General features: G+C 63.6%; 55 protein-coding genes and 1 pseudogene (1 of these 56 cut by a window edge). 32 read left to right on the top strand and 24 right to left on the bottom strand.

Annotated features, from left to right (window positions below; all coding sequences use genetic code 11):
* Window positions 1–94: 94 nt before the first annotated feature.
* Entirely contained in the window at window positions 95–808 is a 714-nt protein-coding gene (locus CHB69_RS15925) for a hypothetical protein (RefSeq protein WP_212541942.1), read from the bottom strand.
* A 599-nt stretch (window positions 809–1,407) separates the two neighbouring features.
* Here CHB69_RS15925 and CHB69_RS15920 point away from each other — a divergent pair.
* The 3 genes from CHB69_RS15920 to CHB69_RS15910 all read left to right on the top strand — a co-directional run bounded on the left by CHB69_RS15920 (window position 1,408) and on the right by CHB69_RS15910 (window position 4,713).
* The gene (locus tag CHB69_RS15920; protein WP_197411996.1) at window positions 1,408–1,803 is read left to right on the top strand and encodes a cupredoxin domain-containing protein; all 396 of its coding nucleotides are present in this window, start codon (window positions 1,408–1,410) and stop codon (window positions 1,801–1,803) included.
* 248 nt (window positions 1,804–2,051) lie between these two features.
* Complete coding sequence (locus CHB69_RS15915) at window positions 2,052–4,196, top strand: TonB-dependent receptor (protein ID WP_231728233.1); 2,145 nt, start codon at window positions 2,052–2,054, stop codon at window positions 4,194–4,196.
* A gap of 16 nt (window positions 4,197–4,212) precedes the next feature.
* Window positions 4,213–4,713: a DUF1440 domain-containing protein gene (locus tag CHB69_RS15910; RefSeq protein WP_066551370.1), complete on the top strand. Its 501-nt coding sequence runs from the start codon at window positions 4,213–4,215 to the stop codon at window positions 4,711–4,713.
* A gap of 98 nt (window positions 4,714–4,811) precedes the next feature.
* Here CHB69_RS15910 and CHB69_RS19830 read toward each other — a convergent pair whose 3' ends face one another.
* Window positions 4,812–5,168: a hypothetical protein gene (locus CHB69_RS19830; protein ID WP_141134014.1), complete on the bottom strand. Its 357-nt coding sequence runs from the start codon at window positions 5,166–5,168 to the stop codon at window positions 4,812–4,814.
* 272 nt (window positions 5,169–5,440) lie between these two features.
* Between CHB69_RS19830 and CHB69_RS15905 the strand changes: the two genes are divergently transcribed.
* Entirely contained in the window at window positions 5,441–5,977 is a 537-nt protein-coding gene (locus CHB69_RS15905) for a DUF2231 domain-containing protein (protein ID WP_030541569.1), read from the top strand.
* 212 nt (window positions 5,978–6,189) lie between these two features.
* Here the strand turns inward: CHB69_RS15905 and CHB69_RS20575 are convergent.
* Together CHB69_RS20575 and CHB69_RS15895 are read right to left on the bottom strand one after the other, a co-directional pair.
* A pseudogene (locus tag CHB69_RS20575) lies at window positions 6,190–6,315 on the bottom strand (DUF305 domain-containing protein); the annotation flags it as partial.
* 24 nt (window positions 6,316–6,339) lie between these two features.
* Window positions 6,340–7,323 (bottom strand): NAD(P)/FAD-dependent oxidoreductase, encoded by a 984-nt coding sequence (locus CHB69_RS15895; protein WP_231728232.1) that lies wholly within the window; start codon window positions 7,321–7,323, stop codon window positions 6,340–6,342.
* 193 nt (window positions 7,324–7,516) lie between these two features.
* On the opposite strand from CHB69_RS15895, the gene copC reads away from it, so the two are divergent.
* The 4 genes from copC (at window position 7,517) to CHB69_RS15875 (ending at window position 13,982) form a co-directional block, all read left to right on the top strand.
* Window positions 7,517–7,915, top strand: coding sequence for a copper homeostasis periplasmic binding protein CopC (gene copC / locus CHB69_RS15890; RefSeq protein ID WP_425442438.1), 399 nt, complete (start codon window positions 7,517–7,519; stop codon window positions 7,913–7,915).
* Between the two features lie 4 nt (window positions 7,916–7,919).
* On the top strand, window positions 7,920–8,846 hold the full coding sequence (gene copD, locus CHB69_RS15885; RefSeq protein ID WP_089216932.1) for a copper homeostasis membrane protein CopD: 927 nt from the start codon (window positions 7,920–7,922) through the stop codon (window positions 8,844–8,846).
* 249 nt (window positions 8,847–9,095) lie between these two features.
* Window positions 9,096–11,783: a vitamin K epoxide reductase family protein gene (locus CHB69_RS15880; RefSeq protein ID WP_058818197.1), complete on the top strand. Its 2,688-nt coding sequence runs from the start codon at window positions 9,096–9,098 to the stop codon at window positions 11,781–11,783.
* Between the two features lie 264 nt (window positions 11,784–12,047).
* On the top strand, window positions 12,048–13,982 hold the full coding sequence (locus CHB69_RS15875) for a cytochrome c/FTR1 family iron permease (RefSeq protein WP_058818219.1): 1,935 nt from the start codon (window positions 12,048–12,050) through the stop codon (window positions 13,980–13,982).
* A 126-nt stretch (window positions 13,983–14,108) separates the two neighbouring features.
* On the opposite strand, the gene CHB69_RS15870 is transcribed toward CHB69_RS15875, so the two are convergent.
* Both CHB69_RS15870 and CHB69_RS15865 read right to left on the bottom strand, forming a co-directional pair.
* On the bottom strand, window positions 14,109–14,444 hold the full coding sequence (locus CHB69_RS15870) for a four-helix bundle copper-binding protein (protein WP_231735705.1): 336 nt from the start codon (window positions 14,442–14,444) through the stop codon (window positions 14,109–14,111).
* Between the two features lie 69 nt (window positions 14,445–14,513).
* Window positions 14,514–15,827 (bottom strand): hypothetical protein, encoded by a 1,314-nt coding sequence (locus CHB69_RS15865; RefSeq protein WP_058818196.1) that lies wholly within the window; start codon window positions 15,825–15,827, stop codon window positions 14,514–14,516.
* A 564-nt stretch (window positions 15,828–16,391) separates the two neighbouring features.
* Between CHB69_RS15865 and CHB69_RS15860 the strand changes: the two genes are divergently transcribed.
* Window positions 16,392–16,589 (top strand): hypothetical protein, encoded by a 198-nt coding sequence (locus CHB69_RS15860; RefSeq protein ID WP_058818195.1) that lies wholly within the window; start codon window positions 16,392–16,394, stop codon window positions 16,587–16,589.
* Between the two features lie 192 nt (window positions 16,590–16,781).
* On the opposite strand, the gene CHB69_RS15855 is transcribed toward CHB69_RS15860, so the two are convergent.
* Window positions 16,782–18,254, bottom strand: a complete 1,473-nt coding sequence (locus CHB69_RS15855) for a multicopper oxidase family protein (protein ID WP_089216931.1) — start codon at window positions 18,252–18,254, stop codon at window positions 16,782–16,784.
* 245 nt (window positions 18,255–18,499) lie between these two features.
* Here CHB69_RS15855 and CHB69_RS15850 point away from each other — a divergent pair, with 245 nt between their 5' ends.
* From CHB69_RS15850 to lgt, 7 genes are read left to right on the top strand one after another with little or no spacing between them, the layout of a single operon-like run.
* Window positions 18,500–18,820: an ArsR/SmtB family transcription factor gene (locus CHB69_RS15850; RefSeq protein ID WP_037530392.1), complete on the top strand. Its 321-nt coding sequence runs from the start codon at window positions 18,500–18,502 to the stop codon at window positions 18,818–18,820.
* Window positions 18,821–18,822: 2 nt separating this feature from the next.
* Window positions 18,823–19,248 carry a YeeE/YedE family protein gene (locus CHB69_RS15845; protein WP_054725925.1) on the top strand — a complete coding sequence of 142 codons (426 nt, stop codon included), beginning with the start codon at window positions 18,823–18,825 and terminating at the stop codon, window positions 19,246–19,248.
* A 4-nt stretch (window positions 19,249–19,252) separates the two neighbouring features.
* Window positions 19,253–19,696, top strand: a complete 444-nt coding sequence (locus CHB69_RS15840; protein ID WP_054725928.1) for a DUF6691 family protein — start codon at window positions 19,253–19,255, stop codon at window positions 19,694–19,696.
* Window positions 19,693–20,472, top strand: a complete 780-nt coding sequence (locus tag CHB69_RS15835; RefSeq protein WP_089216930.1) for a sulfite exporter TauE/SafE family protein — start codon at window positions 19,693–19,695, stop codon at window positions 20,470–20,472. The genes CHB69_RS15840 and CHB69_RS15835 overlap by 4 nt, the downstream gene beginning before the upstream one ends.
* 19 nt (window positions 20,473–20,491) lie before the next feature.
* Window positions 20,492–21,241 (top strand): MBL fold metallo-hydrolase, encoded by a 750-nt coding sequence (locus tag CHB69_RS15830; protein WP_054725930.1) that lies wholly within the window; start codon window positions 20,492–20,494, stop codon window positions 21,239–21,241.
* 36 nt (window positions 21,242–21,277) lie between these two features.
* Window positions 21,278–21,664: a rhodanese-like domain-containing protein gene (locus tag CHB69_RS15825; protein ID WP_054725933.1), complete on the top strand. Its 387-nt coding sequence runs from the start codon at window positions 21,278–21,280 to the stop codon at window positions 21,662–21,664.
* A gap of 47 nt (window positions 21,665–21,711) precedes the next feature.
* Window positions 21,712–22,551 carry a prolipoprotein diacylglyceryl transferase gene (gene lgt, locus CHB69_RS15820; RefSeq protein ID WP_082395462.1) on the top strand — a complete coding sequence of 280 codons (840 nt, stop codon included), beginning with the start codon at window positions 21,712–21,714 and terminating at the stop codon, window positions 22,549–22,551.
* Between the two features lie 259 nt (window positions 22,552–22,810).
* Here lgt and CHB69_RS15815 read toward each other — a convergent pair whose 3' ends face one another.
* Entirely contained in the window at window positions 22,811–23,776 is a 966-nt protein-coding gene (locus CHB69_RS15815; RefSeq protein WP_137893521.1) for a tetratricopeptide repeat protein, read from the bottom strand.
* Window positions 23,777–24,045: 269 nt separating this feature from the next.
* Here CHB69_RS15815 and CHB69_RS15810 point away from each other — a divergent pair, with 269 nt between their 5' ends.
* From CHB69_RS15810 to CHB69_RS15800, 4 genes are all read left to right on the top strand, one after another.
* On the top strand, window positions 24,046–24,846 hold the full coding sequence (locus CHB69_RS15810) for a hypothetical protein (protein ID WP_053555760.1): 801 nt from the start codon (window positions 24,046–24,048) through the stop codon (window positions 24,844–24,846).
* 567 nt (window positions 24,847–25,413) lie between these two features.
* A complete protein-coding gene (locus CHB69_RS19820; protein WP_137893519.1) occupies window positions 25,414–25,557 on the top strand; it encodes a benenodin family lasso peptide in 144 nt (47 codons plus the stop codon).
* A 64-nt stretch (window positions 25,558–25,621) separates the two neighbouring features.
* Window positions 25,622–26,263, top strand: a complete 642-nt coding sequence (locus CHB69_RS15805) for a lasso peptide biosynthesis B2 protein (RefSeq protein WP_067179626.1) — start codon at window positions 25,622–25,624, stop codon at window positions 26,261–26,263.
* Window positions 26,264–26,385: 122 nt separating this feature from the next.
* Window positions 26,386–27,993, top strand: coding sequence for an asparagine synthase-related protein (locus tag CHB69_RS15800; RefSeq protein WP_170935598.1), 1,608 nt, complete (start codon window positions 26,386–26,388; stop codon window positions 27,991–27,993).
* On the opposite strand, the gene CHB69_RS15795 is transcribed toward CHB69_RS15800, so the two are convergent.
* The 8 genes from CHB69_RS15795 to CHB69_RS15760 all read right to left on the bottom strand — a co-directional run bounded on the left by CHB69_RS15795 (window position 27,983) and on the right by CHB69_RS15760 (window position 37,322).
* Window positions 27,983–30,169, bottom strand: a complete 2,187-nt coding sequence (locus CHB69_RS15795; protein ID WP_141134013.1) for a prolyl oligopeptidase family serine peptidase — start codon at window positions 30,167–30,169, stop codon at window positions 27,983–27,985. The genes CHB69_RS15800 and CHB69_RS15795 overlap by 11 nt on opposite strands.
* A 10-nt stretch (window positions 30,170–30,179) precedes the next feature.
* Window positions 30,180–32,672, bottom strand: coding sequence for a TonB-dependent receptor (locus tag CHB69_RS15790; protein WP_245836860.1), 2,493 nt, complete (start codon window positions 32,670–32,672; stop codon window positions 30,180–30,182).
* 134 nt (window positions 32,673–32,806) lie between these two features.
* Window positions 32,807–33,820: a FecR family protein gene (locus CHB69_RS15785; protein WP_077031322.1), complete on the bottom strand. Its 1,014-nt coding sequence runs from the start codon at window positions 33,818–33,820 to the stop codon at window positions 32,807–32,809.
* Window positions 33,817–34,323: an RNA polymerase sigma factor gene (locus CHB69_RS15780; RefSeq protein WP_089216927.1), complete on the bottom strand. Its 507-nt coding sequence runs from the start codon at window positions 34,321–34,323 to the stop codon at window positions 33,817–33,819. The genes CHB69_RS15785 and CHB69_RS15780 overlap by 4 nt, the downstream gene beginning before the upstream one ends.
* Before the next feature lie 353 nt (window positions 34,324–34,676).
* A complete protein-coding gene (locus CHB69_RS15775) occupies window positions 34,677–35,273 on the bottom strand; it encodes a GntR family transcriptional regulator (RefSeq protein WP_089216926.1) in 597 nt (198 codons plus the stop codon).
* On the bottom strand, window positions 35,270–36,136 hold the full coding sequence (locus CHB69_RS15770; RefSeq protein ID WP_053555754.1) for a phytanoyl-CoA dioxygenase family protein: 867 nt from the start codon (window positions 36,134–36,136) through the stop codon (window positions 35,270–35,272). Before CHB69_RS15770 ends, CHB69_RS15775 begins: the two co-directional genes overlap by 4 nt.
* On the bottom strand, window positions 36,133–36,759 hold the full coding sequence (locus CHB69_RS15765; protein ID WP_053556400.1) for an acyl-homoserine-lactone synthase: 627 nt from the start codon (window positions 36,757–36,759) through the stop codon (window positions 36,133–36,135). The genes CHB69_RS15770 and CHB69_RS15765 overlap by 4 nt, the downstream gene beginning before the upstream one ends.
* Window positions 36,760–36,905: 146 nt before the next feature.
* Complete coding sequence (locus tag CHB69_RS15760) at window positions 36,906–37,322, bottom strand: MerR family transcriptional regulator (protein WP_053555753.1); 417 nt, start codon at window positions 37,320–37,322, stop codon at window positions 36,906–36,908.
* A 77-nt stretch (window positions 37,323–37,399) separates the two neighbouring features.
* Here CHB69_RS15760 and CHB69_RS15755 point away from each other — a divergent pair, with 77 nt between their 5' ends.
* Window positions 37,400–37,750: a mercuric transporter MerT family protein gene (locus CHB69_RS15755; RefSeq protein WP_053555752.1), complete on the top strand. Its 351-nt coding sequence runs from the start codon at window positions 37,400–37,402 to the stop codon at window positions 37,748–37,750.
* Entirely contained in the window at window positions 37,743–37,967 is a 225-nt protein-coding gene (locus CHB69_RS15750; RefSeq protein WP_053555751.1) for a GDCCVxC domain-containing (seleno)protein, read from the top strand. Before CHB69_RS15755 ends, CHB69_RS15750 begins: the two co-directional genes overlap by 8 nt.
* Before the next feature lie 81 nt (window positions 37,968–38,048).
* On the opposite strand, the gene CHB69_RS15745 is transcribed toward CHB69_RS15750, so the two are convergent.
* Window positions 38,049–38,783 carry a LuxR family transcriptional regulator gene (locus CHB69_RS15745; protein WP_170935597.1) on the bottom strand — a complete coding sequence of 245 codons (735 nt, stop codon included), beginning with the start codon at window positions 38,781–38,783 and terminating at the stop codon, window positions 38,049–38,051.
* Between the two features lie 484 nt (window positions 38,784–39,267).
* Here CHB69_RS15745 and CHB69_RS15740 point away from each other — a divergent pair, with 484 nt between their 5' ends.
* The 7 genes from CHB69_RS15740 (at window position 39,268) to CHB69_RS15710 (ending at window position 49,329) form a co-directional block, all read left to right on the top strand.
* A complete protein-coding gene (locus CHB69_RS15740) occupies window positions 39,268–39,690 on the top strand; it encodes a DUF2958 domain-containing protein (protein WP_077031314.1) in 423 nt (140 codons plus the stop codon).
* 103 nt (window positions 39,691–39,793) lie between these two features.
* Window positions 39,794–41,899, top strand: coding sequence for a ParB/RepB/Spo0J family partition protein (locus CHB69_RS15735; RefSeq protein ID WP_089216924.1), 2,106 nt, complete (start codon window positions 39,794–39,796; stop codon window positions 41,897–41,899).
* A gap of 150 nt (window positions 41,900–42,049) precedes the next feature.
* The gene (locus CHB69_RS15730; protein ID WP_077032458.1) at window positions 42,050–42,541 is read left to right on the top strand and encodes a hypothetical protein; all 492 of its coding nucleotides are present in this window, start codon (window positions 42,050–42,052) and stop codon (window positions 42,539–42,541) included.
* On the top strand, window positions 42,534–43,040 hold the full coding sequence (locus CHB69_RS15725; protein WP_089216923.1) for a hypothetical protein: 507 nt from the start codon (window positions 42,534–42,536) through the stop codon (window positions 43,038–43,040). Before CHB69_RS15730 ends, CHB69_RS15725 begins: the two co-directional genes overlap by 8 nt.
* 145 nt (window positions 43,041–43,185) lie before the next feature.
* Window positions 43,186–43,830: an antitoxin of toxin-antitoxin stability system gene (locus CHB69_RS15720; RefSeq protein WP_089216922.1), complete on the top strand. Its 645-nt coding sequence runs from the start codon at window positions 43,186–43,188 to the stop codon at window positions 43,828–43,830.
* A 91-nt stretch (window positions 43,831–43,921) separates the two neighbouring features.
* Window positions 43,922–48,280 carry a strawberry notch family protein gene (locus tag CHB69_RS15715; protein ID WP_089216921.1) on the top strand — a complete coding sequence of 1,453 codons (4,359 nt, stop codon included), beginning with the start codon at window positions 43,922–43,924 and terminating at the stop codon, window positions 48,278–48,280.
* Between the two features lie 11 nt (window positions 48,281–48,291).
* The gene (locus CHB69_RS15710; protein WP_089216920.1) at window positions 48,292–49,329 is read left to right on the top strand and encodes a DUF7146 domain-containing protein; all 1,038 of its coding nucleotides are present in this window, start codon (window positions 48,292–48,294) and stop codon (window positions 49,327–49,329) included.
* A 49-nt stretch (window positions 49,330–49,378) separates the two neighbouring features.
* Here CHB69_RS15710 and CHB69_RS15705 read toward each other — a convergent pair whose 3' ends face one another.
* The 4 genes from CHB69_RS15705 to CHB69_RS15690 form a co-directional block, all read right to left on the bottom strand.
* Window positions 49,379–50,068, bottom strand: a complete 690-nt coding sequence (locus tag CHB69_RS15705; RefSeq protein ID WP_089216919.1) for an RES family NAD+ phosphorylase — start codon at window positions 50,066–50,068, stop codon at window positions 49,379–49,381.
* Between the two features lie 4 nt (window positions 50,069–50,072).
* Window positions 50,073–50,456: an antitoxin Xre-like helix-turn-helix domain-containing protein gene (locus CHB69_RS15700; RefSeq protein ID WP_089216918.1), complete on the bottom strand. Its 384-nt coding sequence runs from the start codon at window positions 50,454–50,456 to the stop codon at window positions 50,073–50,075.
* Window positions 50,457–50,622: 166 nt separating this feature from the next.
* The gene (locus CHB69_RS15695) at window positions 50,623–51,669 is read right to left on the bottom strand and encodes a nucleotidyl transferase AbiEii/AbiGii toxin family protein (RefSeq protein WP_089216917.1); all 1,047 of its coding nucleotides are present in this window, start codon (window positions 51,667–51,669) and stop codon (window positions 50,623–50,625) included.
* On the bottom strand, window positions 51,666–52,313 hold the full coding sequence (locus CHB69_RS15690; RefSeq protein ID WP_058818214.1) for a DUF6088 family protein: 648 nt from the start codon (window positions 52,311–52,313) through the stop codon (window positions 51,666–51,668). The genes CHB69_RS15695 and CHB69_RS15690 overlap by 4 nt, the downstream gene beginning before the upstream one ends.
* A gap of 488 nt (window positions 52,314–52,801) precedes the next feature.
* On the opposite strand from CHB69_RS15690, the gene CHB69_RS15685 reads away from it, so the two are divergent.
* Window positions 52,802–53,743 carry a DUF2493 domain-containing protein gene (locus tag CHB69_RS15685; RefSeq protein WP_089216916.1) on the top strand — a complete coding sequence of 314 codons (942 nt, stop codon included), beginning with the start codon at window positions 52,802–52,804 and terminating at the stop codon, window positions 53,741–53,743.
* A 63-nt stretch (window positions 53,744–53,806) separates the two neighbouring features.
* Window positions 53,807–54,733: a HEPN domain-containing protein gene (locus CHB69_RS15680; protein ID WP_058818175.1), complete on the top strand. Its 927-nt coding sequence runs from the start codon at window positions 53,807–53,809 to the stop codon at window positions 54,731–54,733.
* 10 nt (window positions 54,734–54,743) lie between these two features.
* On the opposite strand, the gene CHB69_RS20230 is transcribed toward CHB69_RS15680, so the two are convergent.
* From CHB69_RS20230 to CHB69_RS15670, 3 genes are all read right to left on the bottom strand, one after another.
* A complete protein-coding gene (locus CHB69_RS20230; protein ID WP_170935596.1) occupies window positions 54,744–54,911 on the bottom strand; it encodes a hypothetical protein in 168 nt (55 codons plus the stop codon).
* A gap of 69 nt (window positions 54,912–54,980) precedes the next feature.
* Window positions 54,981–55,211 carry an EexN family lipoprotein gene (locus CHB69_RS15675; protein ID WP_058818174.1) on the bottom strand — a complete coding sequence of 77 codons (231 nt, stop codon included), beginning with the start codon at window positions 55,209–55,211 and terminating at the stop codon, window positions 54,981–54,983.
* Window positions 55,212–55,327: 116 nt separating this feature from the next.
* Entirely contained in the window at window positions 55,328–55,528 is a 201-nt protein-coding gene (locus CHB69_RS15670) for a heavy-metal-associated domain-containing protein (RefSeq protein ID WP_058818213.1), read from the bottom strand.
* Window positions 55,529–55,678: 150 nt separating this feature from the next.
* Here CHB69_RS15670 and CHB69_RS15665 point away from each other — a divergent pair, with 150 nt between their 5' ends.
* Window positions 55,679–55,874: the 5' portion of a heavy metal translocating P-type ATPase gene (locus CHB69_RS15665; protein ID WP_089216915.1), read on the top strand. 2,339 nt of this gene lie beyond the right edge of the window; only the first 196 of its 2,535 coding nucleotides appear in the window; the start codon lies at window positions 55,679–55,681; the stop codon falls past the right edge of the window.

The raw sequence follows: 55,874 nt of genomic DNA, 5'->3' as shown, positions 1-55,874 counted from the left end.
GGCAACCGCATGGCTCTTCGTCGCCTCGATACAACTCTTCACTCGCCGCATCGCAAGGCTATGAAATTATGAACGATAATTTTGAATCAGACTCTTAGATGAGTTGGTCCTTAAGCATCGGCGGCGACCGCTTGGCATCGTAAACAGGACCCGGCTCGCGACATGCCTGCGCGTGAGCGCGAATACGACGCTTATAGTGGTAGGTCTCGGGCGCGAGTGCGACGAATCCAAGTACGATACCCACGAGGACATGGGCCGCGACCGTGATACCTGTGACGAGTACGATCGCAGCAGCGATCTCCAGATTTTGGCCAACGAAAAGGGCAGCAACGCCCACGAGCGCGACGTCCTTGTTGGGGACTAGCGGAAGGCGCGACATCATCAGGCGGACGCTCGCCAGCAATATCCACCATCCTGCTGCGACGTCGGGAACAACGAGATGCCACATAAGCGCGGAGAGCGTCACCGTCGCCGCAATGCGCAGGAGATGGACGACGAAGATGCGGATCAGCACAGGACGACGAAGCGTGAACATTCGATGTCCGAATGCGGTGATACCGATCGACACGGCCATCACGAAAAACACAGACCCGACAATCGCGGTTCCGACGCTTCCGGTCCTCAACTCAAGGAACATGGGATAGGCGAGAGCGAGTACGGCGATCGTCGCCACATTGCCAGCAAGCGCGGACAGAATCGCGACATCCTTTACGGCACCAAATGGCGACGCGACCATCTCAGCCCGGCGTTTTGCCCAAAGATAGAGCTGCGTCTCTCCCATGTAGCCCAGGACAAGATTATTGGTCACCTGCTTGTGAAGCAACGGAAGCAGACCAACGACGGGCAAGCGCCATAGCCCCCGGAAGATCGCCCACTCGGACACCGGTGTAGCTAGGTAGGAAGCCGCAAACGCCAACCAGAACAGAGCGCTCGTCGGTACTAAGGTGGTGAGAGTTATGAAATCGATGGAGCGCAGCTGAAATGCAACGGCGGCAAGAATCCCTAGCGAGAACGCAAGGCTACCCCAACGGGTGAAGCCGGGCCGGACAACGCCCTGAAGCGTCCTGAGCGTGGCTGGCAGCGTAAGCGCCGCGTACGGGATCTATCATCTGGCTGTCATAACCGCTCTGATGCTTCTTTTGATCCTTGAGCTGCCTCGCATGCCTGGGTGGACGCGGGTTTCGCACCGAGCCCGCTTGCATGTACACCATTCGGATTCCGACGACGAACCTACTCGATGAACATCACCTTGCACGCCGAAGCAGGCCAATCGGCTCGGAATCTAGCGCCGTGGAAGTTGGAATTGACGTCCCTTTCTCGGGATTTTCGCTTCGATGCAGCTTTTGAACGGCCAAAAGAGCCTGCGGCTCAATCCGTGCTATGATACGCTTGTAATGGGGATGTTCGATGCGCTCGCTAAGCCTCGCTGTTTGCGGCCTTCTTCTCGCGGGGCCTGGCTTTGCTCAATCGCCGAACTGGTTGAACGCCCGGACGATCGAAATCGACATGAAGAATTTCGCTTTCGTTCCAGCCACGATCACGCTTCAACGCGGTGCTCCCTACCGCTTGCGCTTTGTTAACACGGCAGGGGGCGGCCACAATTTTGTCGCCAAGGCCTTTTTCGAGCAAGCCACTATTGACCCTGCCAGCCGGTCGACGATCAACAAGGGTGAGGTCGATCTGGGAGGCGGAGAAAGCGGGGACGTGCGCCTGGTTGTCAACCGGATCGGAACCTACGACGTGCATTGTTCGCACTTCATGCACTCGATTTTCGGCATGAAAGGCAAGATCGTCGTCCGGTGAGCGTCACTGGCTCGGCTCTCTTCCATGTCATGGCTGAGGACGTTCGGCGTAATGCAACGGCAAAGCCAACTCAGGCTCTGATAAGTGATCTCGTCGGGCTTCGTAACATTGCCGTAGTCCGTTTCGCTGGCCTCATATTTTAGAGAGCAAGCCAACGGGCCCGACAGCGACCACCCCGAAGGGCTATTGCGACGCACTCTCAAATCATCTATTGCGTTGGTTGAGAAAGATTCGCAAAAGGGCTGACTGTGAGAAATCTTGGTATCGGAACTGTGCTCGGCTTCGGGCTGCTCACCGTCCCGGCAATGGCCCAGGACCAGCTGCTATCGGGACCCGGCAGCACATCGCAAACGATCATCGTGACCGGCGTCCGGGACGGCTATCAGGTCGATGCGAGCAGCACCGCCACCCGCACACCGACCGATCTCAACGACGTCCCGCAAGCGGTCTCGATTATCACCGAGGCGCAAATCGACGACCAGGCGATGCGTTCGATCGCCGACGTGCTGCGCTATGTCCCCGGCGCGGTGATCTCTCAAGGTGAGGGCCACCGCGATCAGATCATCCTGCGCGGGAACAGCAGCACCGCAGACTTCTTCGTCGATGGCTTGCGGGACGACGTGCAATATTATCGCGGCCTCTACAATGCAGAGAGGATCGAGGTTCTGAAAGGTCCCAACGCGATGATCTTCGGGCGCGGCGGCGGCGGGGGCGTAATCAACCGCGTCACCAAGCGCCCTGTCGCCAACGCCTTCATCAGCGGCAGCGGTTCGGCGGACACATATGGCGCATGGTATGTCGACGCCGACATCAGTCAGCCACTCAGCGAGTCCGTCTCCACCCGGATGAACGCCGTTTACGAGGAGTTCCGAAACAATCGCGACTTCTATGACGGGCGCCGGGTTGCGATCAACCCGACCGTCGCGCTCTCGCTCGGCGGTGCGACTCGGATCGATCTGGGCTTCGAATATAACAGCGACAAGCGAACGATCGACCGAGGCGTCCCCTCGGCCGTTCAGGGCTCGCTGACGAGCCCGTCACGCCCGCTCACCGGCGCCCGCGACACCTTCTTCGGTGTGCCGGGATTCAACGTCAGCGATTTCGAGGCCAAGGTCCTGAATGGGCGCGTCGAGCACCGCTTCAGCGACAATCTGACCCTGACCAGTCGGGTCCTGTATGGTGATTACGACAAGCTCTATCGGAACGCCTTTCCGGTCACCCCGGTCACGTCGCGCGGCGGCGTCCAGAGCGTCGGCCTCGAAGCGTATAGCGATCCCACGACACGCAAGAACCTGCTCAACCAGAACGACCTTGTTTGGAGGGTCACCACTGGACCCGTCCGCCACGTGCTGCTCGCTGGCTTCGAAATTAGCGACCAGCGCACGCGCAACCAGCGGATCAACGGCTTTTTCGGGGGTGGTGATATCGTCAACGGGGGGCGGCGCGTCTTTGTCGGGTTGGCCGACCCGATCACGGTGCCGCCGGTCACGCTGCGCACCACTCCCAATACCGGCTACCGGTCAATCCGCACGAACGCCGACGCCGCCGCCTTCTATGTGCAGGACCAGATCTCGATCGGCGACCATGTCGATCTGATCGGCGGCGTTCGCCGCGACCGCTTCACGCTTAACGTCGACGACCTGGTTGCCGGGCAGAGCTATCGCCGGACCGACACGCTTTGGTCTCCCCGAGTGGGCGTGGTGCTCAAGCCGGTGCAACCTGTCTCGATATACGCCAGCTATAGCCGGTCCTTCCTGCCGCAGTCGGGGGATCAATTCTCATCGCTCGATGTCACCAGCGCCGCGCTGGAGCCGGAGAGGTTCGACAATTACGAGCTTGGCCTCAAATGGGATATCCGCCCGACGCTGAACCTGACCGCCGCCATCTACCAGCTTGACCGCACCAACACCCGCGCGGCCGACCCCAATGACCCCGCACGGACGGTGCTCACGGGCGCGCAGCGCAGCAAAGGGCTCGAACTCGGCCTTAGCGGCGCGATCACACCCCAGTGGCAGATCAGCGCGGGCTATGCGCTGCAGGACGCGACAATTCGCAAAACGACGAGTGCCGCCCCGGCCGGGCGCGAGGTTCCGCTGGTTCCCAAACAGCAGGCTTCGCTGTGGACCCGCTACGACCTCACCCCTCGCCTTGGGGCCGGGGTCGGGGTCTATCACCAGTCGAGGAGCTTCACGTCCATCAGCAACACCGCCATCCTGCCCGCCTTCACCCGCGTCGATGCCGCCGCATTCTTCAAGCTCACCCCCCAGATCGAGGCGCAAATCAACGTCGAGAACCTCCTCAACAGCAACTATTTCTCGTCCGCCTACAACGACAACAACATCATGCCCGGTGCGCCGATGACAGTGCGAGCGACGGTTAGAATGAGCTTTTAGACAAGGCGCCGGAGAGATGGATGTGAACACAGAGCGCGTAATCGAAGGCGCTGTGACGGGCGCGGCGGCGGGGTTGGTGGCCTCGTGGGTAATGTCCGAGTTCCACGAAGCCTGGAAAGCCGCTTCGGGCGATAGGGATGTCGGAGACGAGCCCAACACCGTCAAGGTGGCCGACGCTGTAACGGAAGCTACCGTAGGGAAACCGGTACCGGAGGGATATCGTGAGCCTGCGGGAGCAGCTGTTCATTACGGCTTTGGGGTGTTTCTCGGCGCTCTCTACGGAGCCGCGGTGGAGGTTCGCCCAGAGACCAGCGCTGGGTTCGGAACCGCCTACGGAGCGGCGGTGTCGCTGGTCGCCGACGAGATGGCGATGCCGGCGTTGGGCTTTAGTCCCCCCGCTTCGGAGGTCGCGGCTTCGACGCACCTGCGCGGCTTTGTCTCGCACCTAGTTTTCGGCGTGGCTCTCGAAGTGGCGCGGAGGCTCCTAATTGCGGGTGTCAGAGCAAAGATTGCCTAAAGCCGCACGCCCGCGACCTTCTCCGTACTCTTGCGTGTCAGACGCGTTGTCACTCTTCAGAAGTGACAACGGCGCGGTGGCCCGCGCCGTTGTGCATCCTAGTGGTTGTAACCATGCTCGTTGTACCGGCGCGCGTCGCGACGCGCATGACGTACTTCCCGGCGGTAGTCCCGACGGGCGTGCCGGTTCGAGGCGTAGCCATAGTTGCCGTAATTGGAATAACCGTTACCGTAACTGCTATGCCCTTGGCCTTGGTAAGAGCCGTAACTTCGGCCGTGACCCTGCGGTTCAACATAGCCATAGCCTTGGCTGTAGTAGCTCTGGTTCTGATACCCATGTTCGCCCGCCACGGCAGCTGATCGGCGATTTTTCTGGTAGGTGCCGGCAGGACGCGCCTGCCGCTGCCAGCGTGACTCCTTCGTCCAGTTCGCCTTGAAGCAGACGAAAAGTTTCACGGAAAGAGCTAATCGGCGGGTGAGGGGAGAAGGCCGGGCGTGCGTAAATGGGGATGGATGAACATGGCTTAAGGGGTCAGATGATGGGCGGTAAACGAGGCGGGGCTTTCGCTCTACTCCTTGCGGTTGCAATCTCAGTAAGCACGTCGGCATCGGCGCACGAAGATCACGATGCGCTCGGGGCCGGTCCCGGGCCGGCCGCTAGCAGCGCAGCCGAGACGCAGAAAGCAGATGGGGCGGACGCTGGCGACGGCCACATGGGCATGGGCTCTATGTCGACCGTGGACATGAACATGGGCGGCCGCGACATCGCCGGCGACGACATGGACATGGGCGGCATGCACGAGGAGACCGCCAACAAGAACAAGACTTTCGGCGAACGGCTTGTGAGCTGGCTGGGGCGGGTGCATACCATGGTCATTCATTTTCCCATCGCCCTGTTCATCGGTGCGTTCGGGGTGGAGCTGTTCGGGTTGTGGCGCCGCAACCGGGATTATCAGCATGTCGCACACATAATGCTGGTCGTCGGCGCGCTGGGAGCGATCGTGGCGGCGTTCCTGGGCTGGTTCGCAGGCGGGTTCTACCTGACCGACCGCAACCCTATCCTGATGACGCATCGCTGGCTCGGGACATCGATCGCGGTCTTCGGCGTCGCGCTGGCTTGGATGGCAGCGCGCCACCGCAAGGGTCCCGAGCGGTCGCGGTCGTTGTACTGGGCGGTGCTTGGCCTGATGACACTCGCGATCTCAATCCAGGGGTTCCTCGGCGGAACCTTCATGCACGGCGGAATAAACCACTTGGCGTTCTGAGGGGCCCCGACGCTTAGTAGCCGGTCGCGTGTTGGCGCGCTGCGAAGGAGAATGCGACGAAATGCGGCAGCGCCGACCTTCGTGCCGTAGGCCTTTTCAAGCATAGCGTCGGATGCCGCCGGCGAGCCCGGCCCCGCTAGGGCGTGTCGAGCAACCCCCGACGCTGGTAATAGCACACTGTCTCGATGCACTCCCGCGCAAGCCTCGGGATCGTGGTGCGGGATCATCGAACGGAGGAAGGCCGTGTCGCCGATCGTCGTGTGGATACGAATAAGCGCGAAGCAGCCGAAGAAGATGACAAGCGAGCCGGCGATCAGCGCTTTGTTGGCGGCTTTCGCTCGGTGCACCGCCAGTGGCTCCCACTACGTCGGCGGTACGCTCCGAGCGGGATACAGCCCGGCGATGGCAGATGACAATCCGCTGTCGCGGTCGCGCAACAGATTATGGATTGCAGTCGCAGCGATTGCCGCTTGCCCGGCTGCGACGCTGATCTGATCGAGCCCTTCTACTACGTCGCCGACTGCGTACACGCCATCAACCGAGGTTTGTTGGTGGGCATCGGTCAGCACGCACCCTAATTTGCTGAGCTTCGCGCCCAGCAAAGTGGCAAGCCGCGTCCGAGGCGACGAGCCGAGCGCAGGGTAAAGCGTGTCGAATTGCAGCTCCAGGCCATTGGCCAACCGCACCTCGACACAGTCGCCAAGACGCAGCTGCTCGACAGGCGAGGGGGCGACATCGATGCCCTGCTGGTTCAGCTTGGCAAGTTCGGTCGGCCCGAGATCGAGCGAGCGCTCAGCCAGAAGCGTGACCTTGGCCCCATAAGCCCTCAGGAATTCAGCTTCTTCAGCGCCATGACCACTGCCGCCGAGCACCGCCACGTTCATCCGCCGGGCCTCATAACCATCGCAGATCGGACAATAGCGGAGAAGCCCACGCGCCACGCCGATGTCATGCATCGCATCGGGCATCTCGGGACGCCGGTTGAGGACACCGGTCGCGAGGACAACGGTCCGCGCGCGCAAGATGTTCAGTTCGCAGGTTGCCGAGAAGTGGTCGCCTAAGGCGACAATTGCGTCGATCTCACCGCTCTGGACCGTACCGCCATATTCGCGCAGCTGAGCCTGCAATCGCGCAAGAAACGCGACGCCGGAAATGCCTCCGGGAAATCCTGGCAGGTTGCGCGAGTGCGGGATGGAGGCGACGCGCCCTGCCGCCGCGTCATAGACGACGCAGCTCCTGAGAAACCGCGACAGATAGATCGCGGTCATGAGGCCCGCTGGACCGCCGCCCACAATCAGACAGTCGATGACCTCCTCGGGGTCGCCCGTCCAGCCTTGATCGGTCAATCGCAACCTCATCATTACCCCGCGCATGCGCCCGTCCAGGCCCGCGGCCACAGTTCGTCTCGAGAGGAGACGCGGTGAAAAGCGCCCCATGCTCCCTTCTGAATACGCGCCGCCACCGCCGGCCCCTCATCGAGAGCGGTGCGTCGGCACGAAAAAGATCGTGAGGGGTGACCCGCCCGGCTGCGTAATACAGGTGAACCCAATCGAAATGGAGATTACCCTGATGCGTCGCTTGTTCATCACGACTGCCGCCGCAGCCTTATTCTTCGCAGGCGGCGTGGCGAACGCGCACCCGAAGCTGGTGTCCTCCAGCCCCGCCGCCAACGCGGCCGTCGCGACCCCCGAGAAGATCAGCCTTCAGTTCAGCGAGAAACTCGTGCCGGCTTTCTCCAAGGCCGACCTTACCATGGCAGCGATGCCGGGCATGGCGGCCATGAAAATGCCCAGCAGCGCCGCAGTCGGCGCCGATGGCCGGACGCTCACCATCACCCCGAAGCAGCGCCTCCCGCGTGGGCGCTACAGCGTCGGCTGGCAGGTCGTCTCTAGCGATACACACAAAATCACCGGCAGCTACAACTTCACGGTGAAGTGAGCGAATGCTCGACTGGCCGACCGTCGCCATCCGCTTGGCGTTATACCTGGTCCTGGCGGCGCTGTTCGGCCTGTCGGCCTTCAGCCTCTATGGTCTTCGTCTTGGCGAGCGCGATGATGCCATCGCGCTGCGGCCTTGGCTCACGGCAAGCGCAGCGCTCGGGTTGCTGCTCTCAGCCGTTGGCCTGATCCTTATGGCCTCGGCGATGGCCGGTTCTGCATTCTGGCCGATCGACCAGGCAGCGGTGGCCGCGCTGCTCGGGGGGCCACCGGTTGGCACCGCCTGGAAGGTGCGTATGGTGGCGCTGGTCATCGCCGTCGGTGCAGCCCTGCTGGCGCGAGGCAGAGCATCGTGGCTGGCTATCGCCATGATTGCCGCCGCCGCGGCATTGGCGACACTCGCGTGGAACGGGCACGGCGCCATGGACGAGGGAAGCACCGGATGGCTTCACCTCGGTGCGGACATCCTCCACCTCTTGGGAGGCGGTATATGGGTCGGCGCGCTGTTCGGATTGCTTCTCCTGTTGACGCGTCGCACCGAGGAGATCGATGCCGCGCACCTTCGGCTGACCCATCGCGCCCTGCATGGGTTCGGCGCCGTCGGCACGCTCGTGGTTGTTACCCTGGTGGTCACCGGCTTGATCAACAGCTGGCTGCTCGTCGGCCCAGCCAATTTCGCGGCCTTGGGGACGACGCTCTACGGCCTGCTGCTGCTCGCCAAGCTGGTTTTGTTCGCAGCGATGCTGGGGCTCGCTTCGCTCAATCGGTTCCGCCTCACGCCGGCCTTCGAGCGCTCGATTGCCATGAACGACCATGGCGGGGCGCTTACGGCGCTGCGGGTCAGCCTTGCGGTCGAGACAGCCTGCGTGATCGGCATCCTGGCGCTCGTGGCATGGCTAGGCGCCCTCGCGCCACCCGCGTCGGGCATGTAAGCGCTATGGACCAACCGTCCACGCAAGCGCCGCTCAGGCCTTCCACCTTCTTTTACCCACTTACGCGGCTTAACCCTCGCCTCCCAAGACACCCCCCGCTTGGACTGAGCTTACGTGTCCGACGCCCTAAGTCGCCCACAGGCGCTTGCGGGAAGGCCGCGTCGCGCTGCAAAGCTGGGCGTGCGAGAGGGTTGGTCCGGGTGGGCCTGTCAGTGTTTTCAGAGATGAATGAACAAGGGTGGCAAAGTCATGACCGATGGCAAACGCAGTGAAGCCGGCAGCGGCCAGGGTGGCGAAGTCGTCCTCATCACGGGTGCGAGCGGTTTTATCGCCGCAGCGCTGATTGCCCAGCTCGGCGAGCGCTACACGGTCGTCGGCCTTGATCGCGCCGGCCCTCCCGACCCACCGCCGCCCGCGGCGGCGATCGACATAGACCTCGGGTCAGACGAAGCGGTCCGAGTTGCGCTTGACGAGGTGCGCGCACGGTACGGCAACCGCATCGCCTCGGTGATCCACCTCGCCGCCTATTATGATATCACGGGTGACCCCAATCCGCTCTACGACAAGGTCACCGTGCAGGGCACCCGCCGGCTGATTGACGGGCTGCAATCGTTCGAAGTCGGACAATTCGTCTTCGCCAGCACGATGCTCGTTCATAAGCCGACCCCCACACCCGACGAGCGCATCAACGAGGACTCGCCGATCGGCGCGTCCTGGGCCTATCCGCAGTCCAAGGTCGACGCCGAGACATTGCTGCATGAGCGCCACGGAAACATCTCCGTCGTTTATATGCGCGCCGCCGGAGTTTACGACGACGACGGACGCTCGGCTTTTCTCGCGCAGCAGATATCGCAGATTTACGAGCACCGCCTGATTTCGCATTTTTATCCCGGCATGCTGTGTGCGGCGCAGTCATCGGTGCACCGCGACGACTTGGCTGACGCCGTGCTGCGTCTGGTCGATCGGCGGCACGAACTGCCGTCAGAACTGCCGCTGCTCATCGGCGAGCCCGACGCACCCGGCTATGCCGAGATCCAGGACATCGTCGGCGAGGCGCTCCACGGTGAGGGCTGGAAGACGATCCGGATTCCGCAGCCGCTCGCGAAAGCCGGGATCATCCTGCAGAACGAAGCGCTCGGCAGCGACGACTTCATCCAGCCCTGGATGATCGACAGCAGCAACGACCACTATATCCTCGATGTCTCCCGCGCGCGTTCGCTGCTCGGATGGGAGCCGAAGCACAATCTTCGCGACTCGCTGCCGACGATCGTTGCCGCGTTGAAGCGTCATCCCGGCGCCTGGTATCGGAACAACAAGCTCAACGAGAACCTGGTCGCCTGGAACGACAATCAAGCTTCCAAACCTGCGGAGCCGGACCACCGCCAAGCTGAAGCGGCAGTCGCCGGAATGGCCGGTATGGATCACGGCGGGATGGACCACAGCAAGATGGACCACGCGGCGATGGGGCACGAGACCGGCGGCGCGGGCGCGGCGATGTCGGGCCATGGCGGGCACGGCGATCACATGGCCTTGATGGACCGCGATGAGCGCCGTGCCCGCTGGGCGCTTTACGCCAACATCGGTCTCGGTCTGTGGCTCGCCTCCAGCCCGCTCATATACGATTCCGTGACCACGCAGAGTGTCGGCGAAGCCGCGCGCTTCGTAACTATTGATCGCGGGCTGCCGTCGATCGAGTGGCGGGCGAACGCGCTGGCCATCAGCGACGTCGTCAGCGGGTTCGCCATCGCGCTGTTCGGTGCACTTTCCCTGTCAGCCCGCACGAAGACATGGGCGCAGTGGGCGGTCGCGTTCGTCGGCATCTGGCTGTTCTTCGCCCCGCTGATCTTCTGGAGCCCGAGCGCCGCTCAGTACAACAACAACCTGCTCATCGGCTCGGCCGTGATCGCCCTGTCGGTGCTCGTGCCGATGATGCCGGGCATGAGCATGGCGGGCATGATGGACCCCAAGAACATCCCGCCCGGCTGGACCTATTCGCCATCCACCGACGCACAGCGGCTGCCGATCGTCGCCATGGGTCTGATCGGCCTTCTCACCTCGCGCATCCTCACCGCCTACCAACTGGGGCATATTGACGGCGTTTGGGAGCCGTTTTTCGCCGGCTCCCTGAGCGATCCACGCAACGGCACCGAGGAGATCATCACCTCGGACATGTCCAAGGCCTGGCCGATTCCCGATGGTGGGCTCGGCACGGTCAGCTATGTCCTCGAGATCCTGATGGCGGTAATGGGCACCCGCGACCGCTGGCGGACCATGCCGTGGATGGTGACCTTCTTCGGCATCCTTGTCATCCCGCTCGGCGTCATCAGCATCTATTTCATCATCAGTCAGCCCATCGTCATCGGCACATGGAGCACGCTGGCGCTGATCGCCGCGCTCGCCATGCTGATCATGATCCCCTTCGCGCTCGACGAGGTGATTGCGATGGGTCAGTTCCTTCTCTGGGCGCGCCGGCAAGGCAAACCGCTGATCCGCACCTTCTTCCAGGGTGACGCGATAGAGGCGGGAGCGGTGGACGCGTCGGACGCGATGGCCTCGCCAAGCACCTTCTGGGCGGACGCAAAGAAGGGACTGACCCTGCCATGGACGCTGACTGCGAGCATCGTCATCGGCGTCCTGCTGATGCTGACCCGAATACTGTTCGGCACGGAAGGCGGTATGGCGAACAGCGATCACGTTGTGGGTGCGCTGGTCATCACGGTCGCGATCATCGCCACCGCAGAAGTTGCCCGCGCGCTGCGGCTGATCAACGTCGCGTTCGGAGCCTGGCTTGTGGCCGCGCCTTTCCTCCTCGACGGCGTTGGTCACCTTGGGGCCGTGGCCTCGGTCGTAGCCGGCATTGCGCTCGTCGGCCTCAGCTTTCCAAGGGGAAAGCGCAGCGCCGAGCATTATGCAAGCTGGGACAAGTACGTGATCTGAAAGTATCTTCAATCACTGCTTAGCCTCATCGAAAACCTTGATCGTGCATCGCACACCGTCACGCGCCTTCGCTGCCGCTTTTCTACCCCCCCGATCGTCTCCGGGTTCGCGGTCACGATCTTGTCGCCGGAGACGATCGCCCGCCAGCTCTCCGGCGGCGATGTTCATCATCCTGCCATTGGTGGTCGCGCACGCTGCCCAATACTGCTAATGAGAGTTGTTCGCATAGTCCGCGACGAGTGAAGCTTGGAATCGATCACCCATATGCCGTCACCTCTGGTCGCGCTGGTCGCGTCGCTTATGCTGCTGTTGATCCCCGCTGCGGCGATGGCCGATACCCGCGATGTTCAAACTGCTTGGCGCCTGCTCGACTATATGGCGGTCGATTATGGCGGTGCGGTCGCCAACGGCGCGGTCATAAGCGCGTCCGAATACGCGGAGATGACGGAGTTCGCCGCTGGGGTGTCGACGCGCCTCCGCGCACTTCCCGCGACGCCTGAGCGGCAATCTCTAATCCAAAGCGCTTCGCAGCTCGAAGCCGTGATCGGCCGCAAGGGATCGTCCCGAGAGGTCGCGACACTCGCGCATGGCCTCGCCGCCGATCTGCTCAAGGCCTATCCGGTGCCGCTCGCTCCCGCCAAGGCACCCGACCCCGCCATGGGAACAAGGCTATACGTCCAAAGCTGCTCGTCCTGCCACGGCCTCACCGGCGACGGACATGGGCCTGACGCTGCCAGACTCGACCCGCCGCCGATCGCGTTCACCGACGCCGAACGGGCGCGCCAGCGCAGCGTGTTCGCGCTCTATCAGGTGATAAGCCAAGGCATCGACGGGACCGCGATGCAGAGCTTCGCCGATCTGCCGAACGATCAACGCTGGGCGCTGGCGTTCCGCGCTGGCAGCTTCGCCCTGACCGACGCGCAAGCGGTCGAAGGCGAACGGCTGTGGAAGTCCCAGCCGAGCTTGCGGGCGCGGATCCCCGATTTGAAAACCCTGGTCGCGCTCACCCCCGCCGCGCTTGCGGGCAGCATCGGGCAGGCGAAAGCCGACGCGGTGCTCGCCTATCTGCGGCGCCACCCCGATCAGGTGATGCAACAAGCCCCGGGCTCGCTCGCGGTCGCTCGCTCCAAGCTTGCGCAAAGCCTCGCCGCGTTCCGGCGCGGCGACCGGCGCGGCGCAAAGGAACTGGCGCTGTCCGCCTATCTCGACGGGTTCGAGCCGATCGAACCGACGCTCTCGGCGCGCGACCCGACGCTCATGTCCAGGATCGAAGGCGCGATGGGAGAATATCGCGCCGCTGTGGAGAGCAGCACGTCGGCCGATGATGTGGCCGAACGAGTGGCAGTGCTGGGCGGCCTGTTCGATGATGCCGAGGCGGCGCTCGCGCCCGACGCCGCGACGCAGGCGTCCACCTTCTTGGGGGCCTTTACGATCCTGCTGCGTGAGGGGCTGGAAGCTCTTTTGATCGTGGTCGCCATGATCGCGTTCCTCCGCAAAGCGGAACGGCCAGAAGCCTTGCGCTATGTGCATGGCGGGTGGATCGGGGCGCTCATCGCGGGCGGGCTTACCTGGGCCGTCGCCACCTATGCGATCGGGATCAGCGGCGCGAGCCGGGAGCTGACCGAAGGGTTCGGCTCGCTGTTCGCCGCGATCGTGCTGCTCTCGGTCGGAATCTGGATGCACGGCAAGGCCCAAGCCGATCAGTGGCAACGCTATATCCGGGAGAAAATGTCACGGGCGCTATCGAGCGGGTCGGGATGGTTCCTGTTCGGGCTCGCATTCCTGGTGGTCTATCGGGAGGTCTTTGAAACGATCCTTTTCTACGCCGCGCTCTCGACACAGGGTAACACCGCGATGCTGCTGGCCGGCGCCGGCGCAGCGATCAGCCTTCTCGCCGTCATCGCCTGGGCCATGCTCCGCTACAGCCGGACGCTGCCGATTACGCAGTTCTTCCGCTACAGCTCGTGGCTGATGGCCGCTCTGACGGTCGTGCTGGCCGGTAAGGGAGTCGCTGCCCTCCAAGAGGCGGGGATCATCGACATAGCGCCGCTCGCCAGCGTGCCACGTATCTCGATGTTGGGCCTGTTCCCGACATTTCAGTCGGTGCTGGCACAACTCCTGATGCTTGCCGTGATCGTGATCGGGTTTGCCTGGAACCGCCGCGCCAAGCCGCGGGCGGGCGGGCCGCTAGCCTACTAGCGGCAGGGCAGACAACGCCCCTCTCTAAAGCGTTGCCGCAACCCTGACCGTGCATCGCACCGTCTCACGCGCCTTGGCTCGCAATGTAACGGGAGGGCGGCGGGGAAAGCGCCGCCCTCGGGCCATTTACGCGGCCATCTTGTCGCAAGCCTCGGCGCACTTGCGACACGCGGCGACGCAATCCTCCATGCCGTCCAGCCCTTCGCAGCTGGACGCGCACGCCCGGCAAATCTCGGCGCACTCGCGGCAGATATGCCGGTGATGCTCAGATTTCCGCGCCATGAAGTCGATCGCGACCGCGCAAATCTGCGCACAATCGGCCATGATCTTCATGTGCTGCGGCTCGGCATGTCGGCCTCCCGCCTCAAGGCAATGGTTCATCGCCATGTGGAGGCAGGTGACATGGCATTCGTGGCAGGCGTCCATGCACGCCTTCATCTCGGGATCGATCTGATGCATCATTCATCTCCAGCTGAGCCCCCGCCCATTTGAAAATACGCGGCGCGCGCGCGTACCCCTTACCTCAATCGATCAAGCCAGCTTGCTGGAGATGGCTTTGATCGCTTTCAGCCCCGAGCCGAACCGGGCGATGGCCTCGCGGTTTCTCTCCAGCTCGCCGTAGGGAAGATACGATATGTCGAGATCGGCGACGCGGCTGAACGCGGGACGCTGTAACTGCGCGCGGACATCCGCCTCGCGGGCGTCGGGTGCGACCAGAAACAGCCCTGCGGTCGCGTGGAGGTCGCTGCCGCTCAGCGCCAAGTCGAGCATGCGCACAATGCCCGAGTAGATCGACGTCGAATGCTCGACCTCGAACGCTGCCGCGACGTGATCGCCGCCGCGCTCAAGCCACAGCACGTCGATTAGACGGATGGAATCCGCCCCCTTGGAGGTTGCGATGGAGGCGGGCAGGCGCTCAAGGCACCCATGTCCCAACGGCGATCCATTGAAGGCACGGCTGCGGTCGTTCGATGCGATCCACACGTCATAGCCGAGCGCGAGTCCTAGATCGCGAAGCCATGCTTGGATTTCAGTATGGGTGCGCTCGTTCTCGCCTTCGCGTAGCGCCGCCTTGCTGAGCGTGCGCGCCTCCTCGCGCGCCGTCTCAAGCCGTTGTCCCCAACTTGCCAGCGCCTCGCCGCTAACATCGAGAGGAGGGGCCGGGTAGCGATCGAAGCCGATGTCGAACAGCAAGCCGCCAATCGCACCCAGGTCGTTCGATAGCAGGTCGCGGTGGCGATCGTTCAAGTCGAGTACACCCGACCGCATCGCCAGAAAATGCTCCCAGCTCCCGAGCTTCACCTTCGCGCCGGTCAGCGCGTTGTAGCCTTTGACGATCGCGGTGTTGAAGGGCGGCACCAGCGTCGGGTGAAGAAAATAGAGCAGGTTGGCGACCGCTGGCCCGAGCCCCTTGATCTTCAAGCGATCGATCGTGTGGATATGGCCAATAATTTCCTCGGCCGTGTCGCAACACGAACAGGCGTCGAGCAAGTGACCGAACGCCCGCTGGTTCTCCGGGTTTTCGTAGATATCGGGTATGCGGAGCTTCGGTTTCCAGAGAAAGGCGTGGTCGGCGCCTTTGAAAATTTGACGCTGCTCTGCGACGGAATGAACGACCGTTTCGAGCGACGATCCCCGGTAGGCGACGCCGAACGTGCCGCGCTCGATCTCACCAACGACCTGGCCAATACCACGCCGGATCGAGCGGAAGTTTTTCAACCGTTCGTCCCACAGAAACCAGCTTCGGTAGGTTGCGCCAGGATCGTCACGCCAACGGGCAATAAGACGACGAACGAGGCCACCGTGATCCTCTCCGGTAGTAATTTGGTCGGGTTGCGTGGCCATATTGTCAGTGTGATCCCCATTCGCTGAACCAAGACCTAAGCCCCTGGTCGGTGACCGTCGAGCTTCTTGATTCAGCATATCGGACCGCGAATGACGTGCTCCCCGTTTTCAGGCCGCTGATAAGTTAGCTTCGGTGTCCTCATTCCCCTGACGGGGGCGGTTGGTGAACTCGGCGGGTGCCATGCCGCCGAGGCTGCTGTGGGGACGCACGGTGTTGTACAACGAGACGACGGAACGCCCATAGGACCGACGTTCGCGAAGTTCTTTATCAGTGGCATCCCTGGACCGGGCTTCAGGTTTACATTCATGAAGTAGTCGAGCGCGCGGGGTGCGGCGTTTTCCGTTGCAGCATCGCAGGATCGGCGGCCGATCGCTGGCTCGAGATCCCAGCCTGGATGTTCGACCGCGCGGTTTGCAGCATGATGCGTGTCGACCACGCTCCCCGCGTCAATATTGGCGCGCTGGTTGCCTTGGTGAAGCTGCTGCAGGCGACGCGGCCGGTTTCGGCTTCATTGGTTTCAGGCGCAGCATCGGGCTCTCACGACTTACATCGGGGAGGTCTCCATGCCGCGCAAGTCCATGACGTTTCAGTTCGATCTGTTCTCCAGGCCCCACGGTTCCGGGATCGCGCAGACACCGCGTTGGCAGACTCTGCCCGCGCCGACGCGGCAGACGCTGACGCCATTGATCGTGCGCCTGCTTCTCGCCCATGCCGACGGCGGCCCCGTCGCGGAGCTGCAGGAGATGCGCGATGATCTTTGAGAAGATCGGGGCTCAGCATCTCGAGCGCAAGGCGATCCTGTATGTGCGGCAGTCATCGGCCTGCCGCTAGCGAGGTGCCGCCCATCAGCATCGTTACCGCGATTAGAAATACGGCAAAAGCTCTTTTGGCAACGTTGCTCTCCTGTTGAACGGTAGACGCTGCATAAACTCTTCAGAAGTGGGAGCCTCCGCCTACGCAACACTGAACTGGCCCATCATTCCATTATCCTCATGTTCAAGGATATGGCAGTGATACATGAAAGGAGCGCTCTTGGCCGGCTGATCAAATCGGATGAGAAGCTCCACCGGCTCCTTGACGACGACAGTGTCGCGCGACCCCTGGTCGAGAACGTCAGGCTGACCGCCCCCACGGGTGAGAACATCAAAGTGGACGCCGTGAATATGGATCGGGTGGCGCATCATTTCGCCAGACACCTCCCATATTTCGGTGGAGCCTAGCTTCACCGTCTCATCGATGCGATTAATGTCGAATGGCTTGCCGTTGATCGTCAGGCCGCCACCGCCGTTTCCTGAGCCCATCATGCCGCCCATGCCCATGTTGAGGATCAGTCGGCGACGGCGCACCGCCTTGCTGGCATCGGGCCGAGTTCGTGATGCCAGAAGGGTCGGCACGGCGCCGCTGGCACGAGCCTGTCCCGACGGCCGCGGCTCAAACCGCAGCACGGTCGCTGGCGCCGCGGCATCGGTCCTCCCGGCGCCACGCCCCATCATGCCCATGCCGCCCATCATCGCGCTGTTGGTATCAGCCGCCGTTACCAGCGAGGCGGGCCTGCCGTCCGTGAAGTCCACGAGAAGCTCGCCGCGCTGGCCCGGCGCCAAGGTTATGGATTCCAATGCCACTGCTCGTTCGAGCAGCCCCCCTTCGGTTCCGATCCAGTAAAAGCTTCGTTGATCGGAAAACGACAGCTCATAGATCCGGGCATTCGATGCGTTGACGAGCCGCAGGCGAACCAACCGGTTTGGCACTGCCGCCAGCGGGTTTACCGCTCCGTTCACAAGGGTCGTGTCGCCGCGCCGGCCCTGCATGGCGACCATCATGCCGCCTGGCATGACGAGGCGACCATTTTCGAATTGGCGATCCTGGATGAGCAGGGGCAGGTCGTCCACGCCATATTCTGACGGGAGGCCCAAGCCCTGCTCTTCGTCATCGGTTACCAGCAACGCCCCTGCCAGACCTGAATAGACTTGCTCGGCCGTCAACCCATGGACGTGTGAGTGATAAAGGAGGGTCGCTGCCGGCTGCCGGATCGGAAGCGTCGGTCGCCAGGTCGCGCCCGGCGCGATGATCTGATGGGGGCCGCCATCCAGCTCTCCAGGGATCAGAAGCCCGTGCCAGTGCACAGTCGTGTCCGCCTTGAGCCGGTTGGTCACGGCAACCGCCACATCGTCGCCGCGACGCACTCTGATCGTCGGTCCGAGATAGCTGCCGTTATACCCTAGCGTGTCGCTCGGACGGCCCGGATAGAATGAAGTCGTTCCGGACTGGACCTGTAGCGCGAATGATCGTCCAGGCTGCGCATCCAAGAGCGGTGGTATCGGGAGGGGGTTTGCACCGCCCCCGCCGAGGGAAGACGTGGAGCGCGAGCAAGCGGCGGTGGCGAACAGTGCCGCTCCGCCGGCCAACAGTGAACGTCGATCGAGCATCTAAATCTGGCCCTGCGCGCAGCGCAGCTTGGAAGCGCCACCGGCAGCCTTGTCGATCGGCATTGGTCGCCCACGCTCTAGCGCTTCAATAGCGCGCAGGACCACTTTCCTCGAAGGATGCCGCGATAGTCTGGCGAAATAGTAGCGCACGGGAAATCTCCTAAGCTGGCTTGATCGAACGCTCATCCATCATATATGTTGCATATAAGATGTCTGGAGCAATCGTGCGACCTTCTCTCGTTAAGATGTCCCCAGAACTTCTGGAGGAAAAGGCCGGCGAAGCGGAAGCGTTCCTCCGTTCGCTGGCGAGCCGGCACCGTCTGATGATCCTGTGCAGCTTGCTCGGCGGGGAGCTGTCGGTAACCGAACTGGGCGAACGCCTCGGGCTGACACAATCCAATTTGTCCCGCCACCTTGCCACGCTGCGCGACGAGGGCCTGGTCGGCACGCGGCGGGAGAAAACAACGATCTTCTACCGCATCACGTCCGAACGCGTGCTGCCGATCCTGACGGAACTCTACGCACTCTTTTGTGCTGGCGCCGATCCTGAACAAGGAGAATCCTGACGATGGAGGGGTTCACCCCATTTTCGGCCATCGTGGGCGGCGCGCTCATCGGCCTCTCGGCATCCCTCCTGTGGATCGCCAACGGGCGCATTGCTGGAGTCAGTGGCATCGTCGGGGGCGTGCTTGCGCCCGTCCGCGGCGATGTGGCGTGGCGCGGAATGTTCCTGGTCGGCCTGCTCGCTGCGCCCTTGCTTTACCGGGCGGCGGGCGGCGTGCTGCCGGACCTCACGTCGCCGGCCCCAGTCGCCGGCGTGATCGCAGCCGGCCTTCTGGTGGGATTTGGGACTCGGCTTGGGAGTGGTTGCACCAGCGGGCATGGTGTCTGCGGGATAGCGAGGCTTTCGCCCCGCTCGCTTGCCGCGACCGGCGTCTTCCTCATCACGGCGGCTGCGACTGTGTACGTTGCCCGGCACGTCGTGGAGCTTTGAGACAATGAGGAAGCTGCTCATTGCGCTGGCCTCGGGGCTCATTTTCGGCTTCGGCCTGATCGTTTCCGCCATGATTAGCCCAGGCAAGGTGCTGGCGTTTCTTGATGTCGCCGCGCCGTCGTGGGACCCGAGCCTGGCCCTGGTACTGGCCTCAGCCGTCATCGTTTCCGCCTTGGGATTTGCACTCGGCCGAAGGCGCGAGGCTCCGCTTTTCGCAGCCACGTTTAATGGGCCATCGTCCCGGTCCCTGGACAAGAAGCTTCTCTCCGGCGCGGCTTTGTTCGGCGTTGGATGGGGCCTCGTCGGCTATTGCCCTGGCCCAGCCCTCGTTGCTTTGAGCCTCGGGGCGCCGGCGGCGCTGGTGTTCATCGTGGCGATGCTGGTGGGCATGGGCCTCTTCGCCATTCAGGAACACTATCGTGCGGCTAGGGCCGGAGCTGCACTATGACACTGGTCGACATCCTCACGCTCATATCCGGTGTCCTCGTTGGCTTCACCCTCGGGGTGATCGGCGGCGGCGGCTCGATCCTGGCCCTACCATTGCTGCTGTATGTCGTGGGCATGAAGGACCCGCACGTCGCGATCGGTACGAGCGCGCTGGCGGTCGCTGCCAACGCCTTCGCCAACCTGATCCAACACGCCCGGGCCGGAACCGTGAAGTGGCCCTGTGCCCTCGTCTTCGGGGCATCGGGTGTCGTCGGCGCTCTGGTCGGCTCCACCCTGGGCAAGATGGTGGCGGGTCAGCACCTCCTGGTGCTGTTTGCGGGCGTGATGATCGTGGTCGGGGTTTCGATGCTGCGGGGCAAGTCGGGCGGCGGCGATCCGGACGTGCGGATCACGCGGCCAATCGCTGTCCGGCTCGTGGTGATCGGCCTTCTCGCCGGCCTGCTGTCAGGGTTCTTCGGCATCGGCGGCGGCTTCCTGATTGTGCCCGGCATCATGCTCGGCAGCGGCATGCCCATCCTCAACGCGGTCGGATCGTCGCTGTTTTCGGTGGGAGCGTTCGGCTCGGCGACAGCCTTCAACTATGCCCTGTCAGGCCTCGTGGACTGGCGCGTGGCCGGCTTCTTCATCGCTGGCGGGGTCGCTGGCGGCATGGCCGGCATGCAAACGGCCATCCGGCTCGCCGATCATAAGGGCCTGCTCACCCGCATCTTCGCTTTCGTCCTGCTGGCCGTGGCCGCCTACATGCTGTTCCGCAGCCTGGGCGGGATCGGCAGCTAAGCACCATTGGAGGCCGATCATGATCTTTCGTCAGTTGTTCGAACCCGAGTCCTCGACATACACCTACCTCCTCGGCTGCCCGGAAACGCGCAAAGCCGTCCTCATCGATCCTGTCCTCGAAACGATCGAACGCGACCTTGCCGCACTTCAGGAACTGGATCTCGAACTGGCCTATACGTTGGAGACGCATGTGCATGCGGACCATGTCACCTCGGCCTGCTATCTGCGCAGCCTTACCGGCTCCAAGATCGCGTACCCCGCCATGGACAGCCTTCCGTGCGCTGACGTCGGCGTCGCCGAGGACCAGCCCCTGACCGTCGGCGCGCTCAAGCTTCAGCCGCTGTTTACGCCGGGGCACACCGATGCCCACCATACCTACCTGGTCGATCAGCCCGATGGTCTTCGCGCCTTCACCGGCGACGCCCTGCTGATCGACGGCTGTGGGCGGACCGATTTCCAGAACGGTGACGCCGCCACGCTCTATCACTCGGTCACGCAGAAGATTTTCACGCTGCCGGGCGACGGTCTGATCTTCCCCGCTCACGACTACAATCATCGCCACATCACGACAGTGGCGCAGGAGCGTGAGCGAAACCCGCGCCTTGCCGGCAAGACCGTTCAGGAATTTGTCGCGATCATGGCGGCTCTCGATCTTCCCTACCCGAAGAAGATCGACGTTGCCGTTCCGGCAAACAAGCTTTGCGGTGATTGCCCAACAGATTTGCCGGAGCGGCTACGCCAAATAGGCGGCAAGTCCGAGCAGGGCTGAGCGATCCGCTACAGGTTCATTTACAGGAGAAAGTCGATGCCAACACGCACCTCGAAGCAGCTCGTTTCTGAAGCGAATGCCCTTGTCGAAACTATCGCGCCTGAGGATGCAGCCAAACTTGTCGGCAATCCCGAGGTACGGTTCGTTGACATCCGCGAGCCAGGTGAAGTCGCGAAGTCAGGGCTGGTGTCTGGTGCGGTACATGTCCCGCGCGGCCTTCTGGAATTCCAGGTCGATCCTCAAAGCCCCACCCACAATCCCAAACTCGCCGCCGGATCGCGGTTGGTGCTCTATTGTGGGTCCGGCGCCCGCTCAGCGCTTGCCGCAAAATCACTCAAGGATATGGGCGTGGAGAATGTCGCCCACGTCCCCGGCGGGTTCGCGGCGCTCAAGGATGCCGGCGCTTCAATCGCACCGGAGTAATCCCATGGCGCGCTCGAGCACCCGTCCTCGCTGGCAGGATACAATCCTTGGATAGCCATATCGCATTTGCCAGCCTCGGATTGAGCCCGATTGCCATCTCCATAGGCCCGCTAGACATCCGCTGGTACTCGCTCGCCTATATCGCCGGCATTATTGCCGGATGGTGGTATCTGTTGCGGCTGCTGGCCCAACCCGCGGCCCCGATGAACCGCCAGCAGGCTGATGATCTCGTATTCTATGCGACGCTCGGCGTCATCCTGGGTGGCCGCCTTGGCTATGTAATCTTCTACGGTCCCGAGATGATCCTCCACCCCCTGCAAATCCTCAAGCTGTGGGATGGCGGCATGTCGTTCCACGGGGGTGCCGCCGGCGTCTCGCTCGCGCTGATCCTGTTCGCGCGACGACACGGCCTCGAATGGCTGCGGGTCCATGATTATGTCGCCTGCACCGTGCCGATCGGCCTGTTCTTCGGTCGTCTCGCCAATTTCGTGAATGGCGAGCTTTGGGGAAAGCCCACCGATGTGCCCTGGGCGATTGTGTTCCCCGGAAGCCATGATGGTCTCGCCCGCCATCCCAGCCAGCTTTACGAAGCCGGGCTGGAAGGGTTGGTCCTGTTCGCCGTGCTCGCCTTCCTGTTCTGGTTCACCGACGCGCGGCGCAAGCCGGGGATGCTCGTCGGGGTGTTTCTCATCGGCTATGGTCTGGCCCGATTTACGGTCGAGTTCTTCCGAGAACCCGATGCCCAGCTTGTCGGCTTCGCAGCCAGAACAGGGCTTCACATGGGTCAGTGGCTCACGGTGCCTATGATTGCGGCAGGGATCTACCTCGTTGCCGCAGCATGGCAGCGGTCAGTCGATCACCCGGCTCAAGTTACCCGAAGCCAGTGACGTGCTCGCATCGGGCAGATCTGCGCTCCGCTGGAATGGCAGCGATCAACCTACGCGATTGAACATCGATCGATTCAACCGTAGCTTCGCCCCCCGAACATTAGGTCCCTAGCGGCCAGATATCTCGCCTAAGCAGTAGCGCCAATGGCTGTGGGAGACGGCGCCAGGCTGGCGTCGGCGGCGTCCGCCCGCTCTAAGGTAGTGCAAACGGCGACACATATTCGTTATGTTTATCCTGCACGGGGCGCCATTTTCGATATTATGGCAGAGATTTTCGAAGCTTTTCGAGCTTTCGAGCAACGCCGATTCGGGCATCGATGCTCAACGCCTTCTCATAAGCGTCCACCGCCTCCTGGATCGCGCCTTCCTTTTCGTGCAGTTCGCCGAGGAGCCGCAAAGCATGCGCTTGCAGCGTGCGCTCAGAACCTTGCGCCGCGACATGCAAGCCGGCCAAAAGTGCCTCTCGCATCCCGCGATCCATTGGCTCTTCTGACGCGAGGACCATGCGAATGACATAAAGATCGCCAGCGCCGATGCGCTCGGTCTGCCAGCCCTTGCGGTCGAGCATAGCCCCGTCGAAGTCATAGCCGACACGGCCGCCGTTGTTTCGTAGCAAATAGACGTGGCGGCCGGTGGTATCGAACTCATAACCGTCCGCCCAACCCGTCTCGACCTCCCAGCGGGCGATTTCGTCGCCTAGTTCGAGATCGAAAAGAATGTAGCGGCAACTGTCGTCGCTCCCGGGGGCATTGGCGGTCTGGCAAATAGCGATGCGTCCATCGTCCGACAGGCCATTGCTTATCAGATTGGCGTTCAGTTCCTTTTCGACCAGCTTTGCGCCGTCGGCCCCGAAGGCTACGAACCGACCCTTGAGGCCATCGCCGAACAAGCGGTCGTGGATGATGAAGCTGCCATTGTTCGCGGTCTTTCCATCCGCGGGACGCTCGAGCCGTCCCGTTGCGACAATTTCATCGCCGTGAAGCAGGGACCAGGAACCATGGCCTTCGTGGCGGTATCCGCCGACCGTACCTTCACGATTTCGATCCGCCCAAACCAGGTGAAAATCTCCATTGGGGGACGCGGCATGATGACCGAAAAACCCGATCGACTCGATCCGAACGAGGTCGTGCCCGAACTTTTGCATGCGAAGACCTGTTGTCTTTGGGCGCGTGGGCAGCTCGCTTTGGGTTTCCGTTCTAAACAGCCGCCGCAGAAATCTCTTCATCCCATACTCTCCGTCTCTCGGCGCGTTGCGACTTCCGAGACGTGCAGGGGAGGCCCGCTCGACGCAAGAGGGCTCAAGCTCGCTGCCCGCCTTCTTGCCGATTGACTTGTCGTCAGCGCTACGCCAGATTTCTCGTAGGCCTTCAACAGGGGCCTGCCGCCTGCATTTGCGAAGCCACAATGGCACTGTTTTGATCACTGACCCATCGCATTTCGTGGCTTTGGGGGCGGTAGCAGGCGACGCCGGTCCGAAGCCCACGGAGACCTGCGATGATGTTTCAATATTCCACCCTCGCCGGGCTGAAATCGCTCGCCAAGCAAATCCAAGCGGAGCAATCGGTCCCTCGGCACGATGCGCTCGACCTCGCGGCATGTGCCGGCGGGTTCCAAGGCTATGTCGATGCGAAGCGGAAACTTCCTAGCCGATCCATGCTCCACAATGTCACGGTTCGTCAGAACTGGTGGGGCTATGAAACAAGAGAAATGGGCACGGCGCAAATCGATCTCAAATTGCGTGTGCCACTGACCGAGCTGGTGCGGCGTCACCATCTGACGGGCTATCTGGGCGCCTGCAAGGTCGAAGACTCGGTCTTTCTCGAACGGACGGGCCAGCAGCGCCACGCCAATGAAACCCAATGGTATATCGGCCGGATTGCCCGTGCGCTGCAGTTCATGGCCGCGACCGGTCTCAAACCCTCAAGCGCCCGCAGATGCTATCCGACGCAAGAGTATGACAGTCGTCCGCCCGTCGCGGATCATGATCATTGCTGGTTCGATCCCGACGCGCGAGTCCATATATTGTCAACGGAACCCTATCCCGGGCGGTCCGAACGAGGTGAACCCGGACAGATCGAATGGGAACGGCGGCATGGTTGGAGCACCATGTACGTCGACTGGGGCAGCATTTATGGAAACGGCACGGAGTTCATCCTTTGCTGCCCCGCAGCCTACGCCGCAGTGCTTTCGGCCAAGGTGAAGATTCTCGAATGCTCGCCGCCGGCCGTCGAGGATGAAGCGGTCGTGATCGAGACATTTGATCCCGCCGCGCGCAAGGTCGTCATCTTCGATTAGGCTTACCGGAAAGGAGCGGGGCTGTAGGCGCGCTCTTTCCCGCCGGCTTGGCGGCCGGCTCCTGAGGGCGCGGCACCTGATGTATCGGGCCCCGCCGCACTCTGAACCGGTGGCATTTCGAAATTGCGGGCGTTGAAAGCCGACATGCCCCGGCTTTCCGCCCGCACTCAATCGGACGAAATGGCCGCCTTGTTGCAGGGTGCGTTTCATTGGCCTGGCGCTCGCTGGACGCTCGCGGTTCGTCAGCCACGGTTCGGTGTCGATGTTGCGCGCGGAAAAATGCATCCAGATTTGGGGCCAGTTTCCGTTGCGACAATTCCGGTTTCGCCCAGAATATCTTCGCGCCTTCTCAATGAGGCGCGTGACCGGGTTCCGTCACGCATGTCCAGGCGAAAGCTAAAGGTGACGGTATGCGCTCCCGACGCGCGTTTCCTTTGCGCGGTCACTCCTTTTCGAACTGGGAACCAGGTCGATTATAAACAGATAATAAAATGGAAGCTGACTTCATCGAGCCATAACTTCCCTCTTGCGACTCATTCGGTCGCGATTTTGGGAAGGAAGAAAGTGATGAAGAATCTGCAGAACAGCGACGAGCTGATCGAACTCGGCGCGATCAGCGTCGAAACCCGCGGCATCGAACCCGTGGGTCCGCGGGACGAGGACACGAACCAGCACTATCTGTTCGTCGGCGGCATCACGACCGACGACTGACAGCAAGCGGCGTGCCGCTTCCAGGCGGCACGCCGTATGCGCGTCTATCGATCTGGCAGTTCAAATGGCTCTCGCGCTTCGTTCCGGCCTCCATTATCGTCGATTTGACGCGGAGTATGTCTTCTTCGACCTCGCCGCGGATCGCTATTTCCTGCTCTCGGGCGTCGCCGCCAACCGCTTTGGCCGCTTTGTGTCGGGAAGGGCGAGCGCAGCCGATCATGAGCACCTCCTCGCCAGCGATATTCTTGCCGAAGGTTCCGGGAGGGCGATGCGAGATGGCTGCAATCCTGCAACTGTAACGGCGAGCCTGATCGACGCACCGCTCGCCGATGCGCCGCTCGGCACGGCGGTTGCAAGCGTCTGGGCACAGGCGCGGGCCCGCAGAGATCTGAGGCTCCGCAGCCTTGCGGACATCGTAGGCGCATTTGGCGACAAACGATTCAACCTCTCTTCGAGGGATGATAAGGTCTGCGGTGAGATCGCGGCGGCCTTTCTGCGAGTTCGCCGCTACGCACCGGCAATCGACCAGTGCCTCGCCCGCGGCATCGCCATGAAGCGAATGCTGATGCGGCGCGGCTGTGCGGTTTCACTCGTGTTTGGTGTGACCATGCCGTTCGCAGCGCATTGCTGGGTGCAGGCTGGCGAAACAGTGCTTACCGACCCGCTCGATATCGTTCTTCACTATCAGCCGATATTCGCCGTCTAATGGCCGGCGGCTTCCAAATTGAAATAGAGCGCCAGGTTGGAAGCGAGTTTTCCGCTCGAAGCGGCGCGATGCGACCTCCAACCTTTGCATATGCTGGCGTCCGCCTTTGGTCCGACGAGCCAATGATCCAGATCGATCCGCAAACCATCATCATCGGCCATCTTTTTTCGCGAGGCCCGCCAAGCAGGCGGATTGTCAGCCTGAGTCCCGGCGAAGGCCAGCGGCTAGCGGCCGACAAGGCCCGGTTACTGCTTGATGGCTACTGGGGCGGTTATTTGATGGTTCGCATCGATGAGGCGGGCGCTGTGAGGATCCTGCGAGATCCGTCCGGAGCACTCCCCTGCTATTTTCTGTGCGAGGCGGATCGTATCACTCTTGCGGGTGACATCGCGGACCTTGCGTCGCCCGCGCCTGGTCAGGTCGATTTCGAGGAGATCGCACGCGTCATTGCCAGCGGCGATGCGCGGGGGCGAAGAACCTGCCTCAAGGGCATCGACGAACTCATCGCCGGGGAATGCCTCGTCATTGATCGGAGCCATGTATCGATCAAACCTTGGTGGTCGCCATGGGATCATATTGATCCGCCGCCCGAGATGAATTTTCCCGAAGCGGCGGTTCGGCTTCGCGAGACTATAACGGACTGCGTAGGAACCTGGGCAAGCTGCTTTTCGTCAATCCTGCTCGGATCATCGGGTGGCCTAGACTCGTCGATCGTCGCTGCGACCGCCGCGCCGACGGCGGGCCGCCTTACTTGCCTGACACTATTCGGACCTGATTTCGACGGCGACGAACGTCGCTACGCCGCCGCGCTCGCTGACTTCTTGGGGCTCGATCTTCGCGAAGCGTCGCGCGAGATCGAGGACGTCGATATCACCCGCACCGCCAGACCGCATCATCCTTGGCCGGTCGTCCCGCTGGGCGCGCAAACGAACGACGCGATTCATCGTCGGTTGCAACAGGAGCTTTCGATTGACGCGCATTTTTCCGGAAATGGCGGCGACGGCATCCTGTGCAGCATCCGCAGCGCGGTGCCTTTTCTCGATCGGTTTCTAGCGGAGGGGCCGAGTTCGGCGCTGTCTGATACGCTTCGCGATATCTGCGTCCTGACTGGCGCCGACAAGATTACGGTCCTGCGCCATGCGTGGCGCCGGTATCGCCGCGATGGAGGCCGGCACGGGGTGCAATATAGTGCCTCCGGCCTCTGCGCAGATGTCGTCGCGCGGATCGAGACAAACGGTGCCATGCATCCCTGGCTCGCGGCGCCGGACGACGTCTTGCCGGGAAAAACGGTTCACACTGCTTATCTGATGCGCACGCAGCAAGGCGTGGAACTCTATCCCCGCGCCGTTTCGCCCCCGCATATCGCGCCGCTGCTATCGCAGCCCATCGTCGAGCTTTGCCTTTCCATTCCGACCTGGATGTGGATATCCGGCGGTCTCAACCGAGCGGTCGCGCGCAAAGCGTTTGAGGGACGGCTTCCCGCCATTATAACGCGGCGGACCCACAAGGGTGGTCCCGGGGGCTTCGACCTTGCAATTTATCGCCGGAACCGGGCTGCACTTCTCGAGCATCTTCGCGGCGGTCTCTTGGTAGACGCCGGCATCGTCGATACGACGCTGCTCGACGAACCCGAGGACCGCAGTTGGCGCGGCACCGAACGCATTCAACATATTCTGGCGCTCGGCGCCGCCGAGAGCTGGGCGCGTTGGTGGAGCGCACCTAGAATTTAGGCGGTGGGCCGCAGGTGTGTGGTGCTTCCTTCGCCATTCGGTCCCATTCCGCCAGCCGCTCCGGGAAGGGAGCGTCGCCGTCGCGGATGCCAAGCAGCCAATAATCGAACCAGGCCATATTCTCGCGCATCGCAAGGAGACGGTTCGACGGAATATGAAACAGATGGGTTTCATCCGATGCCGAGCTCGATCCGGGATAGTAGCTGAGCTGCGTCGGCACACGCTCGCTGCGCAACGCTTCGAATAGTTGGGCCTGCGACGGGGATGCCGAGGCTACTTGCTGCAACACGGGCGTACAGACTTTGGCGGCGTTCAATGATGGCGCAAAGCGGCGATATTGAACGATATGGTCGCTGAGCGGCGAGCCGCCATAAACTGGGTTATAGCTATCCCCCGACGACGCGTAACCCGCTGGCTCCAGGAAGCCGCCGTCGCCGCTCGACGCCGCCCGAAACATCGTCGACTGAGTGACGGCGACATTGACCATCTGCGATCCGCGGCTGTAGCCCGCGATGCCGACCCGGTCCGGATCGACAAGCCCTTCGACGGCCAACTCGGTCACCGCATCCTCGAAACTGTGAACGCCGTTGATCCAGATGAGGCGCTGCAATGTTTCGGGCCCGGGCGGCCCACTCCCGCGGATCCAGGCTTTATAGGCCGCCAGCAACGCTTCGGCCTGCTGCGGCTTGGGGTCGTTGATGAGCAGGACGACATAGCCGCGCTCCGCGAACAGCTGAACCGGATAATTCCACTGATTTCCGTGGTTGAAGAAGCGGTCATCGGCGTCGCTGCCATGCGTCACGATGATCGCCGGGTAGCGCTGCCCCTCGCGATACGCGCGCGGGAGGATGACATAGCCCGTCGCCTTGTAGCCATGCCGGTTGACCCAAGTGCGTGGCTGCACGGACAGCGGCGCGATCTCGTCATGCCGTGGCGATATCGACGCGACGGGTGCGATCTTTCCATTGGCGAGATTGACCCGGACGAGCGCAGGCGGTCGCGTCATGCTTTCCTGGACGCAAAGCGCCAGCGTCAAATCATCGTCGAACCCGCATCGCGTCAGGCTCCCTTGACCCGTAATCTCCCGAACACCTTGCTTGTCGAGCATCGCAAGGCCGTACCGCGGATTGCCGAAGCTTCGCGTCCCGAGGACGACATGTTGCTCATCCCGGCTGATCTTGATGCCGGCGGACCGGAGATCGCCGATCGTGAAGCCAACCCGGCCGTAGCTATGGCGTTTTCCGCCGGGGCGCGTTTCGGTCAGTTCGGGCTGGTCTCCGATTCCCGATGTGACAAGTTCGCCGCCACGCGGGCCTTTGAGAAGCCAGAGGGTTTGGAGATCCTGCTCGTTCGCGAGGATGCGCATCTTTCCGGTACGACGATCCCATGCGCGGACTTCGAATTCGCCCCCGCCGGTGCCACCAGGCTTCTCGACCCGAAACTGAATCTCGTCGCCGCGCCAGAGGATATTGGCGCCAGCGTACATTGCCATGCGGTCGCTTGAGGGCCGCGTCATGACCTTGACGCTTTGCCCATCCGGGCCGCGCAAATAGAATTCGACTTCGGCCTCGGTCGTCGATCGCCGCCGATTGCTCATCGCGCTGACTTCTTCATCGAACCGGACGCGCGGCGATGTCGGTCTGGCCTTGAGGAATGAATACCAGAGCCATTGCCCATCAGGCGACCAGGCATAGGCCAATACGCCCACATGATGTGGAACGGCCCCACCGCCCACGGGCAGGGACAGGTCAGCGCGACCGACTGCTACGGTCGCCGGATTGACGATCAGGGGTGCGATCGATCCCGCGTTATCGATCCGGTACAGTTGCAGCCCTTCGCCGATGTCGAGAAGACCGCTCCAATCGTCCGTTCCCGGAATGCGTTGGAATAATTTCGCGATGTTTGCGTGTCGCAGGTCGCGCTGCGCTCCGCCGGCAGTATCGACAAGCCGGATCACGGCCTGCGGTCGTCCAGCCTTCTCATCGGCAATTTCCGCAGCATAAATCGCGAGGCGCCCGTCGCGCGAAAGCGCGATCTCGTTCACTTCCGGAACTAGGAGAATATCCTCGAGTGTCCATGGACGCCCGATGCTCTCCCCTGCCGCTACAGCAGGGGAGAGCGTTGCGGCGGCAAGGGTCGCCGCAACGGACAAACCGGTTTTGAAGGCATGCATCATGCCGCCCTCCTCACCAGTCACGGCTGATCGTCAGCCCGAAAAAGCGGCCGATCGCCGAATAGTTGGTGGAATCAAAGGGCGTGTCGCTGGGCGATGCTACCGCCGTCCTGTCAGGCTTTGCGTTGAAGATATTGAGCGCGTTTACGGATAGCTCGGCGAGGTCGCCGATCTTGATGCGGGCCGCGAGATCGACGGTGGCCACAGGCGAAACCTTTGCCGGCACCGCGCGCCGGCGGTCTGTTACCCCGCCGGTAAAATTCACGAAGGACGCGATCGTGAAGCGTTCGTCGCCGAAGGTCGCGCCTCCGCGTGCGCGAAAGTGCGGCGAATTGAAGATCGTGCCCGCGAGGTCGGTGACCGGAAGGCCGGGCAGCAATTGCTGCCGGCTGTCGAGCCAGGTCGCATTGACCGTGACGGTCAGCGCCCGCCCGCCGCCCACAGGCGCGCGGTAGCGAAGCGAGAGGTCGGCCCCCTCATAGCGTTGCGATGCGATATTGCGGTCGCGGCCATCGATGAGCGCGATGACGTTGGCGGGATTATAGGGCCCGCCGGTTGCGTTCCCGAGCGGGTCCGATGCACCGACGATCGCCGCGTCGAGCTGGGCTGCGGAAGGATTGAAGGTCACCAGGCTCGTGAAGAGGGGATTGGTCAATATCCCCAGCGGTGAACCGAAGGGCGGGGCGACACGGTCGCGATAATCGATCCGGAACAGGCTCGTCACGATCTGCAGCCGCGGCGAAGGCTGGAAGGTCGCGCTCAGCGTCATATTCTCCGAGCGCTCGGGGCCGACGTCGGGGTTCGGCCCGCCGATATAGAGATAGGTCGAGCCGGGCGGGAAAAGCGTGCCATATCCCGTCACTGGCAGCAGCACGGGCGTATAGCCGCTATATTGCTGATTGAGCGTCGGCATCTTGAAGGAGCGCCCCCATGAAACGCCGAGGCTGAGCTCCGGCGCCGGCGCATAAACAAAACCGAGCTTTGGCGTGACGATGCTGCCCGAGTCGGAGTAATCCTCCCAGCGGAGTGCGGCGGTAATCGACGCGCGATGCGCGAAAGCGAGGTCCTGCGCAGGGCCGGCGAGCGGCACGAAAAGTTCGCCGTAAGCGAAGCGGTTTTCGCGCGTTGGTGCGAAGTTGCGCCCCGCGACCAGTGCCACGATGCGGTTGCTTCGCCAGCCGCCGCCTGCCGCGAGCCTCACGTCACCCCCGGGAAGGGTGAACAGCGGACCCTCGATGCCCGCTTCGACACTGACGCTCCGATTGTCGAAGATCCGGATCGATCGAGCTTCGACGTCGTTGGTGAAGTTCTGGGTGACGCCATAGGTCTTGTCGGTGCCGTAAAAGCCGGTGAGCCGAGCAGTCCACGCACCGCCGATTTCGGCTTCCAGCGTCGGCGCCACGCCGAATGTCTCGAATTCATTGTCGACAACGAGACCCCGGGTCGTAATCGGCCGGTCGGCGAGCAGCCCGCGCACCGATTGCATGTCGCCGCGTTTGTAGATGACATCGGCTTTCAGCCGAAGGCTGGGCGTCAATTCCTGGTGCCCGCTCAATAGCAGGCTGTGCCGCTTCAGACTGGGATAAAGGGTCGAGGCGGGGTTGCTGGTCGCGGTGTAGCTGCGGTCGCGCGCGAGAATCGCGCTGTTGTCGAAATAGTCGTAAGTCGCCATGAATCCGCCGCCCGACCATTTGGCGCCGCCGAGCAGATTATATTGCTGCTGGAAATTGCCCCCATCGGTGGAGCCGCCAAGCCGGGCGCTCGTGGTGACGCCCTCATAGTCCTTGCGGAGGAGGATGTTGACGACTCCCGCGACGGCGTCGGCGCCATAGATTGCCGAAGCACCGTCGGCGACGATCTCGATCCGCTCGACCGCCGCAGTAGGTATCGCGCTGATATCGATCACGCTTTGCGTACCGCTGTAAGCAAACCGGTTGCCATTGAGCAGCGTCAATGTGGCGCTGGGCCCGATGCCCCTCAGGTTGAAGGTCGATGCCCCGTTGACGTTGACGTTCTGGTTCTGTGTGCCTTGCCCCGAACCGATACCGGGGTTCTGGCCGCCGCCGAAATTCTGCGGCAGGCTGCGCGCAACCTCGCCGAGATCGGCTTGACCGCCATTGCGGATATCTTCGCTCGTGACGCGGATCACCGGGGCTGCGGACGGGGCGCCGGAGATCCGGCTGCCGGTCACGACGATGTCTTCTTGCGCCGGACTGCTCTCGGACTGCGCTCGCCCCAAAATGATGACCGAACCACGCTCGAAGCGCGGGGTCAGCCCAGTTCCGCGCAGCAGGGTCTCGATTGCTTCGCGCGGGGTGATGTCGCCCTTGAGCGGTCGGGTCGTCCGGCCCGCGAGATCGGCACTTGATGCGTAAAGTTCGATCCCAGCTTGCTCGGCCACTTTTCGCAACGCATCGCCGAGATCCTGCGCTGGCAGATCGAAGCTCTGGCGATCCTGCAGCTGAGCCGCCGCGGCAACGGGATGCAGACAGGCTACACCCACCATCAGCGACAGGCAAAAACGAGATTTTCCGGACATCATTATACTCCCCCTGGGTTGTGACCGGATGCTTGGGCACACGGCCATTGGGGGAGCGATGACGCCGGGTCGGCGACCGCCTTAGGGGAATGATGAAATAATTATCGTTGGCGAAGGTGGATGCCGTCGGTGCGCTTGACGGTCTCCAGATCGAACAATTGGCCGAGCCGCTCGGCCACTCTCTCGGGCTGGCTGATCCTGAACCGGCCCGACGCTTCGAGCCCAGCGGTTCTTGCGTCGTCGACAATGATTGGCTTCACCGCGTAGCGGTTGGCTTCCGCAATGAGCTGATCGAGCCGGACCGAGCGATAGTCCGCCCAGCCAGACGGCCATTCGCGGCTGCCTTGCTGTGTCGGCGATGCGGCCGGTAGCTGCTCCTTGCCGCCGGGACCGTAGGTCACGGACCGTCCCGATGGCAGGACTTGGGCGCGCCGGTTGCCGGTTTCAGGGGCGCCGCCAAAGCGAATATCGGCTTCGCCGCGCAGCACCGTCACGCTGAGCGCGCCATTTTCCTCGAAACCGATATCGAATGCCGCATCCTCGGCCGTGACCACGCCGCCGCCCGCCTCGACGCGCAGTGGCTGTTCATTGTTGGTCACCGAAAGCCGGACGCGCCCTTTGGCAAGCCGGAGATGGCGCGTCGCTTGCGCAAATGAGACTTCGAGCCGGCTATCGGTATCGAGCACTGCGGTTGAACCATCGGCAAAGCGGAAGCTGCGGATTTCCCCGCGGCGGGTTACCAGCGGCTCGGCCGCGCGCGCCGTGAGCGCACCGTCTCCGAGCGGACCGGAGAGCGGAGCCCCGCCAGCGCCGAAAGCCAGAAATACCACCGCAGCGGCGGCGATCACGGCTCCCGCCGACAGCCAGCGTCGCGCGGCCGGGCGTCGGCCGCGGCGCTGTTCGGTTTGCGCAGTGCCGTGACGCGGCGAGGATTTCAGGATCGCCGAGGCGGCGAGCTTCTTCGTGATCCGTTCATAGGCCGCCTTGTGGTCTGGCGAGGCCGAAAGCCAGGCGTCGAACTCGCCGCGGTGCGCCTCGGGGTTCTCGCCGCGCATCTTCACGAGCCAGGCGTGCGCTACCGTGTCGACCGGATAATCGTCAGACGCCTCACTCATTGGCCGCCGTCCACCACCTTCGCGATAAAGCCGAGCGCCCTCATCATATGATATTCCACCGTCGCGATGCTGATGCCGAGGCATTCATGTATCTCACGATAGCTGAGTTCGTCGACCCGGTGCATCAGAAACACCCGGCGTGTCTTTGGCGGCATGGCGTCGACCGCCTCTTCATAGAGCCGGAGAAGGTCGTCGGCTTCCATATTCCATTCCTGCTGCGGCGGGCTGGCGGCGTCGCTTTCCTCCTGAAAGGAAAAGAAAAGCGCGGGGTTGCGCCGTTGTCTCCGGGCACGGTCGATCAGCAGATTCTGCGCTATGCGGCGAAGGAAGCCGCCGGGATTGGCGAGGCTGTGGCGCTGCTCGCTGCCCGCCGCGCGCGCGAAAACTTCCTGCACGAGATCCGGCGCTTCTTCAGGCCCCGCCTTTCGGCGAAGAAAATGAAAGAGCCAAGGACCATGCGCCCGAAAAGCGTCATCGAGGTCGCAAGCCTCCGCCGGTGCCATGACTGGCCGGTCGTCGGGATGCGCGTGACAGGCCGACGACACCGAAAAGGGGTGGCGCTGCTGTGACAATTTCTTGGAGGAAAAGGAAGACAAGGGACACAGCCGACCGGCACGAGACAGCAGTCCGGCGCTTGCCGGGCTATCGATCTCCCAACGCTGTGCCGCCGTTGGGCCGCGCGAGGGCGACCTGGTCCGGATCGGCCGCCTGTCCGGCAAGGACGGGCGTTCATAATGGCTGGCGATATTATCGCACGGGCGTTGCCAGATCGATCCCGCACCCCGAATCATGTCAGCATGGCCGCGCAAAGACAAGGATTATGGGTGGAATCAGGCGCTGAGCGCCGGGTCCGGCTCTATGACGCGCCTCCGAGTAGCCGGGCGTAGCTGGCCGCTTCGCCGGCGCGGCGTTCGTGATAGCGCAGCAGAAGGTTGCGCGTCCCGTGCGGCGTGCCGCTTGTCAGCGCGGCCGCGAGCGCATCGAGTTCCGCGGCTGTTTCGCCGACAAGCTGTTCGTCGAGGTGCCGCGCCAGATGGAGGCGGTCGCCGAGCGCAGTGATACTCGCGACCAGTTCGCCATTGCCCGACCGCGCGGCCATTTCGATGAACAGCCCGGCGGTTCGGTCGGGATAGTCGCCATCCTGCGGATCTGGCGCCGCGCGCCCGCGCGGGGTCGTCGCAAGCGCCGCGAGCAGCAGAATGAGGTGGAGTTCGAGCATGTCGCGATATTCGGTCTCGGAAAGGCTATGCGCGTGAAATCCGTCGCCATGGGTGAAATCGACCATGCGCTCGCCCGCCAGGCGGTAGAGGCAGTCGCGCACCGGCGTCACGCTGACGCCGAGCTGATCGGCGATCTTCGCCGATTCCAAGCGGCTGCCGGGCGTCCAGCCGCCCGCCATCAACCGGCGCTTGATCGCTTCATAAGTCGGCTCGACGACATGCGCGGGACTCATGCGCTGTTCCGCTCGGCCGCCGCAAAGCCTGCGAGCATCTCCATCTGGTCGGGACGCAGCCCATCGACGGCGCCGACATGTTCCGGGACTTCGCCTCCGAGCAGGATCGAAGGACATTGGCCTTCATAATTGCCGAGATTGGGACGGTGCTGGCGATAGCCCGCGAGCGCGGCGAGCTCGGGCGGGAACCCGCGTGCGACCTCGGGCGGATAGGCGAGCCACAAATTCTCATAGGGTTTGAGCCAGCCGAGACTGTAGCCGATCACGACGCCGCGCCGCACCTGGTCGGTGATATTGGCGCCGGCGCCATGTGCGGTCGAGCCCAGAAAACAGATCGCGGCGCCCGGGTCGCACGCCGCGACGATCGGCTCGCCGGGATCCGTCTTTGCCATGCCGTCCGCGCCATGACTGTGCGGATAGATGTGCGTCGCGCCATTGTCGGCGGTGAAGGGGGTGAGCGGCCAGATGATGTTGACCAGATACTCATGCGCGCCTTTTTCTCCCGCCCACATGTCATGGTCGCGGTGCGGAAACTGCCGGATCTCGCCCGGATGGATTTCGATCGCCTGCGCGACATTGAGCTGGATGCTCTCGCAGGCATCGCCGAGAATGGATTCGACCGCCGCGAGAATTGTGGGTTCGAGCGCCAATGCCTGCGCCCAGGCCGAGCGCTTCATCAGCGCGCCGAATCTTTTGGTGCGATGACCGTAGAAATCCCCGCGCCCGAACGGTGTCGCGGCGAAGACCGGATCGAGATCGGCGTCGAGCGCCCCAATCGCATCCGGCGGCATCAGGTCGGGGACGATGCAGTATCCCGTCTCGCGCAGTTCCCGGGCAAGATCATCGGACGCAAGACCGGTCATGCTTCCGCCTCCCCATCGTCGTCGGCGAGGCGGAACGAGAGCGGCGCATAGACGCCGCCGCGCTTGAGGTCGTCGAGCACATGCGCGTCGATATGGATGTGCAATGCCATCAATCTCCCACCCGGATCCGCGGCCTTCGGCCCGAGCGCGTCGCATCTCCAGCCGAACTCCCGGACCTGATCGAACCAGCATAGGTCGGCGACGCCGGTATAATCGGTGATGCCTTCGCGCAGCGCATGCTCTGCAAGGGCGGTCACCAGCTGGTCGCGCGCGGCGCGGCGCGATGCTGCGTCCTGGTCCCGGTCGAGGCAGAAGCGGCTGATCTCGCACACGGTGGGGCCGCGCGGCACGTCGCCGGCGCACAGATGCGCAAAATGATCGCCAAGGAGATGTGCGCCCTCGGTCGGGAGCAGCCGCGCCGAGGCGCGGTGGCGGCCATCGGCGTCGAGCAGGATGAGATAGCGCGCCGCCGGCGTGTCGAAATGGTCGAGCTCATATTGGCCGGCGAGTACTGGCAGGTCCCATTTGAGCAGGTCGATGAAGACGCTCTTGCGCGCGGCGAACATGGCGCGCAGCGCCGCGTTCCCGGGCGCGGCGGGCGCCCGCGGGGTCGTGTCGATCATGATGATTCCTCGGCTGTTGGTGCCGGGAATCAAATCATTTTCGGTGGACTGCGCGTATCCCCAGATATGAGGATGATCCGCGCGATTCCAGAAGCTCTTGATAGTTGAGCCTGTCGCTCGTCGTCACGCGGGTGTCATCCGGACGATCAGCCGTGCGGTGTACCGGCCCGAAGCGTCTGGAGCAGCGGACAGGCGGGATCGTCGCCGGCCTCGCAAGCCCGTACCGAAGCGGCGAGGACACGCTCCATCCGCTTGAGATCGGCGATCTTCGCGCGCACATCCGCAAGGTGCGACGAGGCGACGTCGCGCACCTCGGCGCAGGCAGCCTGGCCTCCAGTCGCGAGTTGGAGCAGCGCCCGCACCTCGTCGAGGGTGAAACCGAGCTCTCGGGCCCGGCGCACGAAGCCGAGGCGCCCTACATCCTCCTCGCCATAGTTGCGGTAGCGACCGCGCCGGAGCGGAACGTCGAGGACGCCGATCCGCTCATAATAGCGGATCGTTTCGATGTTGCAGCCTGTGCGGCGCGAGAGTTCGCCGATCTGCATCGCTCTGGTTGCGGCCATCGCAAAAATACCTCTTGAGTCTGTAGCTGCTACAGATGCTACGGCGTCCCCTCACACCGCACAAGGAACCGATCCCAATGCAGAATCGCCCCAAGGGTATCGACGCCGGCGCGTTCACCTTAGCCGGCATCGCCGCGGCTTTCGGCGTTGCATCCTGTTGCGCGCTGCCCTTCCTGCTGGCCTCTGCGGGGATCGGAGCCGCATGGCTCGGCGGCATCGCGATGGTCGCCATGCCCTATCGCACGCCGCTTCTTCTGATCGGGGCGGCATGCCTCATTCTCGGCGCCTTCCTGCTGTTCCGCCAGCAGCGCGCGGCCGCGCGCTGTGGCCCCGGCGGTGCCTGCACGCCCCGCTGGGTGCGCATCCTGACGCTTGCCGGCCTCCTGCTTGGCGCGGCGCTGCTGTGGGCGGGCTACCATTATGTCTGATGCCGGCCCCGACCTTCGTTCGACGATCACCTGTCCGCAGTGCGGCCATCGCGAGACGGAAACGATGCCGACCGACGCCTGTCAGTTCTTCTATGACTGCAAGGGCTGCGGTGCCGTGCTGAGGCCCGAGCCCGGCGACTGCTGCGTGTTCTGCTCCTATGGAACCACGCCCTGCCCTCCGATCCAGATCGGAGGCAAGGGCGCGTGCTGCGACTGAGCGGCACGCCCTTGCCTCGGCTGTCATTCCGGGCGTGCCTGCCTCCTTGCTGAATTTCCGGACAAGTCGTCGTTGACGCGGTCAGCGCGCGTGCCACCAGTCATAGACGTCCCCGAATCCGATGAGGCCATCGAACAGCGCGCAGAGGGTCAGCATCTGGCCGCAATGCACGTCGTAGCGGTCGCGCGCGGTCTTGAGATGCTGGACGACCGTCACTTCGCCGATCCCGAGAATGACCGCCACTTCGGCCGCGGTCTTGCCGCGTGCGGTCCATAATACGCACTCGCGCTGCCGTTCGCTCAGCGTCGCTTTGCTTTTTAGCGGCACGGCGCCGACGAGCTGGCGTGCCGAGACGATCGCGAGCGCGCCGATGATTTCGGCAATGCGGAGCATATCGTCCTGCAGCTCGCTCTCAGGCCGCAGGACGAAGGAGCAGGCGCCGCTGGCCTCGCCGGGGAGGTGGCGCGGCACCGTATAGCCATCGGCGAGACCATATTCGCGGCCGACATGGAGCATCTGCCGGTCGCCGCGGGTCAGCGGGATATAGCTCTCGATCTCGTCCCAGCGGAAGCCGGTCATCGATCGTTCGCCGGCGCGGCGCACCGGATCGGCACCGCCAAGATCGAAGCCGACATAGACCTTGGCCCAGGCGTCGGGATAATTATGAACCAGCAAGGATGCCGGCTCGGCATTGCCGCGCCGGTCATAGGCGAGCGCGAAATGGTCGAAGCCGAGGCGCATCGATGCGCGCGCCAGGGCTTCGAAGAGCCCGTCCTCATTCGTCGCCGTGGAAATTTCGAGGGCGAGTTCCTCCATCAAACAAAAATGCTTCACTGTGACTGTCCGGTCGCCGGCACGTTCCCAACCCGTCGATCCCGCGAGCCGCTCCCTGGGTCGCCGGTCCCGGTTCCTCTCCGGCACGGACGACAGATGGGACATTGCGCGACTGGTCCCGGCCCTCGGCGGGGCGGGCTTTTGCCCTCGCCCCTGCTGCGCGATGGCGATCGCCTCCCGGTCCTAATCGATTGACCAGAAACGGGAAAGGCGCGGGCCCCGGAAAATTGGCCCCAGATCTGCATCTATATTCCGGTCACCGGCCTGCCGCGCGGCGCCCGGAAAGAGAGCGAGAGGAAGGCACGGGTCCTGGCGAGCGGATCGAAGGAGGCGGGAGTGGCCCTGCCTCCGGTCCGCTGCGGAGACCTTGCATGACATATCATTCCTTCTTTCACGGGGCATTCGCGCGGCCCGGCGTTCGCCCGACCGGCGTGTACGCCCCAACCTTGGCGCGGAGGGCGACGGCATGAAACTCCTGACCCCCGATCTCGCGGCGCGACTACGCGCCAACGACGCGGCCCATCGCGCCGCCGTCGCGCGCGGCGGGCGCGAACCCGACCCGGCACCCGTCGTGCGCTTCTTCAACCCGGTGGGCTCGGCGACCTGGCTCGCGACCGAGATGGACGAGGACGGGATCCTGTTCGGCCTTGCCGATCTCGGCTTCGGATGTCCCGAGCTGGGCAGTTTCGCGCTCGCCGAACTCGAAGCAGTCCGGTTGCCCTACGGCCTCGGCATCGAGCGCGACCTCGGCTTCACACCGCATCATCCGCTCTCCGTATATGCGGCGGCGGCTCGCAGCGCGGGCTCGATCCTGCTCGGCGAGCGGAGTTTGCGCGAAGCGGCGGCGCGGATGAGCGGGCGCGGCTCCCGAATTGCCGGGTGCGGATAGGTCCGCCTGCGGCGGCCCCAAAAAGGGAGAGGAGGGCCGGTTTTTCGTGACGGGCTTGGAAGCCGGGAGAGTGTCTCGCGGCGGCCCGTCATGGAGAATGGCCATGGCCAGAACTGCCGCCAAAATCACCCTCAGCCCGTCGCGCGATATCCCGCTCGACCGGCTGGTCCTGTCGCAGTCCAATGTCCGGCGTGTGAAGGCCGGTGTGTCGATCGATGCGCTCGCCGACGATATCGACCGGCGCGGGCTGCTCCAGAGCCTCAACGTCCGGCCACTGCTCGGCGCCGACGGCCAGGAAACCGGCCGGTACGAGATACCGGCCGGCGGGCGCCGCCACCGCGCGCTGGAATTGCTGGTGAAGCGCAAAAGGCTCGCGAAGGATGCGCCGATCCCCTGCGTCGTGCGCGTCGCCGACAATGACATCCTCGCCGAGGAGGACAGTCTCGCCGAAAACAGCTTTCGCGAGCAGCTTCATCCGCTCGATGAGTTTCGCGCGATGCTGGCGATGGTCGAGAAGGACACCGGGATCGAGGAAATCGCCGCGCACTTCCACACCACTCCGGCCGCGGTGCGCCAGCGGCTCAGGCTCGCGGCTGTCTCGCCGAAGCTGCATACCCTCTATGCCGATGATGCGATGACGCTCGACCAACTGATGGCGTTCACCGTGTCGGACGACCATGCGCGCCAGGAAGAGCTGTGGGATCAGCTCGAACACAGCTTCAACAAATCGGCGGCCTATATTCGCCAGAAACTGACCGAGAACAGCGTGCGCGCCGCCGACAAACGGACATGCTTCGTCGGTCTGGGCGCCTATGTCGAAGCCGGTGGCGGCATCGTGCGCGACCTGTTCGAGGCCGATGGCGGCGGCTGGCTCACCGATCCGGCGCTTCTCGACCGGCTGGTCGACGAGCGGCTGAAGGCGGAAGGCGAGCGTATCCTTGCCGAAGGCTGGAAATGGGTGACGACCTCGATCGACCTGCCGTGGGACGCCACGCGCGGCCTCCGCGAGATCGACCGCGAGGTGACCCCGATGAGCGAGGATGAACTGGCGCGCGTCGCCGCGCTTGAGGCCGAAGGCGAGGAACTTGAGGGTGAATGGGCCGATGCGCCGGAGGTTCCGGCCGAGGTCCACGCGCGGCTCGATGCGATCGAGACCGAGCTTGGCGCGCTCGCGGACCGGCCGGAGCTTTTCGATCCGGCCCAGATGGCGATCGCCGGCGCTTTCGTCTCGATCGACCGGGACGGGTCGGTGCGGGTCGAGCGCGGATTTGTAAAGCCCGAGGACGAGCCGGAGGCGGAAGCGTCCGAAGACGAAGCGCACTCGGCTGCGGGCGGCGATGCCCGGTCCGCCGGTCCGGACGCAGGCGACGAGGCCGCAGTGCCCGCCGACGATGGTGCGGACGAGGAGGCGGAGATACTCCGGCCTCTTCCCGATCGCCTCGTGTCGGATCTGACGGCGTGGCGCACGCTCGCGCTTCAGGACGCCTTCGCACAGGATCCGGCGACCGCCTTCGCATCGGTTCTCCATGCCCTCGTTCTCGGCTGCTTCTATTCGAGCAGCAGGGAAAGCTGCGTTCAGGTGTCGCCGAACCGTGTCTATTTCACGAACGCGCCGACCAATTTGCGCGATTGCGGCCCCGCGCAGGCGATCGACGCGCGCGCGGCCGAATGGAAGGAGCGGCTCCCGCAGTCGGACAAGGATGTGTGGGACCATCTGCTCACGCTCGATGGCGAGGAGCAGACGAAGCTGTTCGCGCATTGTGCGTCGCTCTGCGTCAACGCGCAGGCCGAGATCGTGCCCAAATATGACAATGGCCGGATCTCGGCGCATGGCGTCGAGCGCCGGATTGCGCACAGCCATGTGCTGGCGCAGGCGGTGGGGCTCGATGTGCTCGCCGCGGGCTGGCGTCCGACGGCCGATGGCTATTTCCGCAGCGTGACCAAGCCGCGGATCCTCGCCGACGTCGCCGAAGCGCGGGGCGAGAATTTCGCCCAGATGATCGACCATCTCAAGAAGGCCGACATGGCGCGCGAAGCCGAGCGGTTGCTCGAAGACAGCGACTGGCTCCCGGCGCCGCTGCGCACCCCCGGTCTCGAGCCCGCGGTTCCGGATGCGGCGAATGATGACGCCGCGGACGCACTCCCGCCGGGTCTCGCCGACGTGCTCGATGACGATGTCGCCGGCGGCGATGCGGTCGCGGCCGAATAGTCGCCGCGAGGCCAGGCAGGTCCAACCCGATCCCAAATTTGAGAGCCCGGCCGCGTGCCGGGCTTTCCTTCTTCTGGAGAATTGAAATGTCCAATCTTGTCAATGAACTGGCGCCGGTGACGATGTCGGGCGCAGACCATGGAGGGCGTCATGGCTGACCGCGTCCCTGTTTCGATCACGATCGGCGGCCATGCCGACCAATCGACCTTCGCCGAGCTTGCGGCCCTGATCGCGATGGAGGGCCTGTCGACCGAATGGGATGGTCCATCCTTCGAGCCCGGCCATCGCACTATCGGCGAGGCGGTGTCGCTCCACGCGCATGAGGTCGCCTGGGGCCGGGTCGAAGCCCTCGAAAGCTTCTGTGCCGAGAAGGGGCTGCCGTTTGTCCGCTGGTCGGGGAGCTATCCCGGCGAATGGAGCGCCGAACGGATCGTCTTCCGCGGTGCGGGCACGATCGATTCCTACATGGTCGATGAATCCGACCGCGTCATGATCGACCGCTATCTGGTGAACGAGCGCGGAAGCATCGCGGCGGTCCTCGCCTATTTCGACGCCGCGGCCTTTGTCGTGCCGCCGCTGGTGGTCGAGGGCGATCCCCCACCGGTGGATGCGGCTGCTGTGGAGGAGGCCTGTCATGGCTGACTATTTCTCCCAGACGGTCATCCAGCCCGATGTCCCGGTCGCGGCCATGACCGTGCTCGAGCGAAGGATCCTTGGCGAAATCTTCGAGCATGAGGATATGGGCGACGACGTCTATTTCTTCGCGAGCGCGGGTCCGAACGACTTTCTGTTCCTGTCGGTCGATGAGGCGAAGACGCTGCTTGCGGAAAGCAAGGGCGTTCAAAGCTGCACCGCCGAACTGGTCGAAAGGGAGCTCGGCGAATGCGAGGCGGGGACGACCGAACTCGAGATCGATGTGTCGATGTTCGGCTATGAGGCCATCCTCCAGGACATCGTGCGGCGATCGGAGACACTCGATCATTTGCAGGTGATGATGGCCTGGACCTGCTCGAAGATGCGCCCCGATGGCTTCGGCGGCATGGCCAACTTCATCACCGCCGACGACATCGACACGATGTCGACGACGGGTTTCCTTGAAGAAGCTCTTGGCCGGCTTCAGGGCGAACATCCTCCGCGCTGATCGATCCAGTGCTGACAAACCGACTGAAAGGCCCGGCTCTGTGCCGGGCTTTTCCTTTTTGGGGAGGTAGGTCCTTGTTTGGGAAGGCAGGCATGTCCGCCTCCCTTTTTCCCACCTCTTCGACCCGTTCAAAGGAGGCAAGCCGATGCCCGAGATTGTCGAAACGACCATATATGGTCTCGAAGAGCTTTCCGAGGCGGCAAAGGACCGGGCCCGCGCTTGGTATCGCGAGGACGGCTTCGATCATGATTGGTACGATGCCGTCTTCGCCGACTTCGAGCGCATCTGCGACCTTGTCGGCGTCGAACTGGCGACGCAGCGGGTCCACCTGTTCGGCGGCGGCACGCGCGCGCGAAGTTGTATCTGGTTTTCGGGCTTCGCGAGCCAGGGCGACGGAGCATGCTTCGAGGGTGTCTATCGCTACGCCAAGGCCGCGCTGAAGAATATCCGCGGCTATGCGCCAAAAGACGCCGAGCTTCATCGCATCGCCGCCGCGTTGCAGGCGGTCCAGCGCCGGAACTTCTATCAGCTTTCGTCGGTCGTCGCGCACCGCGGCCGATATCATCACGAATATAGCATGGCGATCGCTGTCGAGCGCGATGACCCGATGTTGCGGGAGATGACCGCGGATGCGGAGGAAGAGGTTGGCGAAGCGCTGCGCGATCTGGCGCGCTGGCTCTACCGGCAGCTCGAGCGCGAGTTCGATTATCTGATCTCCGATGAGGCCGTCGACGAGGCGATCCTGGCCAATGGCTATGGCTTCACCGAAGCCGGGGAGCGCTTTGGCTGAGAGGGAGAGGCGGGCCGGAAGGGGATAGCCCCAGGGTGCAGGAGAGAGCGCCTGGCGGCTACCCTTTAACGCCTCTCCAGGATATTCCGCCATGCGATCCATTTTGCCCGAAGCCGCGGCAGGCGCCGCCCCGCTTTCCTCATCCGCTTCCTCACCCGCAGCCACCCCGGCGGCGCGGCTCTTGGACGCTGCCCAGCGCCTTCTTCCGCTGCTCGAGGACGGAACGCCCTTCGACACCGGGCAGATTCGGATCGCGATGACGTCGGCCTACGGCCAGAAGGATGCGGAGGGCGCGTGGGACTGGAAGATGGCTTATGATGCGTGCGAGGCGGCGCAGGTCCTGCTGCTGCGCCGCTACGGGCGCGCGCTGGCCGCTCGCGGCCGCGCGCCGCAGCGCCAGCTCGCCATGTGGCAGCGCATCGCGGCGCGTGTCCCGACCCAGACGCGGCGCTCCGAGGAGGGGCAGTCCTTCCAGCAATTCTCGACCCCGCTGCCGCTCGCCTTCGTCGCCGCTTTCGCTGCCGCGATCCGGCCCGGCGATTGCGTGCTCGAGCCCTCGGCGGGGACGGGAATGCTCGCCGTGCACGCGGGTCTTGCCGGCGCGACGCTCGCGCTCAACGAATTCGCCGAACTGCGCGCGGGCTTGCTCGAGCTGCTCTTCGCGCCGACGCTGGTCAGCCGTCACGATGCCGCGGCGATCGACGACCGGCTCGATCCTGGGGTCGCGCCCGATGTCGTTCTGATCAACCCGCCATTCTCCTCACTCGTGAATGTCGATCGCAAGATGAAGGGCGCGGCGCTTCGTCACATCGCCTCGGCGCTGGCGCGGCTGAAAGACGGCGGCCGGCTTGTCGCCATCGTGGGTGCCGGCTGCTCGCCTGAGGCGCCGGCATGGCGCGGCGCCTTCATCCGCTTGCAGGAAAGCGCCACGCTTCGTTTCTCGGCGGCGATCGCCGGCAAGGTCTTCGCCAGGCATGGCACGACGATACCCACCCGCCTCATCGTGATCGACAAGGTTCCCGCGGGCGATCCCGCGCAGCTTCCACAAAGCCGCGGCGAAGCCCCCGACCTTGCCACATTGCTCCAATGGGTCGAGGAGGATCTGCCGCCGCGCCCGGCACCGCCCGCTTTGCCCGTTGCACCGGCGACGGCGGTGCAGGCCCGAGCGACGGCGAATGTTGATGACGCATGTGCCCGGGCTTCGGCAAAGGCTGCGCCGCCCGGCGATGCCGGCGTCGAGCTTGGCTATGAAACATTGGACTGGGTGCCGCCCGAGGGCCAGCTCGGCGACACGATCTACGAGCCCTATGCACTTCAATCGCTCTCCATTCCCGGGGCGAGGCCGCATCCCACCGCGCTCGTCCAGTCGGCCTCGATGGCATCGGTCGCGCCCCCCAAGCCTGTCTATCGACCGCATCTGCCGGCGCATCTCGTCAGCGAAGGCGTGCTGTCCGACGCGCAGCTTGAATCGATCATCTATGCGGGCGAAGCCCATGGCGGGCATCTCTCGGGTGCGTGGACGGTCGATGCCACCTGGGACGTCGTCGGCGCCGCATCCGATGACGCGGAAGGCGCGGTGCAGTTCCGGCGCGGCTGGTTCCTCGGCGACGGCACCGGCGCGGGCAAAGGCCGGCAGGTCGCGGGCATCATTCTCGATAATATGCTGAAAGGCCGCCGCCGTGCGCTCTGGATCTCGAAGTCGGACAAGCTGCTCGAAGACGCGCAGCGCGACTGGTCGGCGCTGGGGCAGGAGAAATTGCTCGTCACGCCGCTGTCGCGCTTCCGGCAGGGGGCACCGGTGAAGCTCGGCGAGGCCATTCTCTTCACCACCTATGCGACATTGCGTTCGCAAGGGCGCGAGGGGAAGGCGAGCCGGATCGAGCAGATCGTCGAATGGCTCGGCCGCGACTTCGACGGCGTCATCATCTTCGATGAAGCCCATGCGATGGCCAATGCCGCGGGTGGGAAGGGCGAACGCGGCGATCAGAAGCCTTCGCAGCAAGGCCGTGCCGGGCTTCGCCTCCAACATGCGCTTCCCGAGGCGCGCATCGTCTATGTCTCGGCGACGGGTGCCACGACGGTGCAGAATCTCGCCTATGCGCAGCGCCTCGGTCTCTGGGGCGGGAGCGATTTCCCCTTCGCCTCACGTACCGATTTCGTCGCGGCGATCGAGGACGGCGGGGTTGCGGCAATGGAAGTGCTCGCGCGCGACCTGAAGGCGCTCGGACTTTACGCATCGCGTTCGCTGTCCTTCGACGGCGTCGAATATGAACTGCTCGAACATGCGCTGACGAGCGAACAACGGCGCATCTACGACAGCTATGCCGCCGCCTTCCAGGTCATCCACAACAATCTCGACGCCGCGATGGAGGCGGTGGGAGTGACGAGCGCCGAACATGGCACGCTCAATGCGCAGGCCAAGTCGGCGGCGCGATCGGCGTTCGAAAGCACCAAGCAGCGCTTTTTCAACCATCTGATCACCGCGATGCAGACACCGAGCGCGATCGCGAGCATCGCGCGCGATCTGGAGGCGGGTCATGCGGCGGTCGTTCAGATTGTCTCGACCGGCGAGGCGCTGCAGGAGCGGCGGCTGGCCGAGATCCCGGCGGACGAGTGGAACGATGTGTCGGTCGACATCACGCCGCGCGAATATGTGCTCGACTATCTCGCGTCGAGCTTCCCGGTCCAGCTCTTCGAGCCCTGCACCGACGGCGACGGCAATCTCTCCTCGCGCCCGGCCTATGACGGCGATGGTAATATGATCGTCAGCCGTGAAGCCTGTCGGCGCCGCGACGCGATGATCGAGAAACTGGCGTCGCTGCCGCCGGTGCCGGGCGCGCTCGACCAGATCGTTCAGCATTTCGGGACCGATATGGTGGCCGAGGTGACGGGGCGCTCGCGGCGGATCGTGCCGCGGGTCGGCGAGGATGGCGACGTCCGCTTCGCGGTCGAGAACCGTCCGGGCAGCGCCAATATCGGCGAGACGCATGCCTTCATGGACGATGAGAAGCGAATTCTCGTCTTTTCGGAAGCCGGCGGCACCGGGCGCTCCTATCATGCCGACCTTGGCGCGAAGAACCAGTGTCGCCGCATCCACTATCTGCTCGAGGCGGGCTGGAAGGCCGATGCCGCGATCCAGGGTTTCGGGCGCACGAACCGCACGAACCAGAAGCAGCCGCCGATGTTCCGCCCGGTGTCGACCGACGTGAAGGCGCAGAAGCGCTTCATCTCGACGATCGCGCGGCGGCTCGACACGATGGGCGCGATCACGCGCGGGCAGCGGCAGACGGGCGGCCAGAATATGTTCAGCGCGCACGACAATCTGGAATCCTTCTATGCCCGCGACGCGCTCCGGCAGCTCTACATGCTGATCGTGCGCGGCAAGGTGGAGGGCTGCTCACTGCTCAGCTTCGAGGCCGCGACCGGGCTGTCGCTGCTCGATGCCGAAGGCGGGATTCGCGACGAACTGCCGCCGATCACCACCTTCCTCAACCGCATGCTCGCGCTCACCATCGACCTTCAGAATATCCTGTTCGAAGCGTTCGAGGGGCTGCTCGTCGCGCGGATCGAGGCGGCGGTCGCGGCGGGCAGTTATGAGGTCGGCCTCGAGACGCTGCGCGCCGAGAGCTTCGTCGTCACCGATCGCCGGACGATTTACACCCACCCGGGCACTGGCGCAGAAACCCAGCTTCTGACCATCGACCGGAGGGACCGCGTCGTCCCGCTCTCGCTCGGCAAGGCGCTCGATCTCGCACGGGCTGAAGAAGCGGCGTTGCTGGTGAACGGGCGTTCGGGCCGGGCAGCGGTCAAGCTGCGCGCACGCAGCCTTATCGACGACGAGGGTGCGGTGCATCGCCGCTTCCGCCTGATCCGCCCCATGGAGACAGTGCTGATCCTCGCCGAGCAGTTCGGGGCGAGCCACTGGACTATCGTCGATGCGGAGGCGTTCACGGCGGCGTGGGAAGCCGAACTTGGAGAGCTTCCCGACTATGAGACCGGAACGCTGCACATGGTCGCGGGCCTCTTGCTGCCGATCTGGCGGAGTCTGCCGAACGAGTCGACGCGGGTCTACCGGCTGCAGACCGATGCGGGCGAGCGCGTGATCGGCCGCCGCGTATCGCCCGCATGGGCTGCGCGGATCGTCGACGACGGGCCGCCTAAGCTGTCGGCCGAAACTGCCTGGTCGATGTTGCTTGCGGGCGAAGCCGTCCTGCATCTTACCGAGGGCCAGCGCGTCGCGCGCGTCCGCGCGATGAACGATTGGCGGATCGAGCTCACCGGTTTCAACGATCTGGGTATCGGGCGGCTGAAGGCATTTGGCTTGATTTCTGAGATCGTCTCGTGGAAATTGAAGCTCTACGTGCCGGCAGGGGCTGCTGGCGCCGATGTGTTCGCGCGGCTCGTCGATCGGTTTCCGATCGAGCGGGTCTCGGATCGCAAGGCCGCCTGAAGGAGCCCCGCATGGAAAGCCCAGCCCGTGAACTTGCGCGCCGTCTCGGTGAGAATGCCGAGGCGGTGTGTCGCCACTATCTCTCGAACGGTCGCCGCGAAGGCCATTATTGGCTGGTCGGCGATGTGCATAATGCACCGGGGCGAAGTCTCTACGTCCGCCTCAGCGGCAGCGAGAGCAAGCCGCGCGCCGGAAAATGGACCGATGCGGCGACCGGCGATCATGGCGATCTGCTCGACATCATCGCCGCGAGCTGCGCGCATATGAGCCTCGGCGACACGCTTGCCGAGGCGCGGCGCTTCCTGAGCCTGCCTCCGCCTGATCCGGTGAAGCGCAACCCGCGTCCGCGGCGGGCGAGCCCGGGAAGCAGGGAGGCGGCCGCGCGGCTTTGGGCGGCATCCAATCCCATCGCCGGGACGCTGGTGCGAACCTATCTCGCGGAACGCGCGCTTCGGCGTGGCGGGGATTTGCCGGCGCTGCGATATCATCCGCATTGCTATTATCGCCGGTCCGACGAGGATGTCGCCTCGGTCAAGCCGGCATTCCCGGCGATGATCGCGGCGGTGACCGATTTGGGCGGCTCGCTCACCGGCGTCCACCGCACATGGCTCGATCCGGCACGGCCGGCCAAGGCGCCGGTAGCCTATCCGCGCCGCGCGATGGGACATCTCCTGGGGCATGGCGTGCGCTTCGGGCTGGCGGGAGACGTCATGGCCTTCGGCGAGGGCATCGAGACCATGTTGTCACTGCGCGAGGTCGCTCCAGCATTGCCGCTCGTGGCCGGTCTCTCCGCCGCCCATCTTGCGGCACTTCTGTTTCCGGCAGGCCTGCGGCGCCTCTATGTCGCGCGCGACGATGATCCCGCTGGGCACGCCGCCTGGGCGGCGCTGAACGAACGCGCCTTGCCGCTCGGCATCGCGGTTCACCCGCTCGAGCCGCAGCGTGACGATCTCAACACCGATCTTCGCCGCTTCGGCCCGGCGCGGCTGGCAGAACAGCTGCGGTCGCAGTTGACGCCTGTCGACGCGGCGAGATTTATTGGACGATGATCCCTGACGAAAAGGGTTCGGCTTGGAGCCCGGACGCTATCGCGCTCTTTCAGCTATCGAGGCTCTTTTTTTCATAGATGGTCGTGATGGCCGTGCCGTCCCACATATAGCAGAGATGCCGTTCCTGCCGGCAATTGGACAGGAGGCGCGGCCGGAAGGCGGCGGCGCATTCGCCGCCGGGATGGCGGACGCTCTGGTAGAGGATACCGTCCGCACCCGCATCGCGGAGCTCCGCCCCGAGCCCTTGCGCATGGATATAGCTGTCCGGATCATAGAGATGCGCGTGGCTGTCCGCGAGACCGCGAATGTCGTGGAGACCGGCCTCGAGGTCGATGGCATAGACGCGCATGTCGATCTCCTGGGCGGGCTCGTCGGTCGCGGCGAGGAATCTGGTGCGGTGATGCCGCGTTTCGGCGATCGCGGTGTCGAGCGTGTGGCCGGCGTAGAAGACGCCGAAGCTGCCGTCGGTAAAACGGCTGCCCTCGGGATTGAGATGGGTGAAGGCCGCCATGATCGGTGTCGTGCCGGGGCCCGAAACACGGTCCTCGGGCGGCACCAGCGCGAGTATGCCGACTTCGTCGCGGAGGCGATCGTTGGTCATCGCCTCGATCTGGAAGACCGCCTCGAGATCGTCCGGATCGGCAACCTTCTCGAACAGGCCGATCGGCGGGAAGCGGCTGGGGATGATGCGGTAGCAGGGCGACCAGCTCGTCGCCGTCACCGGAATGTCGAGCGGCATGGGCTTAGCCGCGCTGCCCGTCGATATATTGCCGCACGACATAAAGGTCCGAGACATTGCCCGACACCATCCGGTCGAGGGCGGACTTGCCGGCGAAGCTCTTCGCCTTGTTCGGCTTGCGGACCCATTCGTCCGCAGTGGCGGGCACGAGAATCTGCAAGCCTTTGTAGATGCCCATCACATAGGAAATCCGCTCGAGCGCATCCTTCGAAAGCGCCGCGACCTCGCCGCGTTTCCAATTATGCAGCGTCGAACGGCTGTCGAGCCCGAGGACCGCCATCTGCTCGCTTTCGCTGAGCTTCCACGCCTCGGCGATGTTGAAAAAGGTGCGCAGCGCCGGGCCGGTAAGATCCTTCCGGTCGATCGTCTTTGCCACTGCCGTTGCCATGTCGGGCTCCTTTCATGATCCATATGTTCCTTTATTGAACAAAAGTCAATATTCTGTCCTAAAAGAAACATCTGATTGGTGGCCATGGGGTGGAGTTTGGCCTGCGCAATGGCTTCTACGCGCGGCTATGGACGCACTGCTCCAGCTGTTGCGCGCTGCTTGATCGTTATTTCCTCGCGTTGAGTTGGCGTTCGAGTGCAGCGACACTGTCGACAATGGCATCAAATTCGGGCGGCTCGCTGAAGATCATCGTCGCCATGGCGCGATAATCCTGTCTGAGATCGTTGATCATGCCGTCCTCGGGGCAAAGGACGAATGTCGGCGGTTGTGCCGATGCGAGATCGAAATCCGGGCGATTGAAGAACATGCGCGCATGGGCGACGCAATCCTCGCCGAGTGTCCGGTCCTCGATCGCGCTTTGACCCACGGGCGACTGCATCAACTGGTGAAGGTCATAATAGTGGCGCGACACGCGCTGGCCGTTGCCACGCAATTGTCCCCGGATTTCATACCATCGCCGCAGCCCGTGCAGGATGACGACCTTGTCCCAGAAGGTGCGTTCGGCATCGACGATCGTCACATTGGGGACGCCGAGATCGATCGTGGGCAGATCCTCGTCAACATAGGGCGCGATGCTTCGGCGGCTATTGGGATCGAGCGCCGATTTGGCGCCCGATTCAATCTTCACGCTCTTCGCGATATAGGCATCTTCGCTCGTCACGCTGGGATAGGCCACCAGCAATGTCTGGCGATCCTTTGCGTCGGGGATGACCTTGATCGCGCCGGCCTCGAGCCCGGCCCGCTCACAGCATTGGGCGGCGATGACGGTCAGATGATCGAGGAGTGCGCCGTTGATATGGGCCTCGCACGCATCCCGGATCGCATCGAGCGCGGCCTCGCGCTTCTTGCGGCTCAGCGCTGCGAGCTCGTCGATCGTCGCGGGGACGCCAAGGTCGTCGCGAAAGACCGTGACGTCGATATCTTCCGAGAATCGCCGGATCAGACCGAAGCCTTTCGAAAGCGACGTCCCGCCCTTGAACAACAGCCGGGGGCCATCGGGCAATCCGTTGAACAGCGCGTCCAGCGTCCAGCACACCCAGAAGTCCTTTTCGACATTCTGCGGCGTGGTGCCTAGGCGCTGCGCGGCGGTGATGAAGAGGCCGCTCCGGGTTCGCGTCCCTGCACGCAGAACTTCGTCGAAACCGGGGTTCATGCGCCAGGTTCCTGACGGAAGACGAGCGGGCGCAGCAACTCCTGCATCCAGACGGGCAGACTCGTCATGCCCGCGGCAAGATCAGTGCGGAGCGTTTCGCCATGAACGGGATCGTCGAGCAACTGCACGAGCCGCTCGCGCCATTGGTCATTCTCGTCGCCGAGCATCGTGTCGCGCAGCCAGTGCAGGGCCTGAACGATCCGCATCGCCGGTCTCCCGGCCCAGAACAGCTTGCTTGCCGCCGTCGGCTTGAAAATGATGGCCATATTGCCGAGCTTGATCGTCTTCAGGCCCGTTTCGGCATGAACGATGATCTTCGCCGGCACGGCGTTGGTGAAACCGAGGTCGTTGGCGGCGGTCATGCCATCGACGAGCACGCGGATCTGGTCGCGGCGGGCAACCGCGTCGATCACTGCCTTCGGACTGGGCGGATTGGCCTGGTGGGTCAGCTCATTATGCGCGGGCCTGTCATAGAGGCCGCGGTCGATCCTGCGCAGTTCGTCCGATTTTGCGAGGCGCTGCAGAGCCTTATCGACGGCCTCCCGACTCCCGAGATCGAGAAAATCGCTGGGGGTCCATACGCTGCCGGGCACCTCGGTACGATCGAGGATCGCGGCTTTCAATCCGGATGCGGGCTTCTCCATGTCCGAAATATATAGCAGTATTTCGGACAATTGCCAGTGGAGTTGTCCGAAAAACATAGCGGGATTTCGGACATGCCCCCAGCCGCCTTCACGCGTCGCTCTGATTAGGCAAGACTTTTTTGGGGCGAGTTTCGTGACCGTTGCCGCGCCGGACCATTTCCTGTGGAAGGCTGCGCCGCCTGCAAGCGGCTCGCCCTGTCGGGATGGATAGAGTGATCACTCCCTTCTCCCAGGGCAGCCGCGCCTCCGGCCTTCGCTGGAGGGCGACTGCGGCATCGGGCGCGGGCCTCGCAATGGCTTGGCGTGCGGCCATTTTCCGCCGGGGCTCTGCCCCTTTGCATCGCGAGGCAAAATAGCCTTCGCCCGCCATCCTTCGCTGCGCTTCGGCCGCCCGGGCTCTGCCCGTGCGGTGCGGACCCGCACCCGCCGCCGCAAAGGCGTCGCTGCGAAGGCCGCGAGAGGCGCGGCCGCCAGATGCGAGAGATGACATGACCGACCTGTCCGACTTTCCCGAACGCGGCGAACCGCATGAACCCGGCGCCAGCGCTTATCTTCTTCAGGAAATGCAGCTTTACGGTCACCGTCCCTATGAGGACGAGCCCGATAGCAGGCCGCTTCCCGACGATCGGCTCGCTGGCGGCGCCGTCGCCGACATCTTCGACGCGATGACTGGCTGCCTCGTCGACACCCGCATCGAGCCCGATCTCGAAGACCTGCTCTGGAACATCGTCAATATCTTCCACCGTGCCGGCGAGCGGATCGAACGCGACCTTGATCGCAACGAGCAGGCCCAGCGCGAGCAGCAGCGCGAACAGGACGGCAGCGAAATCCGCTCGGTCGAACTCGAGCGCAAGATCGCCGAAGGCATCACGATGATCGAGCGCCGCGATACGATGGAATTTTTCCGCGAATGCGCCGCCGAGCAATTCCGCCTTCATCTCCGCAAAGCCTGGATGCCGCGCACCGGATCGCGCGCCCAGCACAAGACGCTGACTGCGTCGATGATCGACCGCCGCGATTTCCTCGACAAGCGGCTGCGCGAAAAAGCCGCGGCATTGATCCCCGAAGGCACTCGCGTCGCCTTCAGCGGCGGTCCCGCCTGCAACGATCACCAGCATATCTGGGCCGCGCTCGATCGTATCCATACCCGCCATCCCGACATGGTGCTGATGCACGGTGCGACGCCGACCGGGGCCGAGCGCGCCGCCGCTTGCTGGGCTGATACCCGCCGCGTGCCGCAGGTCGCTTTCCGGCCCGACTGGAATCGCCACAAGAAGGCGGCCCCGTTCAAGCGCAACGACCGGATGATCGATGCGATGCCCGCCGGGCTCGTCGTCTTCTCGGGCACCGGCATCCAGGACAATCTCGTCGACAAGGCCCGCGCGTTCGGCATCCCCGTCTGGGATTTTCGCGTGCCGCCCGAAACTTGACGGCAGATTTGGCTGCAACATAGCTTGCCATCGGGCGAGCGGACTTACAGGGTGAGAATAGTCATGCGAACCGATCTCGATCATCTACCGCCGAACAAGCAGCGCGAGCTCGAGCGCGTGAAGGCGATCATCTTCGAAGAATTCGAGGATGCGATCGCGCTTGCGACGATGGGCTGGAAGAAGAAGGGCCGGATCGAAAAGCTGATCCTCTACGGCAGCTATGCGCGCGGCGGCTGGGTCGATGAGCCGCATACCGCCAAGGGCTATCGGTCGGATTTCGATCTGCTCATCATCGTCAACGACAAGCGCCTGACCGAGCGGGTCGATTTTTGGCTGAAGCTTGAGGATCGGCTCATTCGCGAACTGGCGATCGACAAGACGCTGCACACGCCGGTCAATTTCATCGTGCACACGCTGCAGGAGGTGAACGACGGGCTGGCGCATGGGCGCTATTTCTTCATGGATGTCGCGAAGGACGGGATCGCGCTCTACGAATATGACGAGAAGCCGCTGCATAAGCCGAAGCCGAAGACGCCCGAACAGGCGCTGGCGATGGCGCAGGAATATTTCGACGAGTGGATGCCGGCGGCATCTGGAATGTTGGAGACCGCAAACTTCAGCCGGCAGTCGGGCCGACTAAAGGATGCAGCGTTTCTAACTCATCAAGCGACAGAACGGCTGTATCATTGCGTTCTACTCGTCTGCACCTTCTATACTCCGCACGTTCATAACCTTGGGTTCCTGAGGACCCAAGCCGAGCGCATCGACATGCGGTTGGTCAACGCCTGGCCGCGCGAGACGCGGACAGATCGCGCTCGCTTCGAGAAGCTCAAGGAAGCTTATGTGAAGGCGCGCTACTCGAAGCATTACCGCATCACCGAGGATGAGCTTCTCTGGCTCGGCAATTGTGTCGAGGAACTGGGGCGCGCGGTCCATGCGATCTGCTCCGAGCGCATCGCGGAGCTTGAGGAACGGAGCCGCCCGGCGTGATAGCTGCGAGCTAGTCCGCCGCGCTGTCCGCTTTTCGCAGCACTTCGGCGATCATTGCGGCGAGCGCTTCCTCGGCCTGGATGCGGCCGACAGGATCTTTCGATTCCAGGTCGCGGCGGACCCATTGCGGAACCCGTTCGACGGCGCGCAGGACGATACTCGTCAGTTCGTCGGTCATGCGGGCGCTTTATCGGAACGTGTCGGACTAGCAATCGCCAAAGGTTAGGTGCGGTGATCGTGTCTTGGCTTAATCCTTGCCCAGAAACCGCTTGAAACGCTCGCGGCCTTCGACCGTCTGCACCGCGACGTCGGCGTTCGTACATTCATCGCCGCGCATCGAGCCATCCCGGCAGCCAGCGACGACCTTTCGCGCCTCGTCGAGATTCGTCTCGAAATACTGGGTACTGCGCGGCTCGCTTTGGCCGCAGGCGGACAGGCTGAGCCCGAGTAACAGGATGGCGGATTGTCGCAATTTCATTCTCCACGCCAGGAAATGGAAAGGAGAATATAACCGCCGAGACCTTGGGCGAAAGACGAACTGGAACCAGATCTGGATCTATTTCCCCAGGTTGATCAGGCTCTTGGCGCCCCTTCCTATGCCGCCTGCGCCTCATAGCCGGCTTCGCGGAGCGCCGCGCTGAGCGACGCGATGTCTGCGCTGGTCTCGACGCTGACCAGCCTTTCGGGAATGTCGGTTTCGACCTTGGCCTGCGTATCGATGCCCTGAATCGCCTTGGTGATCGAGCGCGCGCAACCGCCGCAGGTCATCCCGGGAATATTGAAACGGATCGTCATATTGCCTCCAAACTTTGCTTGATGTCCGAAGATGGGGTTTGCCATCGTGGCAAGGTCAATGCCTCCACAGACATTTTTCTCCCCCCTTGACCTTCCCATCGTTGGAAGCCCCAGATTCCGGTCGAACGAGCAGATCCGGAGAAATATGTGATGTCCGATGTTATCGAGTTGAGGCGGAAAAGTGATGCTCCGACCACCGGGCCGGAGCGTCTGAGCGTCGCCGTCGCCGGCATGACCTGCGCGTCCTGCGTCGGCCATGTCGAAAAGGCGATCGGCAAGCTGCCGGGCGTAACCGGGGTCGCCGTCAATCTGGCGACCAACCGCGCCGACGTGACATTCGCTGGAG

Source organism: Sphingopyxis indica (genome assembly GCF_900188185.1).
In the GTDB taxonomy this organism is placed as follows: Bacteria; Pseudomonadota; Alphaproteobacteria; order Sphingomonadales; family Sphingomonadaceae; genus Sphingopyxis; species Sphingopyxis indica.
This window is presented reverse-complemented; position numbering and strand designations above follow the sequence as displayed.

Coding starts and splice junctions, on each gene's coding strand:
- CHB69_RS15715 (WP_089216921.1), top strand. CDS start 43,922: ATGCGATCCATTTTGCCCGAAGCCGCGGCAGGCGCCGCCCCGCTTTCC.
- CHB69_RS15695 (WP_089216917.1), bottom strand. CDS start 51,669: ATGAACCCCGGTTTCGACGAAGTTCTGCGTGCAGGGACGCGAACCCGG.
- CHB69_RS15875 (WP_058818219.1), top strand. CDS start 12,048: ATGCCGTCACCTCTGGTCGCGCTGGTCGCGTCGCTTATGCTGCTGTTG.
- CHB69_RS15735 (WP_089216924.1), top strand. CDS start 39,794: ATGGCCAGAACTGCCGCCAAAATCACCCTCAGCCCGTCGCGCGATATC.
- CHB69_RS15830 (WP_054725930.1), top strand. CDS start 20,492: ATGATCTTTCGTCAGTTGTTCGAACCCGAGTCCTCGACATACACCTAC.
- CHB69_RS15845 (WP_054725925.1), top strand. CDS start 18,823: ATGGAGGGGTTCACCCCATTTTCGGCCATCGTGGGCGGCGCGCTCATC.
- CHB69_RS15805 (WP_067179626.1), top strand. CDS start 25,622: ATGGCTCTCGCGCTTCGTTCCGGCCTCCATTATCGTCGATTTGACGCG.
- CHB69_RS15675 (WP_058818174.1), bottom strand. CDS start 55,211: ATGAAATTGCGACAATCCGCCATCCTGTTACTCGGGCTCAGCCTGTCC.
- CHB69_RS15705 (WP_089216919.1), bottom strand. CDS start 50,068: ATGCCGCTCGACATTCCGGTGACGGCGACGAGCTGGTCGCCCTGCTAC.
- CHB69_RS15770 (WP_053555754.1), bottom strand. CDS start 36,136: ATGACCGGTCTTGCGTCCGATGATCTTGCCCGGGAACTGCGCGAGACG.
- CHB69_RS15765 (WP_053556400.1), bottom strand. CDS start 36,759: ATGATCGACACGACCCCGCGGGCGCCCGCCGCGCCCGGGAACGCGGCG.
- CHB69_RS15740 (WP_077031314.1), top strand. CDS start 39,268: ATGAAACTCCTGACCCCCGATCTCGCGGCGCGACTACGCGCCAACGAC.
- CHB69_RS15860 (WP_058818195.1), top strand. CDS start 16,392: ATGCCGCGCAAGTCCATGACGTTTCAGTTCGATCTGTTCTCCAGGCCC.
- copD (WP_089216932.1), top strand. CDS start 7,920: ATGCTCGACTGGCCGACCGTCGCCATCCGCTTGGCGTTATACCTGGTC.
- CHB69_RS15720 (WP_089216922.1), top strand. CDS start 43,186: ATGCCCGAGATTGTCGAAACGACCATATATGGTCTCGAAGAGCTTTCC.
- CHB69_RS15810 (WP_053555760.1), top strand. CDS start 24,046: ATGATGTTTCAATATTCCACCCTCGCCGGGCTGAAATCGCTCGCCAAG.
- CHB69_RS20230 (WP_170935596.1), bottom strand. CDS start 54,911: ATGACCGACGAACTGACGAGTATCGTCCTGCGCGCCGTCGAACGGGTT.
- CHB69_RS15780 (WP_089216927.1), bottom strand. CDS start 34,323: ATGGCACCGGCGGAGGCTTGCGACCTCGATGACGCTTTTCGGGCGCAT.
- CHB69_RS15670 (WP_058818213.1), bottom strand. CDS start 55,528: ATGACGATCCGTTTCAATATTCCCGGGATGACCTGCGGCGGTTGCGCG.
- CHB69_RS15775 (WP_089216926.1), bottom strand. CDS start 35,273: ATGAGTCCCGCGCATGTCGTCGAGCCGACTTATGAAGCGATCAAGCGC.
- CHB69_RS15755 (WP_053555752.1), top strand. CDS start 37,400: ATGCAGAATCGCCCCAAGGGTATCGACGCCGGCGCGTTCACCTTAGCC.
- CHB69_RS15760 (WP_053555753.1), bottom strand. CDS start 37,322: ATGGCCGCAACCAGAGCGATGCAGATCGGCGAACTCTCGCGCCGCACA.
- CHB69_RS19820 (WP_137893519.1), top strand. CDS start 25,414: ATGAAGAATCTGCAGAACAGCGACGAGCTGATCGAACTCGGCGCGATC.
- CHB69_RS15870 (WP_231735705.1), bottom strand. CDS start 14,444: ATGATGCATCAGATCGATCCCGAGATGAAGGCGTGCATGGACGCCTGC.
- CHB69_RS15835 (WP_089216930.1), top strand. CDS start 19,693: ATGACACTGGTCGACATCCTCACGCTCATATCCGGTGTCCTCGTTGGC.
- CHB69_RS15725 (WP_089216923.1), top strand. CDS start 42,534: ATGGCTGACTATTTCTCCCAGACGGTCATCCAGCCCGATGTCCCGGTC.
- CHB69_RS15855 (WP_089216931.1), bottom strand. CDS start 18,254: ATGCTCGATCGACGTTCACTGTTGGCCGGCGGAGCGGCACTGTTCGCC.
- CHB69_RS15825 (WP_054725933.1), top strand. CDS start 21,278: ATGCCAACACGCACCTCGAAGCAGCTCGTTTCTGAAGCGAATGCCCTT.
- CHB69_RS15790 (WP_245836860.1), bottom strand. CDS start 32,672: ATGGTGGGTGTAGCCTGTCTGCATCCCGTTGCCGCGGCGGCTCAGCTG.
- CHB69_RS15905 (WP_030541569.1), top strand. CDS start 5,441: ATGTCGACCGTGGACATGAACATGGGCGGCCGCGACATCGCCGGCGAC.
- CHB69_RS15685 (WP_089216916.1), top strand. CDS start 52,802: ATGACCGACCTGTCCGACTTTCCCGAACGCGGCGAACCGCATGAACCC.
- CHB69_RS15700 (WP_089216918.1), bottom strand. CDS start 50,456: ATGGCAACGGCAGTGGCAAAGACGATCGACCGGAAGGATCTTACCGGC.
- CHB69_RS15785 (WP_077031322.1), bottom strand. CDS start 33,820: ATGAGTGAGGCGTCTGACGATTATCCGGTCGACACGGTAGCGCACGCC.
- CHB69_RS15710 (WP_089216920.1), top strand. CDS start 48,292: ATGGAAAGCCCAGCCCGTGAACTTGCGCGCCGTCTCGGTGAGAATGCC.
- CHB69_RS15690 (WP_058818214.1), bottom strand. CDS start 52,313: ATGGAGAAGCCCGCATCCGGATTGAAAGCCGCGATCCTCGATCGTACC.
- CHB69_RS15800 (WP_170935598.1), top strand. CDS start 26,386: ATGATCCAGATCGATCCGCAAACCATCATCATCGGCCATCTTTTTTCG.
- CHB69_RS15750 (WP_053555751.1), top strand. CDS start 37,743: ATGTCTGATGCCGGCCCCGACCTTCGTTCGACGATCACCTGTCCGCAG.
- CHB69_RS15850 (WP_037530392.1), top strand. CDS start 18,500: ATGTCCCCAGAACTTCTGGAGGAAAAGGCCGGCGAAGCGGAAGCGTTC.
- CHB69_RS15865 (WP_058818196.1), bottom strand. CDS start 15,827: ATGGCCACGCAACCCGACCAAATTACTACCGGAGAGGATCACGGTGGC.
- CHB69_RS15795 (WP_141134013.1), bottom strand. CDS start 30,169: ATGATGCATGCCTTCAAAACCGGTTTGTCCGTTGCGGCGACCCTTGCC.
- CHB69_RS15910 (WP_066551370.1), top strand. CDS start 4,213: ATGGATGTGAACACAGAGCGCGTAATCGAAGGCGCTGTGACGGGCGCG.
- CHB69_RS15680 (WP_058818175.1), top strand. CDS start 53,807: ATGCGAACCGATCTCGATCATCTACCGCCGAACAAGCAGCGCGAGCTC.
- CHB69_RS15815 (WP_137893521.1), bottom strand. CDS start 23,776: ATGAAGAGATTTCTGCGGCGGCTGTTTAGAACGGAAACCCAAAGCGAG.
- CHB69_RS15745 (WP_170935597.1), bottom strand. CDS start 38,783: ATGGAGGAACTCGCCCTCGAAATTTCCACGGCGACGAATGAGGACGGG.
- CHB69_RS15920 (WP_197411996.1), top strand. CDS start 1,408: ATGCGCTCGCTAAGCCTCGCTGTTTGCGGCCTTCTTCTCGCGGGGCCT.
- CHB69_RS15840 (WP_054725928.1), top strand. CDS start 19,253: ATGAGGAAGCTGCTCATTGCGCTGGCCTCGGGGCTCATTTTCGGCTTC.
- CHB69_RS15730 (WP_077032458.1), top strand. CDS start 42,050: ATGGCTGACCGCGTCCCTGTTTCGATCACGATCGGCGGCCATGCCGAC.
- CHB69_RS15880 (WP_058818197.1), top strand. CDS start 9,096: ATGACCGATGGCAAACGCAGTGAAGCCGGCAGCGGCCAGGGTGGCGAA.